Origin of the sequence: Paraburkholderia sp. RL18-085-BIA-A (genome assembly GCF_046027075.1) — a bacterium.
Classification (GTDB): Bacteria; Pseudomonadota; Gammaproteobacteria; order Burkholderiales; family Burkholderiaceae; genus Paraburkholderia.
In genome coordinates this window covers 57,672-103,005 of sequence record NZ_JARESU010000027.1, presented here as the reverse complement: position 1 = coordinate 103,005, position 45,334 = coordinate 57,672, and the positions used below count along the sequence as shown (strand labels likewise).

General features: G+C 60.9%; 38 protein-coding genes and 3 pseudogenes (1 of these 41 running past the window's edge). 31 read left to right on the top strand and 10 right to left on the bottom strand.

The annotated features are described in order from the left end of the window. Positions 1–2 precede the first annotated feature (2 nt). The 5 genes from P0D89_RS20165 (at position 3) to P0D89_RS20145 (ending at position 6,237) form a co-directional block, all read left to right on the top strand. Complete coding sequence (locus P0D89_RS20165; RefSeq protein ID WP_408357576.1) at positions 3–1,730, top strand: AMP-binding protein; 1,728 nt, start codon at positions 3–5, stop codon at positions 1,728–1,730. A gap of 403 nt (positions 1,731–2,133) precedes the next feature. Beyond that, positions 2,134–2,775 carry a carbonate dehydratase gene (gene can, locus P0D89_RS20160; protein WP_408357577.1) on the top strand — a complete coding sequence of 214 codons (642 nt, stop codon included), beginning with the start codon at positions 2,134–2,136 and terminating at the stop codon, positions 2,773–2,775. Positions 2,776–2,856: 81 nt separating this feature from the next. Further along, a complete protein-coding gene (locus P0D89_RS20155; protein ID WP_408357578.1) occupies positions 2,857–3,753 on the top strand; it encodes a hydroxymethylglutaryl-CoA lyase in 897 nt (298 codons plus the stop codon). 214 nt (positions 3,754–3,967) lie between these two features. Beyond that, on the top strand, positions 3,968–4,972 hold the full coding sequence (gene bioB / locus P0D89_RS20150) for a biotin synthase BioB (RefSeq protein WP_408357579.1): 1,005 nt from the start codon (positions 3,968–3,970) through the stop codon (positions 4,970–4,972). After that, positions 4,969–6,237 (top strand): cytochrome P450, encoded by a 1,269-nt coding sequence (locus P0D89_RS20145; RefSeq protein ID WP_408357580.1) that lies wholly within the window; start codon positions 4,969–4,971, stop codon positions 6,235–6,237. Before bioB ends, P0D89_RS20145 begins: the two co-directional genes overlap by 4 nt. 228 nt (positions 6,238–6,465) lie before the next feature. On the opposite strand, the gene P0D89_RS20140 is transcribed toward P0D89_RS20145, so the two are convergent. Then, positions 6,466–7,389: an amidohydrolase family protein gene (locus P0D89_RS20140; RefSeq protein ID WP_408357581.1), complete on the bottom strand. Its 924-nt coding sequence runs from the start codon at positions 7,387–7,389 to the stop codon at positions 6,466–6,468. A 407-nt stretch (positions 7,390–7,796) separates the two neighbouring features. Here P0D89_RS20140 and P0D89_RS20135 point away from each other — a divergent pair, with 407 nt between their 5' ends. After that, a complete protein-coding gene (locus tag P0D89_RS20135) occupies positions 7,797–8,891 on the top strand; it encodes a porin (protein WP_408357582.1) in 1,095 nt (364 codons plus the stop codon). A gap of 153 nt (positions 8,892–9,044) precedes the next feature. Here the strand turns inward: P0D89_RS20135 and P0D89_RS20130 are convergent, their stop codons facing one another. Next, positions 9,045–9,998 (bottom strand): LysR family transcriptional regulator, encoded by a 954-nt coding sequence (locus P0D89_RS20130; RefSeq protein ID WP_408357714.1) that lies wholly within the window; start codon positions 9,996–9,998, stop codon positions 9,045–9,047. A 90-nt stretch (positions 9,999–10,088) separates the two neighbouring features. Here P0D89_RS20130 and P0D89_RS20125 point away from each other — a divergent pair, with 90 nt between their 5' ends. Both P0D89_RS20125 and P0D89_RS20120 read left to right on the top strand, forming a co-directional pair. Then, positions 10,089–10,844: an SDR family oxidoreductase gene (locus P0D89_RS20125; protein ID WP_408357584.1), complete on the top strand. Its 756-nt coding sequence runs from the start codon at positions 10,089–10,091 to the stop codon at positions 10,842–10,844. 48 nt (positions 10,845–10,892) lie between these two features. Next, positions 10,893–11,258: a nuclear transport factor 2 family protein gene (locus tag P0D89_RS20120; RefSeq protein WP_408357586.1), complete on the top strand. Its 366-nt coding sequence runs from the start codon at positions 10,893–10,895 to the stop codon at positions 11,256–11,258. Between the two features lie 52 nt (positions 11,259–11,310). Here the strand turns inward: P0D89_RS20120 and P0D89_RS20115 are convergent. Beyond that, a pseudogene (locus P0D89_RS20115) lies at positions 11,311–12,678 on the bottom strand (MFS transporter); the annotation flags it as partial. 214 nt (positions 12,679–12,892) lie between these two features. On the opposite strand from P0D89_RS20115, the pseudogene P0D89_RS20110 reads away from it, so the two are divergent. Further along, positions 12,893–13,187: pseudogene (locus P0D89_RS20110) on the top strand (LysR family transcriptional regulator); the annotation flags it as partial. Between the two features lie 52 nt (positions 13,188–13,239). Here the strand turns inward: P0D89_RS20110 and P0D89_RS20105 are convergent. After that, positions 13,240–14,004 carry a TetR/AcrR family transcriptional regulator gene (locus P0D89_RS20105; RefSeq protein ID WP_408357588.1) on the bottom strand — a complete coding sequence of 255 codons (765 nt, stop codon included), beginning with the start codon at positions 14,002–14,004 and terminating at the stop codon, positions 13,240–13,242. Between the two features lie 427 nt (positions 14,005–14,431). Between P0D89_RS20105 and P0D89_RS20100 the strand changes: the two genes are divergently transcribed. The 7 genes from P0D89_RS20100 to P0D89_RS20070 all read left to right on the top strand — a co-directional run bounded on the left by P0D89_RS20100 (position 14,432) and on the right by P0D89_RS20070 (position 24,566). After that, a complete protein-coding gene (locus P0D89_RS20100) occupies positions 14,432–15,220 on the top strand; it encodes an enoyl-CoA hydratase/isomerase family protein (protein WP_408357590.1) in 789 nt (262 codons plus the stop codon). Positions 15,221–15,750: 530 nt separating this feature from the next. After that, the gene (locus P0D89_RS20095; protein WP_408357592.1) at positions 15,751–17,151 is read left to right on the top strand and encodes an MFS transporter; all 1,401 of its coding nucleotides are present in this window, start codon (positions 15,751–15,753) and stop codon (positions 17,149–17,151) included. 301 nt (positions 17,152–17,452) lie between these two features. Beyond that, complete coding sequence (locus P0D89_RS20090; protein WP_408357594.1) at positions 17,453–19,192, top strand: CocE/NonD family hydrolase; 1,740 nt, start codon at positions 17,453–17,455, stop codon at positions 19,190–19,192. 110 nt (positions 19,193–19,302) lie between these two features. After that, entirely contained in the window at positions 19,303–20,046 is a 744-nt protein-coding gene (locus tag P0D89_RS20085; protein ID WP_408357596.1) for an enoyl-CoA hydratase/isomerase family protein, read from the top strand. An 84-nt stretch (positions 20,047–20,130) separates the two neighbouring features. Further along, a complete protein-coding gene (locus P0D89_RS20080; protein WP_408377003.1) occupies positions 20,131–21,852 on the top strand; it encodes an AMP-binding protein in 1,722 nt (573 codons plus the stop codon). Between the two features lie 121 nt (positions 21,853–21,973). Continuing rightward, positions 21,974–23,728: an FAD-dependent oxidoreductase gene (locus P0D89_RS20075; RefSeq protein WP_408357600.1), complete on the top strand. Its 1,755-nt coding sequence runs from the start codon at positions 21,974–21,976 to the stop codon at positions 23,726–23,728. Between the two features lie 136 nt (positions 23,729–23,864). Further along, the gene (locus P0D89_RS20070) at positions 23,865–24,566 is read left to right on the top strand and encodes a TetR/AcrR family transcriptional regulator (RefSeq protein ID WP_408357602.1); all 702 of its coding nucleotides are present in this window, start codon (positions 23,865–23,867) and stop codon (positions 24,564–24,566) included. A gap of 12 nt (positions 24,567–24,578) precedes the next feature. Here the strand turns inward: P0D89_RS20070 and P0D89_RS20065 are convergent, their stop codons facing one another. Next, positions 24,579–25,646 (bottom strand): maleylacetate reductase, encoded by a 1,068-nt coding sequence (locus tag P0D89_RS20065; RefSeq protein ID WP_408357604.1) that lies wholly within the window; start codon positions 25,644–25,646, stop codon positions 24,579–24,581. 100 nt (positions 25,647–25,746) lie between these two features. Further along, entirely contained in the window at positions 25,747–26,631 is an 885-nt protein-coding gene (locus tag P0D89_RS20060; RefSeq protein WP_408357606.1) for an intradiol ring-cleavage dioxygenase, read from the bottom strand. A 131-nt stretch (positions 26,632–26,762) separates the two neighbouring features. Between P0D89_RS20060 and P0D89_RS20055 the strand changes: the two genes are divergently transcribed. The 3 genes from P0D89_RS20055 to P0D89_RS20045 all read left to right on the top strand — a co-directional run bounded on the left by P0D89_RS20055 (position 26,763) and on the right by P0D89_RS20045 (position 28,681). Then, entirely contained in the window at positions 26,763–27,728 is a 966-nt protein-coding gene (locus tag P0D89_RS20055; protein WP_408357607.1) for a LysR family transcriptional regulator, read from the top strand. A gap of 217 nt (positions 27,729–27,945) precedes the next feature. After that, the gene (locus P0D89_RS20050; protein WP_408357608.1) at positions 27,946–28,248 is read left to right on the top strand and encodes a Dabb family protein; all 303 of its coding nucleotides are present in this window, start codon (positions 27,946–27,948) and stop codon (positions 28,246–28,248) included. A gap of 76 nt (positions 28,249–28,324) precedes the next feature. After that, positions 28,325–28,681 (top strand): BON domain-containing protein, encoded by a 357-nt coding sequence (locus P0D89_RS20045; RefSeq protein WP_408377001.1) that lies wholly within the window; start codon positions 28,325–28,327, stop codon positions 28,679–28,681. A gap of 34 nt (positions 28,682–28,715) precedes the next feature. Here P0D89_RS20045 and P0D89_RS20040 read toward each other — a convergent pair whose 3' ends face one another. After that, a complete protein-coding gene (locus P0D89_RS20040) occupies positions 28,716–29,645 on the bottom strand; it encodes a LysR substrate-binding domain-containing protein (RefSeq protein WP_408357610.1) in 930 nt (309 codons plus the stop codon). A 175-nt stretch (positions 29,646–29,820) separates the two neighbouring features. Between P0D89_RS20040 and P0D89_RS20035 the strand changes: the two genes are divergently transcribed. The 6 genes from P0D89_RS20035 (at position 29,821) to P0D89_RS20010 (ending at position 35,742) form a co-directional block, all read left to right on the top strand. Continuing rightward, positions 29,821–30,525, top strand: a complete 705-nt coding sequence (locus P0D89_RS20035) for a pirin family protein (RefSeq protein WP_408357715.1) — start codon at positions 29,821–29,823, stop codon at positions 30,523–30,525. A gap of 42 nt (positions 30,526–30,567) precedes the next feature. Beyond that, positions 30,568–30,990, top strand: a complete 423-nt coding sequence (locus P0D89_RS20030) for a DoxX family protein (protein ID WP_408357611.1) — start codon at positions 30,568–30,570, stop codon at positions 30,988–30,990. Positions 30,991–31,095: 105 nt separating this feature from the next. Further along, a complete protein-coding gene (locus tag P0D89_RS20025; RefSeq protein WP_408357612.1) occupies positions 31,096–31,857 on the top strand; it encodes an SDR family NAD(P)-dependent oxidoreductase in 762 nt (253 codons plus the stop codon). A 196-nt stretch (positions 31,858–32,053) separates the two neighbouring features. Further along, positions 32,054–32,839 carry a zinc-binding alcohol dehydrogenase family protein gene (locus P0D89_RS20020; RefSeq protein WP_408357716.1) on the top strand — a complete coding sequence of 262 codons (786 nt, stop codon included), beginning with the start codon at positions 32,054–32,056 and terminating at the stop codon, positions 32,837–32,839. 659 nt (positions 32,840–33,498) lie between these two features. Continuing rightward, positions 33,499–34,800: a DUF3300 domain-containing protein gene (locus P0D89_RS20015; protein WP_408357613.1), complete on the top strand. Its 1,302-nt coding sequence runs from the start codon at positions 33,499–33,501 to the stop codon at positions 34,798–34,800. 12 nt (positions 34,801–34,812) lie between these two features. Beyond that, positions 34,813–35,742 (top strand): DUF2950 domain-containing protein, encoded by a 930-nt coding sequence (locus P0D89_RS20010; RefSeq protein WP_408357614.1) that lies wholly within the window; start codon positions 34,813–34,815, stop codon positions 35,740–35,742. A gap of 563 nt (positions 35,743–36,305) precedes the next feature. Here P0D89_RS20010 and P0D89_RS20005 read toward each other — a convergent pair. Beyond that, entirely contained in the window at positions 36,306–36,485 is a 180-nt protein-coding gene (locus P0D89_RS20005; protein ID WP_408357615.1) for a hypothetical protein, read from the bottom strand. Between P0D89_RS20005 and P0D89_RS20000 the strand changes: the two genes are divergently transcribed. From P0D89_RS20000 to P0D89_RS19985, 4 genes are all read left to right on the top strand, one after another. Next, positions 36,484–38,901: a mechanosensitive ion channel family protein gene (locus P0D89_RS20000; protein ID WP_408357616.1), complete on the top strand. Its 2,418-nt coding sequence runs from the start codon at positions 36,484–36,486 to the stop codon at positions 38,899–38,901. The genes P0D89_RS20005 and P0D89_RS20000 overlap by 2 nt on opposite strands. A 134-nt stretch (positions 38,902–39,035) precedes the next feature. After that, on the top strand, positions 39,036–39,383 hold the full coding sequence (locus P0D89_RS19995; RefSeq protein ID WP_408357617.1) for a hypothetical protein: 348 nt from the start codon (positions 39,036–39,038) through the stop codon (positions 39,381–39,383). A 173-nt stretch (positions 39,384–39,556) separates the two neighbouring features. Further along, a complete protein-coding gene (locus P0D89_RS19990; RefSeq protein WP_408357618.1) occupies positions 39,557–39,853 on the top strand; it encodes a DUF6900 domain-containing protein in 297 nt (98 codons plus the stop codon). Between the two features lie 20 nt (positions 39,854–39,873). Further along, positions 39,874–40,080 (top strand): DUF6900 domain-containing protein, encoded by a 207-nt coding sequence (locus tag P0D89_RS19985; protein WP_408357619.1) that lies wholly within the window; start codon positions 39,874–39,876, stop codon positions 40,078–40,080. Positions 40,081–40,607: 527 nt separating this feature from the next. Here P0D89_RS19985 and P0D89_RS19980 read toward each other — a convergent pair. Together P0D89_RS19980 and P0D89_RS19975 are read right to left on the bottom strand one after the other, a co-directional pair. After that, positions 40,608–43,031 (bottom strand): glucose/quinate/shikimate family membrane-bound PQQ-dependent dehydrogenase, encoded by a 2,424-nt coding sequence (locus P0D89_RS19980; RefSeq protein WP_408357620.1) that lies wholly within the window; start codon positions 43,029–43,031, stop codon positions 40,608–40,610. 135 nt (positions 43,032–43,166) lie between these two features. Next, positions 43,167–43,550: pseudogene (locus P0D89_RS19975) on the bottom strand (putative DNA modification/repair radical SAM protein); the annotation flags it as partial. A gap of 310 nt (positions 43,551–43,860) precedes the next feature. On the opposite strand from P0D89_RS19975, the gene P0D89_RS19970 reads away from it, so the two are divergent. Together P0D89_RS19970 and P0D89_RS19965 are read left to right on the top strand one after the other, a co-directional pair. Further along, on the top strand, positions 43,861–44,463 hold the full coding sequence (locus P0D89_RS19970; RefSeq protein WP_408357621.1) for a 2'-5' RNA ligase family protein: 603 nt from the start codon (positions 43,861–43,863) through the stop codon (positions 44,461–44,463). Positions 44,464–45,161: 698 nt separating this feature from the next. After that, positions 45,162–45,334, top strand: partial view of a DnaJ family domain-containing protein gene (locus P0D89_RS19965; RefSeq protein WP_408357622.1) — the 5' portion only. 229 nt of this gene lie beyond the right edge of the window; 173 of the gene's 402 nt are visible here — the first part of the coding sequence; it begins with the start codon at positions 45,162–45,164; its stop codon lies off the right edge, out of view.

Here is a 45,334-nt window from a genome sequence, read left to right as displayed (position 1 = left end):
CCATGACCGAACCAGCCGGCTCGTCGCCGGGTAGCGCGCCGCGAGACAACCTGTCGCACGTGCGGGGATCGACGCAATCGCCGTTGTCGACCGCCACCATCGCCGCGCTGCTGGCCGACACCGTGTCCCGTTTCGCCGATCGGCCCGCGATCGTGTTCCGCGAACAGAACGTGCGCTGGACCTGGGCCGAGTTCAGCGCGGAAGTCGATCGGCTGGCCGCGGGGCTCGCGTCGCTCGGCCTGCGGCGGGGCGACCGGCTCGGCATCTGGTCGCCGAACCGCGTCGAGTGGCTCGTCACGCAGTTTGCGACCGCCCGCATCGGCGTGATCCTGGTCAATATCAATCCGGCCTATCGCTTGCACGAACTGGAATACGCGCTCAACGCGTCGGGCTGCCGCGCGATCGTCTCTGCCGAACGGCTGCGCACGTCGCAGTATCTGGAGATGCTGCAGGCGCTGGCCCCGGAGCTGGCCTCGAGCGAACCCGGCAAGCTGGTGGCGGGGCGTCTCCCGGCGCTTCAGTGCGTGATCCGGATGGGCGGCGAGCGCACGCCCGGCATGCTCGGCTACGAAGAGGTGGTGTCCCGCGGCGCGTCGATGCTGGATCGGCAATCGCTCGACGACATCACGGCGTCGCTCGGCTGCCACGATCCGATCAACATCCAGTTCACCAGCGGCACGACCGGCCATCCGAAGGGCGCGACGCTGACGCATCACAACGTCGTCAACAACGCGCGCTTCGTCGCGCAGGCGATGTGGCTGGACGAGCGGGACGCGCTGTGCGTTCCGGTGCCGCTCTATCACTGCTTTGGCATGGTGATGTCGGTGCTGGCCTGCGTGTCGACCGGCGCGAAGATGGTGTTCCCCAGCGAGGTGTTCGACCCGTCGGCGACGCTCGCGGCGGTGTCGGACGAGAAGTGCACCGCGCTGCACGGTGTGCCGACGATGTTCATCACCGAGCTCGACGTGCCCCAATTTGCGCAGTACGACCTGTCGACGTTGCGCACCGGCATCATGGCCGGCGCGCCGTGCCCGATCGAGACGATGAAGCGAGTCGTGTCGCAGATGAACATGCGCGAGGTGACGATCGCCTATGGGATGACCGAGACCTCGCCGGTGTCGTTTCAGAGCAGCACCGACGACCCGCTCGACAGGCGGGTGGCGACGGTCGGCCGTGTGCAGCCGCACCTCGAGGTAAAGATCGTCGACATCGACGGCAGCGTGGTGCCGATCGGCGAGACCGGCGAGCTCTGCACCCGGGGCTATTCGGTGATGCTCGGCTACTGGGGCGACGATAAGCGCACGCAGGAAGTCGTGCGCGACGGCTGGATGCATACCGGCGACCTCGCGACGCTCGACGCTGACGGCTACTGCAACATCGTCGGCCGGGTGAAGGACATGCTGATCCGCGGCGGCGAGAACGTGTACCCGCGGGAGATCGAGGAGTTCCTGTTCCGCCATCCGAAGGTGCAGGCAGTGCAGGTGTTCGGCGTGCCCGATTCGAAGTACGGCGAGGAGATCTGCGCCTGGATCATCCTGAGGGCGGGCGAGCAGGCCACCGATGACGAGATCCGCGACTTCTGCCGCGGCCAGATCGCGCATTACAAGATTCCGCGCTACATCCGCTTCGTTGACGAGATGCCGATGACGGTCACCGGCAAGGTCCAGAAGTTCGCGATGCGCGAGCAGATGATAGAGGAGCTCAGGCTCGTGCAGGACCGCACGAACTGATGGCGGCCGCCGGCGCGTTGGGCCCCGTCGGCATCGGATTTTCGGGCGCGCGGCGTGCGTCAGGCGCGTCAATCTTCATCGACAGCAACCATCTTGAATGGGACCAGAGTAAGACGCTAAAGCGTCAACTACGGCAACCAGCTTGAATGGGACCAGAGTAAGACGCTAAAGCGTCAACTACAGCAACCAGCTTGAATGGGACCAGAGTAAGACGCTAAAGCGTCAACTACAGCAACCAGCTTGAATGGGACCAGAGTAAGACGCTAAAGCGTCAACTCTGGTCGACAGGAGATTTTCATGGTTCAGCTATCCGGCCTCGCGTTCGATCCCGGTGCAGGCACGGGCGAAATCCGGCGCATGCCGGTCGGGCGCGAGCGGTACCCGCAATCGGTGTGGGGCGACGATGTGCTCTCTTGACACCTTATTCGCAAACAACCGCGCGTGGGCGAATCAGCGCGTCGCCGACGATGCGGACTTCTTCACCCGGCTCGCGGCGCAGCAGTCGCCGCGTTATCTGTGGATCGGCTGCTCCGACAGCCGCGTACCCGCAAACGAGATTCTCGGGCTGGCACCCGGCGAGGTATTCGTGCACAGGAACATCGCCAACGTCGTCGTGCATTCGGACCTGAACTGCCTGTCGGTGCTGCAGTACGCGGTCGAGACGCTGAAGGTCGAGCACGTGATGGTCGTCGGCCATTACGGCTGCGGCGGCGTGCAGGCGGTCGCCGAGCACCGCTCGACCGGACTGGCCGACAACTGGCTGCGTCACATCGAGGACATCGCGAACAGGCACGAGGCGCGGCTCGACGGCTGCGACGACGCGCAGCGCAGCCGGCGGCTGGTCGAACTGAACGTCATCGAGCAGGTCGCGAACGTGTGCCGCACGACGATCCTGCGGCGCGCGTGGTATCGCGGCCAGCGCGTCGAGGTGCACGGGCTCGTCTACGGCCTGGCCGACGGGCTGCTGCGGCGGGTCGGCGTGAGCGTCAGCGGTGGGCAATCATGGGGCGAGCGCTATCGCGCTTCCCTGCAGAGCCTGAGCTGAAACGTCTGGTTAAGGAACCAGGGAACGGGACATGCAGCTCGCCGACGGGGCCGGGTTGCTGGATTTCGAAGGAGTCGAGTGATGGAACAGGTGCGCATTGTCGAAGTCGGTCCGCGTGACGGGCTGCAGAACGAGAAGCAGAACGTATCGACCGCGATCAAGCTGGACCTGATCGAGCGTCTGGCCGCGGCGGGCCTGCGCGATATCGAGGTCACGTCGTTCGTGTCGCCGAAGTGGGTCCCGCAGATGGCGGACCAGGCCGACGTGATGCGCGGATTGCGCCGCCGGCCCGGTGTGAACTATCCGGTGCTGACGCCGAACCTGAAGGGCTTCGAGGCCGCGGTGGCCGAAGGCGCGACCGAGGTGGCCGTGTTCGCGTCCGCGTCGGAAGGGTTCTCGCAGAAGAACATCAACTGCTCGATCGACGAGTCGATCGACCGCTTCGTGCCCGTGCTCGACGCCGCGAAACGCCAGGGCGTGAAGGTCCGGGGCTACGTGTCGTGCGTGATCGCGTGTCCGTATGACGGCGCGATTGCGCCGCGGCAGGTCGCGCACGTGTCGGCACGCCTTCATGAGCTCGGCTGCTTCGAGGTGTCGCTCGGCGACACGATCGGCGTCGGCACGCCGGGCTCGGTGCTGCCCATGCTCGAAGCGGTCGCGGCGCGGGTGCCCGTCGGCGCGCTGGCCGGGCATTACCACGATACGTACGGGATGGCGGCAGCCAACGTTCACGCGTCGTACGACTTCGGGCTCCGGGTGTTCGACAGCTCAGTCGCCGGGCTGGGCGGCTGTCCGTATGCGAAGGGGGCGACGGGCAATGCCGCGACCGAGGACGTCGTGTACCTGCTGCACGGACTCGGCGCGAGCACCGGCGTCGATCTGGATGCGCTGGTGGATTGCGGCGCGTGGATCTCGGCGCAACTCGGCCGCGACAACGGTTCGCGAGTTGGTCGGGCCGTCCTCGGCAGGCGTTCGTGATCCGGCCGCCTGTCGCTCGAATGGCGCCTGCCCGAGTCCGCGATGGTGATCCAGCCGCTGATCGTCAGCGATAACGCGCGTGCGCTGTCGTTGTCCGCCGCGCTTCGGGCCGCATCATGAGTCGCACGCGTCCTCTCGCGGCGATCGCCGCTTCGCTCGATGCCGTTGCCTTGCGCGTCGTTCCGGGCCGGCTTTCCTCAACTGGAGTTACTGCATGAACACCGTCGCCACCATTCCTTTGTCGGCCCTGACGAAGCCCGCCGCGCAGCCGGATGCGCGATGGCGCGTCGCAGACGTCGAGGCGCTGTTTGCGTTGCCGCTGATGGATCTGCTGCATCGCGCGCAGCAGGTGCACCGCGAGCATTTCGATCCGAACCAGATCCAGTTGTCGACGCTGCTGTCGATCAAGACCGGCGGTTGCGCGGAGGACTGCGGCTACTGTCCGCAGTCCGCGCATTTCGATACCGGCGTGAAAGCGGGCAAGCTGATGCCGGTCGCCGAAGTCGTCGAGGCCGCGCGGATCGCGAAGGACCAGGGGGCGACGCGCTTTTGCATGGGCGCCGCATGGCGCAGCCCGAAGCCGCGAGACATGAAGGCCGTGGCCGAAATGGTCCGGCAGGTGAAGGCGCTCGGACTGGAAACCTGCATGACGCTCGGCATGCTCGATGCGCAGCAGGCCGGCGCGTTGAAAGACGCCGGCCTCGACTACTACCACCACAACCTCGACACGTCGCCCGAATACTATGGCCGCATCGTCGGTACGCGGACCTACCAGGACCGTCTCGACACGCTGGCCCGCGTGCGCGGCGCCGGCATCCACGTGTGTTGCGGCGGGATCGTCGGCATGGGAGAAGGGCGCCTGCAGCGGGCGGGCCTGATCGCGCAGCTCGCGAATCTCGACCCGTACCCGGAGTCCGTACCAATCAACAATCTGGTGCAGGTCGAAGGCACGCCGCTCGCCGGCACCGAGCCGCTCGATCCGCTCGAATTCGTGCGGACCATTGCGGTCGCGCGCATCACGATGCCGCGCGCGATGGTGCGGCTCTCTGCGGGGCGGGAGCAGATGGACGACGCGCTGCAGACCTTGTGCTTTCTCGCGGGCGCGAACTCGATCTTTTATGGCGACAGGCTGCTGACTACGAGCAATCCGCAGGCCGCACGGGATCGCGCGCTGTTTGCCCGATTGGGCCTGCGTGTCCAGCGCGAAGGTGCGATATGAGCGCGCAGCCTTTGCCGATCAGGGAGGCGTCGCCGCCCGGACGTCCGATGCTCGACGATGACTTTCTGGAGCATCCATATCCCGCGTACGAGACGTTGCGCGAGGCCGGACCGATCCACTGGAGCGACGCGTTCTTCGGCGGTGCATGGCTGCTCACCCGGCACGAGGACGTCGAGGCGATGTTGCGCGACCCGCGCTTCTCGGCGCGGCGGACCGGCGGCTGGGTGATGAATAGCGGCGAAGGCGCGCGCAACGAGCTCAAGGGCTTCCAGCAACTGTTCTCGCGCGCGATGCTGTTTCTCGACGCGCCGGATCACCCTCGCATCCGCCGCGTGCTGCATGCGGGTTTCCGGCCCGACGCGCTGCGCGGTTTGCGGCCGCATATTGAGGCACTGGTCGACGAACTGCTGGACGGCGTGGACGCGCGGCGCGGTTTCGACTTCATGCAGCAACTCGCGCGGCCGCTACCGGCACGGGAGATTGCAAAGCTGATGGGTGTAGACGGCGATTCCGACTGCCGTTTCATTGACTGGTCGGACGGCCTCGCTGCATTCATTGGCGCGCCGCGGCCGACGCTGGAGCAGGCGCGGCGCGCGCAGGCCGGCCTGCTCGGGATGAGCCGCTACTTCGAGTCCTGCCTCGCGAGCGGCGGCGCGCGAGACGGTCTGATCGGGTGCCTCGCGCGCGCCGCGAGCGACGGGACGATTGCCGATGGCACCGAACTGATCGCGCAGTGCGCGATGCTGCTGTTCGCCGGGCACGAGACGACGCGTAATCTGCTCGGTAATGGGCTGTACCACCTGCTGGCCGAGCCTGGACTCTGGGACGAACTGCGGCGCGAGCCACACCGGCTGACGGCCGCGGTGCGCGAACTGCTGCGCTTCGACAGTCCGGTCCAGTACACCGGGCGACGCGTCGCGACCGACCTGATGCTGCACGGACAGCCGCTGCGCCGAGGGGAACTGGTCCTCGGGCTCATTGGCGCGGCCAATCGGGATCCGCGTCGCTACGCGGATCCCGACCGGCTCGACATCGGGCGGCGCGCGTTCGCGCCGCTCTCGTTCGGCAGCGGTCCGCATGTCTGCATCGGCGCTGCGCTGACGATGATGGAAGCCGAGATCGTGTTCGGCAAGCTCATGCGGCGCTGGCCCGCGCTGGCCCTTTCGGAGCCTCGGCCTCGATGGAATCGCAATCCGGTCTATCGTGGGCTGGCGACGCTCCAGGTACATGTCCTCGCGTCCGCTCAAAGCTGGCACATTGGTTAGAGTCGAAAGCGGGATTGTCTGGCGCTCACCCTGACTGAGCCCGGGGAGATTTCGCGGGGGGCGCACCGACCCGCAGGCGCGAACGCCAGATGTGCGGCTTCACAGTTGGTCGTTCTATGCCGCTGTCGAGAAAATCATCTGCTAAGGATAGCTATGGATTATCCACGCAGATGATCCCCGTTCGTCGACTAGGCAGAGACAGCACTTTGTCGATTCAAATCCCCGGCTTTACCGACCCAGCAATCTCGCAGCGTTCTCGCCGTACACCTTGCTCATCTCGACACCGGGAATCTCGATGTCGTCGAGTACGGCGCCGAACTGCCGGATCGCGGCAGTCGGTGCGAACGGGAAGTCCGTTCCGAACAGAATGTGGTCAGGCGTTGTAATTTGCGCGAGCGCGCTCAATGGCGCCGCTCCTCCCGAAAGGGCCGTGTCGAAATACAAGGATCTGACCGCCTCGAGCGGGTCACCCACTCGCTCGATTGCCCCAGGCATCATCGAAATGGAGAGAGCAAGACGGGGTACGAGGAAGGGCAACGTCCCTCCGGCGTGGGACAGAATGAACCGCACATTCTTGAACCGGGTTACCGCACCCGAAATAATCAGGCTCGCCGCGGTGCGTGTCGTCTCGAACGGATATTCCAGCACAGACGCCGGAGCGACGCGCGGTATCTCGTGAGGCGGTTGATTCGGATGAACGAAAACGACGGCGCCACGACGATCCAGTTCTTCCAGCAGCGGGGTGAAATGCGGATCCCCCAGATACATGCCGTCGTAGTTCGTGAAGAGAATGAATCCGTCGACCTTCAGCTCGTCGAGGGCATAACTCACCTCGCGCAAGGCTGCGTCGATGTGTGGCAGCGGCAAGCTGGCAAAGGAACCAAACCGCCCGGGATGCCGGGCTCCGAGATCAGCTGCGTAGTCATTGCATTTGCGGAGCAATGCCGCCGCATCCGGAATCGTCGGGCCCGACGAGATGGAAAGAATGCCCTCGTCAATGCCATTTTCATCCATCATCGCGAGGGCCGCCTCTACGGACCAGGTTGGGGCAACCCCATTCGGCATGGCGGCGTTCAGTATGTCGAGACCTACAGCGTCCACATACAGCTTGGGGAGGAAATGTTGGTGGGTGTCTATCTTTTGCATCGACATGACTATCGTCTCCTGATCTGGATTCCGGACTAGCAGGAGGGCAGGTCGCTCCGCCCATCGCTTCGTTCAATTCCACTATACACTAAATTTTACGAATGAAAAGTATAGTAATGGGAACTTGTCGACAACTCGACAGTGCCGTGTACAGGAACGGTCGTGCACGGTCTTTCGCAAACCGCTTCATTTCAACCCTATACGTGTAGGCCTTCTAACCACTCTCAGGGTTGAGCGGCCGGAATTTCCCTCGTTTGTGAGGAGCGTTCCATAGGGGATAGCACTAGTCCAACAAAGCTGTACGACCGGAAAATTACCGGCTAGTCTAATGCTGTACGGTCGGTAAAGTTAAAAGAAAATCTGCTTCATTCATGAACGGCAATGTTCGGATGTATCGTCAGAGGAGGCTGAAAATGAAAAGGGTATCGTGCGGCGTCGCCGTGTTATGTGCAGCGTCCGCGTCCGCGTATGCGCAGAGCAGCGTAACCTTGTATGGGATCATCGATGAAGGCATCACGTACACCAGCAATCAAAAGGGGCACTCAAACTGGCAGCTCCAGAGCGGTGGAGCCTCAATATCGCGGTGGGGATTTCGCGGGGTAGAGGATCTGGGTGGTGGCCTGAAAACCATTTTTGTTCTGGAGAGTGGCTTTGACCCGTCGACAGGTAACCTCGGCAACAACGGCGCGCTTTTTGGTCGATCCGCGTACGTGGGCATCGCAAGTCCATACGGAACGGTGACACTTGGACGTCAATACGATGAGATGGCCAATCTGCTGTCAAAAACCAACGCCGGCCTGAACTGGTCGGTTTATCTGGCCCACCTGAACGACGTTGACAATGCTGCCGGCGTCAACCGTATTAACAATGCGGTCAGGTACGCGAGCCCTGTTATTGCCGGATTCACTGCCGAAGCACTCTATAGCTTTGGCGGCGTGGCGGGGCAGTTCTCCACCAACAGCGTGAAGTCGTTTGGTCTGAGTTACGCCAACGGGCCGCTGTATGCTGCTGCCGCCTATACATACATCAAGGATCCACTCGCCTCTGTGTTCGGCGGCGTCGTCCCGAACGCAATCGCATTCGCAGCGTACGTACCCCATGCGCAAAGCCAGCAGATCTGGGGTACGGGCGCCCAATACAATTTTGGCAGGGCAACGCTCGGACTTCAGTACACCTCCACGCGGTTCGGAAATGCCTTCGACGGAGCAGATGTTCGATTCGATAACTATGAAGCAAATCTGGGCTACCAGATCCGGCCGGACGTTTTTGCTGGCGTCGTGTACATCTACACCCACGGGAAGGTCGACGCTACGGACCAGTCTCCAATCTATCGCGCAGTTGGTCTCTTTTCAGATTACATCTTGTCCAAACGGACGGACATTTACCTGGTTGCCCAGTTGCAGAAGGCCGGCGGTTCTGCAACGCAATCGCAGATTACAAACATCCCGGCCCCATCGAGTGGACGGACACAAACCATCGCGCACATTGGGCTCCGTCATAAGTTCTAATCTAACGAGTGCGTTTGACGGCATAGATAGATCAATATATTTCGCATGCCGAATTATAATCTGGATAGAAAACGGGAACTGCTAGTGGCGTGCGGATCGGTGGCGGTGCTGCTTGCGGTTCTCTCCGTTTTCCGGCCAACCCGCAACGGGAAATCACTTGACGCGATGGCCGGGCGGTTTCCAACCCAGCAGCGTCTCGGCGCTCCATTGCGCTGCCGCAAGTCTGGAGATGAAGAAATCGGCCAATGCGCTAACCTTTGCTGGCCGTGCGCGGGCAGTGGGGGTAACGAAATACAGAGCGCCTTCGGGCAGTCGCCAGTCGGTCAGGATCGGTTCAAGCTGCTTGTCCGGGAAATACTGTGTCGCGACAAACTCAGGAAGCTCTGTGATGGCGAGTCCTGCAAGTAGCATGGGCAGTAGCGCGTCCACGCTTGTTGCCCGCAGTGCCCCGGTTGGTGTGATCACGCATTCCTCGCCACTTTGGTGGGTAAAGCGCCAGACGTCGCGCTTGTTCCTGTTAGCGTAGGTAAGACACTGATGGGCGCCAAGATCATGCGGGTGCCGCGGTCGACCATAGCGGGACAGATAGGCAGGGGATGCCACGACAAACCGGCGCACCGGTGCAATGAGACGTGCGGCGAGTGACGAGTCTTCCATGATGGCAATACGGAGGGCGGCGTCGAAGCCCTCTCCAATCAGATCGGCATGGGCATCCGTGAGAACAAGATCCACGGAAATATCCGGGTAGGTGCGAAAGAACTCGGGCAGCAGCGGGGCGACCCAGCGAGCGCCGAAAGAGAGCGGTGCAGCGAGCTTTACCAGACCGCGCGGCCGGCTCGAGGTCTCACGTGCGAAGTCCTCGGCCTCCTCGGCGTCCGCGTAGATTTTTGCCGCTCGCTCGGCAAGCATATGGCCATAGTCGGTGAGTGCAAGTCGTCGGGAGGTGCGGTTAAAAAGCCTGCCCCCCAGTCGCGCCTCCAGGCGGGTGACCGCCCGGGAAACGGTAGCGACAGAAACGCCCATTGCCGTCGCCGCGGCAGCGAACGAGCCTTCTTCGGCGACCTTCGCGAACATCGCGAATCCTTCAAAGTCCGGCAGTTTTGACATCGACAATTTTGCAACGATGGTTTTCAATCATTTCTATTTCGAAAAATAGCACGCTACCTTAGATTTGTCTCATCGCATAGGAGATAGATCATGGTACGCAAGCTGGAAGGAAAGATTGCCGTCGTCACCGGCGGCACGAGCGGCATCGGTCTCGCCACCGCCAGGCGCTTTGCGTCGGAGGGCGCGCGGGTCTTTGTGACCGGCCGTCGTCAAGCCGAACTCGATGCCGCTGTTGCTGCGATCGGGCCGGCGGCGACTGGCGTGCAGGCGGACTCCGCCAGTCTCAACGACCTGAATCGGCTCTACGAACGCGTGAAGACAGAGGCAGGTCGGATCGATGTGCTCTTCGTCAACGCAGGAGGCGGCTCGATGCCCCCCCTGGGGTCGATCACCGAAGAGCAGTATGAGGACACGTTCGGCCGCAACGTGAAGGGTGTGCTCTTTACGGTGCAGAAAGCCTTGCCCCTCCTCGTCGACGGTGCCTCGGTGGTGCTCACCGCGTCCAATGTCAGTATCAAAGGCACACCGGCGTTCAGCGTCTATAGCGCCTCGAAGGCTGCAGTGCGCAACTTTGCCCGAAGCTGGACGCTTGACCTGAAGTCTCGCGGCATCCGCGTGAACGTCATCAGCCCAGGGCCGATCAGGACTCCAGGGCTGGTCGATCTGGCCGGCCCCGATGCCGCGCAACAACAAAGCATGCTCGATTACATGGCATCGACCATCCCGCTTGGACGCGTCGGTGATCCCGACGAAGTCGCAAGTGCCGCCCTTTTTCTCGCTTCCTCCGATTCGAGCTTCATAGCGGGCACCGAGATCTTCATCGACGGCGGACAAGCCCAGATTTGACGAAAAGTCCGTGGCTCAGTCTGTAGTCAATTAGCAAGGAGAATCCCAATGAACGACCGTACTCATGAACTGCTCTATCGCAACCTTCAGGAGGTCTTTGGCGAGGGTGACGCAGAGCGTCGTCGCGCCGCCATCAAGGAACTGTATACGGAAGACTGTGTGCTGTACGCGCCTCCGGGTACATTCTCCGGGCACGACGCACTCGACAAATTCGCAGGAGAGCTTAGAGCAACGCACCCGCATTTTGCGTATGCGCCGCACGGTGAAGCCCAGGCTCTCCACAATGCTGGTCGACTGGCCTGGGGTTCGGGTCCGCGTGGCGAGGCACCACACTATACCGGCGTGGACGTCATCATCGTTCGCGACGGAAGGATTGAAGCACTCTACGTCTTTCTGGATTCAATGCCGTCATAGCCGCGTCGGCACCTCTCTGGTTTTCCGGTGCGAAAGCATCCCCCAGCCTGCTTTAGATGGAAGCTGCGGACGACGCCTCGCCTTGCGCCTGACCGTGCGTGCGCGTACGCACGAAGGCCCAGGCCAGCGCGGAGGCCATTACCGCCGCCATGGCCCCCAGCAGGAAAGCCAGGTGGTAGCCGTTATTGAGCGCAGTAGCGGCATCGGTACCCGCAGCGGCGAGGCCATCGGTGCGCGCTGCCGCCAGGCTCGCCAGGATAGCCAGGCCCAGCGCGCCGCCCATCATGAACGACGTGTTGACCACACCCGAGGCCAGACCCGACTCATCTGGCGCTACGTCGCTCATCGCGGCCAGCAACACCGGGTTGAAGGTCACCCCCGCGCCCAGGCCCATCAGCACCATGCCCGGTAGCACGTCCAGCACGAAACTGCCCCCGGCCGGCGCACGCGCAAACAGCACCAGCCCGACCGCCGCCACCGGCAAACCCAGCGACAACGGCGCGCGAATCCCGAAGCGCATCACCAGCCTGGCCGACAGCCCCAGCGAGAACACCTCCATGATGATGTTGGCAGGCAGGAACGCCAGCCCCACCAGCATCGCGCCATAGTTCAGTATGCGCTGCATGTAAAGCGCCGAGATGAAGAACCACGCGAACAGCGCAGCCGCCCACAGCATGCCCACCACGTTGGCCGTGGCCACGTTGCGGAGCGCAAACATGTGCAGCGGCATGAGCGGATGCGACACGCGCGATTCGATGACGAGGAACGCGATCATGAGCGCGATGGCAATACCCAGTTGGGCAAGCGTTTGTGCAGACGTCCAGCCGGTTTCGTTGCCGTGCACGATGGCGTACACCGCCAGCATCAGCGATGCAGTAACGGTGATGGCGCCCGCCACATCCAACCTGGCGCGATCTGCCGGCGGCTTGCCCATCGGCAGCGGCGCCACACACCCGGCATACACCGCAACGCCGATCGGCAGGTTGACCAGGAAGATCCAGTGCCAGCTCAATGCGCTGGTCAGCAGCACGCCCAGCAGCACGCCGATGCTGCCGCCGCCCCCGCCCACGAACCCGTAGATGCCCATTGCTTTAGCGCGGTCCGCCGGCGAGGTGAACAGATTCATGATGAGCGACAGCGACACGGCAGACACCACTGCACCGCCCAGCCCCTGAACAGCGCGCGCCGTGATCAGCAGTTCTTGCGAACTCGCCAGTCCGCAGGCCGCCGAGGCCAGCGTAAATAACGTGATACCCAGCAGAAACAACCGCCGATGGCCAAACAGGTCGCCGAGCCGCCCGCTCAGCAGCAGGAAGCCGCCAAAGGTCAGCATGTAGGCGTTGACCATCCACACGAGCGCGGTTTCGGTAAAGCCCAGGTCCGCCCGGATCGACGGCAGTGCGACGTTCACGATGGTCGTCGGATGGCGACTGACAGCCGGACAGCCTCGAGGTCGCCGGCGCACGCCATCAGGGTGAACCGATCGCCGGGACGGCAAACAGCCGCGAATTAACCTGCCCGCCGGCAGCCTGGAAACGGCCGTCTCCTGTGCGACACCTCAAGTATGGGGATCAAAGGAGCTTCACACTAGATGGAAAAATAGGATTTGATTAATCCATTTATGGAGAAATGTCATGCTCGATCTGAATGATCTCGCGATGGTTCGTCCAGGTCGTCCGTTCCGGCAGCTTTTCCGATGCGGCGCGGTGTCTGCGCATGCCGGCTAATACGCTGAGCCGACGCATCGATCAACTCGAAGGGCAACTCGGCACACGTCTGCGGTATCTCTCGACTCGCAAACTTGCGCCGGGCACGGAAGGTCAGGCGCTGCTCGAGCGCTATGCGCCGGCGCTTGATCAGATCCTCGAGATCGGGCGACTCCATGCAGATGAGCAGGCACCGTCGGGCTCGGTTCGCGTCACCGCGATGCGTCCGGCCACAGAAGCCGGGCTCAAGTGCTTTGGCAGAAGAGACCGCGAAATCAGGCGGTGGTCTTTGAACGACCGGACACGCGCGGCTGCTTCACGGTACGGCTCGAACGCGGCTCAACCGGCGCGGACCGGCTCGGGCGCGTCTCCCGATGAAAGATGAGTTCCTCAACCGTTTGCCAGTATGAATCCACCACCTTGGGATCCGACGAGGAAATATTGGCGGTTGCCTTCATCTCCGGACCGAAGCCTGAAAGGGTTGACGTCAGGCTGATCAACAAATAGTGGAAGATGATGGGCTCGCATTGGGGCAACGCGCCTTCTTCCTGTGCAGCACGAATCTGCGGCAGCAGCCAGTTAAGCAGAGGCTTGAGCACCGTATCTGCGAGCCATTGCAGCCTCGGGCTATAGCTCAGGAATTCCTGAAGCATGAAGCGATGGAACTCGGGATAGTCGACCGTGAATTTAAACAGGGTCTTGTACATCCCTTTCACGTGGTCTGCGGCGCTGACAGCGGGCGTCTCCGCCAGATAGGCGTCCCACTCGTGAAGAATATGCTCGAAGACGTATTCGGCTACCGCCTGCCAAAGAACGTCTTTCGAACGGTAGTGGTAGGTGATCAGCGGGTGCTGCAATCCGACCCGGTCCGCGATACTGCGTATGCTCGCAGCCTCAAAGCCCTTCGCGGCGAACTCCGAAAGCGCGGCATTCAGAATGGCGGAACGCGTCTCCTGCGCACGTTGCTGCTCCGCACGCCGAAGCTCTGTCGGACGTCCCTTTCTGGCAGTGTTCTTGCTGGAAACTGTACGTTGCACCATATGGCTTCTCGAATAGGAATCTGGTTGCCGGACCGCACTTTCGCAGGGGCCTGGCGTGACGACGGCGTTCGATGCCGCTTTCGGCTGCCGGTCTTAAGTGCCGCGCCGTGGGAGCAATCGCAAAAACTGTACGAAAGTATAATACATTGGATCCCGTGTTCTGCTTACTCCTCCGGGCGGCCACGCGCGTGTTTCCCAACCTCTGTTTGCGGTAAGTCTTCCGCACAGAAGTCGCGCTTTTAAATTGAACGATAGTAAAATATAATGACATCGTGGGCGCGGGAAGATTCCGAATGACGCACCAGGTCCAAGTGATGTGTTAAGAAAATGCCGAATTGACGTGCCAACTCAGTGCCGCCTTGGTGGGGTATGCACCTGAACGGATCTCAGTTCCCCACCAGAACACTGTGAACGCAGGCATCGCCAAATGCAGAGAAACATCACCTTGACCTCCCGTGAAGATCTCGCGGTCATCACTTTGGGAAACGAAGCGCAGGCAAACGCGATCGACCTGGAGTTCTGCACTGATCTATTGAATGCGCTCGCTGACATCGAGGCGTATGGCAGGTACCGCGCGGTCGTTCTGCGATCCACTGGGCGCATATTTTCGGCCGGTGGGAATCTCATCCAGATTCTCGACGGGCTGCAAAGATCCGACGGCTTTCTCGAAGCCCTGATCAGTCTGCTCAACGACTTGATTCTGAAGTTGCGGCGACTACCGATACCTGTGATTGCGAGTGTACAGGGGGCCGCGGCAGGTGCAGGTTTTTCGCTGGTCATGGCGTGCGACCTCGTTGTCGCCTCACGTGCGGCTCAATTTGTCGTCGGGTACGGCAAGCTGGGCACCTCGACCGACGGGGGACTTTCCTTCCATCTGGCGCGGCGCTTAGGGTCGGCACGCGCCCTCGAAATTCTGCTGGCGAGGGATTCGCTGAATGCGGAAGAAGCGAGCTCGCTGGGGCTGGTGCAGGCCGTTGTCGATCCAGCTTCGCTGGAAGAAGCTACATTCGAATTGGCGCGACGTGTAATGGACGTGCCGCCGGCTGCTATCAGCGAGATTAAAGCACTCGTCGGCAACGCATCGGAGTACGGGCTCGAACAACACCTCGAGGACGAAAAGCAGGCGTTTTTGAGGTGTGCCTCGACGGAAGTCTTCAGTCAGCGAGTCGCCGGATTCGTCGGACGATCGAATTCACAAAGAAAATCGCCGAGCTGAATTCTGCCGGCAGCAAGGGATTGACAACCAGGCCAATTCCCAATGCACGCCGCTTTGTCCAGAAATGACTTTGCCAGGGTCGTACTGTCTGGCGCGCTTTGGTGCGCTGCCCAAGTATCATCACCGCGCAGTTGAAATGCATGTGTGCAACCCCCACCGGTATCGCAACTGCCGGGCTTCTTCACCCATCCCCCTAATCATTCCAGGCACGCCCCAGGCGGCGGCGGTCCGTCCGTAAGACCGCGCCCCATAGGGATAGTCCCAGTCTCACAATACTGTACGATCGGAAAGGTTTTAACTAGAATAAACCTGCACGATCGGAAAATATAAAGTTCGGCGACGCGCACGCAGATGACGTATGTCACAAGTACGTCAGTGGCGCTTTTTGATGACTTGAGGCGACGACGTCACTTTCACTCTGGTCGCCTTCGGGAGAGTGAACCGGACATGTTTGATACGACACTTCGGCCCCGCTTCACTGCAGTAGGAAGCTGAAGTGAACCCTGCCTCGCACGCTTCAAGGACAAGTAATGGAACGCAGAGACTACGTTCATCGCGACATACGCGGATTCTTCAATGATCTTCCGATAGGGAAGAAACAGTGGGTGGTGTTTATCCTTTGCTTTGCGGCGACCACGACCGAGGGATTCGATACGATTGTCATGGCGTTCATCGCACCTGCCGTCAGTCACGAGTGGCACCTCCCTCCCGCAGCCCTCGCGCCATTGGTTGCGATTGGGTTGTTTGGGCTGCTGGTCGGGTCAATAGTGGGCGGAGCGATGGCCGATCGGGTAGGGCGTAAGGCGGTGACCATCGCGGCAATCGCATGGTTTGGTGTTGCGGCGATCGTGTCCAGCGAGGCGCAATCGGTAGTGCAGCTCGTTGTATTTCGTTTTGTCACCGGTCTCGGCATTGGCGCCGCCATGCCTGCAACTTCAGCGTTTGCTGCTGAATATAGCCCCGATCGTTCGCGCGCCGCGATGCTCGCCACAATCATGTGTGGAATTCTGTTCGGCTCCGCGGCCGCTGGCTTTGTCACCTCTTTCGGAATCGGTGTGTTGGGCTGGAGAGGAATGCTGGCTTTGAGTGGCGTCCTGCCGCTCTGCGTCGCGAGTCTATTCGTCTGGCAAGTACCCGAATCGCCGCTCTACCTCGTGGCGAGCAATAAGTCTAACGAAGCTGTCAAGCGAGTGTTGACCAGAATCTTCCCGGGGGTTGATTGTTCCGGTTTGCATTTCGTCATCCGGACGCCGGCGGGTTCGAAGAAAGGAAGCCTGGGGCTCGTAGGAAAGGATTATCGGCACGGCACGGTGCTCACCTGGATTACGGAATTTGCCGGATATCTGGTCTTCTTTCTCGTTGGATACTGGCTGCCGACACATTTGAAGCAGACCGGCCTGTCGATGCATGAAGCTTCCCAGGTGTCGTCGATGTTCCAGTTCGGCGCGCTTGCCGGCGCGGTACTCTTCGTGTTCCTGGTGCGCCGCATAAACGTTGCCTCGGTCATTTGCGGCTCCTTCGCCGTAGGGGCGTTGCTCGTCGTCGTACTAGGCCTGTCCGAAGCGACATCATGGCTCGCGGGAATCATCTTCCTAGCCGGATTGGCTACCGGCGGCCCGCTAACCTGCATTAACACTATTCCCGGCATCTTCTATCCAACGGCGCTTCGTGCATCCGGTGCAGGATGGACAGTTGCAGTTGGGCGGATTGGTTCAATCATTGGCTCATCGCTGATTGGCCTGATAGTCATTTCGGGCTACCCCTTTGTGCTCGTATGCGCGGTGTTGTCGATACCGCTCGTGATAGCCAGCGTCTGCATGGCGGTGATGGCGCGTATTCTCTCGGCGCAGCGCCAGCTGGAAAGCGAACAGCTCGAAGCGATCAGTCCGGCGCCGCCTGACGGCGCGCTACCAGACAGCCCCGTGCATTGATGACGTTGAATCCCAGGCGCACCCATAGTCCGGCGCGCCGGGTTGCCAATACCGCGTCATAAGGAAGACGTAGCAGCAACGACACGAGCATTGCCAATTCCGTGCTCGAGCTCCTGCTCACAGGCGTTGCTCGCCTTGAATACTTTACGTATGTGAAGTATAGTGATTTGCAGAAATCGTATTGCCGTCGGACTTCGCCGAAGGGCAGGCGCGAAGTCCGGCTTCCAAATATCTGTGCCGCCTTCGAATTCGTCAGCGGCCGCCTGTTGAAGTCGAACGTACCTATGTATCTGGAGCAGACATGATTGAAGAACGCGACATCTACGTAACGATGCGGGATGGCACTCGTCTCGCTGTCGACGTCTATCGACCCGAGGGGAGCGGGAAGTATCCGGTGCTCTACGCTTCCGCTTTGCATAACAAGGATCTTCAGGGTCCGGACATTGCCGACGTGTTGCCTCCGCAACCTGCGCACGCTCCGCTGTGGTTTGGGCCGGTGGAAGCGGGGGACACCCGGCGCTTTGTGGCGAACGGCTATGTGCACGTGATCGCGCAGCCGCGGGGTTCGGCCAAGTCCGAAGGCCACTATGGCGAAGAAAACACCGACCACTACGACATGATCGAGTGGATCACGCAACAGCCCTGGTCGGACGGGAAAGTAGGAATGGTCGGCATCTCGGGGTTCGCAGGCGAGCAATGGCGCGCGGCCGCACAAGGGCATCCGGCGCTCAAGGCGATCTTTCCCTACGACGCATGCAGCGCCTACGGTGGCATGTTCGGGTTTCGCGATTTCAATCCTGGCGGCGTCTTGCATACGTTCCCGTATCTGCTCGACGTTTTCAGCACGGTGCATGAGTCGCGTAATGTGCCCGGACCGCTGCCGGATGAGCAGGAAACGCTCTGGCGCGAGGCCATGCGCAATCCCGACTACAAGATGTACATCAACCTCTACAACATTCTGACGCAGAAGGGTCAGCGTACGTGGGTGATGTACCACATCATGACGAACCCCTGGGAGCCAGACGGGACCGTCGAGCGGAGCGAAGAGCTCTTCAGGAAGATCAAGGTGCCGTTCTATACGGGCTCCGGCGCCTATGCATACACCTACAAACTGCATTGGCTGGGCGCCCAGCACTATTTCGCAAACGTCAAGCAACCGCGCAAGCTGGTCTTTACCGGTCCGGCACATCTGGAACGCCCGTTCCACCAGTACCACGACGAAGTCATCCGCTGGTACGACTACTGGCTCAAGGGTGTCGACACCGGCATCATGGACGAGCCCCCGGTCCGTTACTGGGTCATGGGCGCCAACGAATGGCGCACGGGAACCGACTGGCCTTTGCCCGAGACGCAATGGGCCAGGTATTACCTGGGTGGCTGGGAGCGACTTTCCACGGAAGAGCCGCGACCCGCGGCGGAAGTGGGCGATGCGTTGCGCGAGCCGGATGTCTTCACCCAGATGCCGCTCAAGAAAACAAGCAAGGTCGAGCGCCTGCGCTATATGACGGATCCGCTTCCGCACGATGTCCTCGTGGCCGGTCCAATCTCGCTCACGCTCTATGCAGAGATCGACCAGCCGGACACGAACTGGATCGTCGTGCTCAAGGACGTGGGTCCGGACGTGTCGGTCGTTACCGCGCGCGTCGGCGAACGCAACGTTCCCGATACTTTGCCCGAACGCGAGCTGACTCGCGGTTGGTTGAAGGCGTCGTACAGGGCATTGGATGCGGATCGCTCCACGCCTGGGGAACCGTTCTACAAGCTGACGAAGGATTCAATCAAGCCTGTTACTCCGGGCGAGATCGTCAAGTACGAGATCCAGGTGCTGGCGACAGCCAACCAGTTCAAGGCTGGCCATCGCATCTGTGTCGAGATTTGCAGTCTTGACGTGCCGACCGGAACCGGCGCGATGACCGACGTCGAATACATTCCGTATCACGTTTGCAGCAGCAATACGGTGACTCACAAGATTTATCGCGACGCTGACCGGCCATCACATTTGCTGCTCCCCATCATTCCTCTAAATGATTCGTCATCCTGAATTAAAGGGCTTTTAAGGGCGTCGTGCGCGCCCGGTGAATTTGACCGACAACATGAGGTTAGCCAATGAAAAGCATTCGTTTTGAGCGTCGCGGGAAGGAAGGGCATATCGTGCTGGCGAATCCGCCCTACAACCGGCTTGACGCGCGTTTTGCCCAATGCCTCCGGGATGCGGTTCACGAGGCGAGCGAAAGCGATATCCGGGTTCTCGTCGTTCGTGCAGAAGGGCCGCATTTCAGCCTCGGCGGCGAGGTTCGTGAATGGCCGGGCAAGGACCTGAACTGGTTCCGCACATTCGTCGCGGAGGTCAATACGTCGTATCGCGCCATCGAGGCCTTGCGTGTTCCGACCGTTGCGGTCGTGCAGGGACTGGCATTCGGTGGCGGACTGGAGCTTGCTCTCGCCTGCGACTTCATCGTGGCCGCGTCGAACGCCGTGTTCCGATGCGTCGAGGTCACCACCGCCATGCTGCCCATCGCGGGTGCACTGCAGCGGCTGGCCGAGCGCGTGGGGCGTAGCCGTGCTTCGCGTTTTGCCATGCTGGGCGAACCGATTCCAGGAAGCCTTGCCGGGGAGCTTGGGATTGCCACGTACGTGGCAGAACCGGATCAGCTCGAAAGCGTCGCCCAGAGACTGGTGACGCGGCTCGCGGACGGCCCGACGCTGTCGTTTGCGGGGACGCGCACCCTGCTCAAGACGTGGTCGAGTGGCGGTGTGGCAGGTGCAGACGTGGCAATGCTCGATATCACCATGGGCTTGTACGTCACTGAAGACGCCACCCGTGGCTTCGTCAACACGGCCGAAGCGTTCGACCGCGACGAGGAGCCTGGCGATCTGGTGTTTTACGGCAAATAGCGCGGCGGCGGTGACAGCAGACGTATGACCCTGGTTCAGCGCACACCTGAACCGGGATTCACAGCAGCATTGGAGAATGGATTTATGCAAACCTTACCCGGTCCCCTTGCGCTTATCGCACCTGCCGAAGGCATTGCCTATGTGCGCGGTGCCGCGAATGTTCCGTTGACCGAAGCCACCATCGGCGAGTTTCTGAGGGATACGGCGCTACGTTTTCCGGACCGGCCAGCCGTGGTGTTGCGTGACCAGGGCGTGCGCTGGACATGGAAAGAATTTGACGAGCGGGTCGATCGGCTTGCCGCGGGTCTGTTGTCCCTGGGCATAGCAAAGGGTGACCGCGTCGGGATCTGGTCGCCCAATCGATTCGAATGGCTGCTCACGCAGTTCGCCACGGCACGTATCGGGGCAGTGCTGGTTAACATCAACCCCGCCTACCGGGTTTCCGAACTCGAGTACGCCTTGCGCGTGGTGGGATGCAAAGCGCTCGTGACGGCCGAGCAATTCAGAAAATCGAACTACACCTCGATGCTGCTCGACATCGCGCCGGAACTTGCGACGCAGCGTGCCGGCGAGCTGCAATGTGCACGCCTGCCAGAGCTTCGCACCGTGATATCTGTCGGGAACCCCGGCGTACAAGGGATACTGCCGTTTTCTGCCGTGATGCTGGAGGGCGAGGCGATGCTTCGCGCCGAAGGACCAACGACCGTGGTGCTGTCTGCTCGCGACCCAATCAATATCCAGTTCACGAGCGGCACGACGGGAAACCCGAAGGGCGCCACGCTGATGCATCGAAACATCGTCAATAACGGGCGCTTCGTTGCGATGGCGATGAATCTTTCCGAAGTTGATTCGCTCTGCATCCCCGTTCCGCTCTACCACTGCTTTGGGATGGTGCTCGGCGTGCTGGCGTGCGTATCGGTCGGCGCACAGATGGTCTTCCCGGGCGAAGGGTTCGATGCGGGCGCGACCCTCGCGGCGATCGCTGAAGAACGCTGTACGGCACTTCACGGGGTGCCGACGATGTTCATCGCGGAACTCGAGCATCCGGAATTCTCGACGTTCGACCTGAGCAGTTTGCGCACGGGCATCATGGCGGGTTCACCGTGTCCGGTAGAGACCATGAACCAGGTGGTCGCGAAGATGCACATGCGGGAGGTCACCATTGCGTATGGCATGACGGAGACCAGCCCGATATCGTTTCAGAGCGCAACGACAGACCCGCTCGATAAACGCACGACCACCGTCGGGCGAATTCAACCTCACCTCGAGGTGAAGATCGTCGATACCTTTGGCAATACGGTTCCCGTTGATGCAACTGGAGAACTCTGCACAAAAGGATATTCCGTGATGCTGGGGTACTGGGACGACGACGAAAAGACCCGTGAAAGCATCGTTGATGGATGGATGCGGACGGGAGACCTTGCAACCATCGACGCCGACGGCTATTGCAATATCGTTGGCCGGCTCAAGGACATGGTGATTCGCGGCGGCGAGAACATTTACCCTCGCGAGATCGAAGAATACCTCTTCAGGCACCCTAAAATTCAGAATGTGCAGGTGTTCGGCGTGCCAGACGAGAAGAACGGCGAGGAGCTATGTGCGTGGATCGTGCTTCGGCAAGGAGAGTATATGACCGAGGAGGACATCCGGGAGTTTTGCCAGGGACAAATCGCGCACTACAAGATACCCAGGTATGTTCGCTTCGTCGACGATATGCCTTTGACCGTTACAGGGAAGGTTCAGAAATTCGTGATGCGAGAGGAGATGATTCGATCGATGAGCTTGAACGAGAAAAAGACAGCGTGAGAGGGATGTGAAAGCCGGATTGGTCAACAGAACCCATCGCACTGGCCTTCAATGTAATTAGTCATCCAAATCAAAGTGTGAATCTCATTGGGTGGCAGAGGTTGATATCAGGAGAATCGATATGGCGGAATTTACGACAGATGTGCTCATCGTGGGAACGGGGCCTGCAGGCTCCGCCTGTGCCGCGCTGCTCTCGACATACGGTGTCGAGAACATGGTCGTCAACATGTACCGTTGGTTGGCCAACACGCCGCGGGCGCATATTACGAACCAGAGAACGATGGAGGTCCTGCGCGATCTCGGAACGGAAGTGGAGCAGGAAGCTTACCTGCACGCGACCAGTGATGATCTCATGGGCGGAACCGTGTTCTGCGAAAGTCTGACGGGCGAGGAGATTGGCCGGGCGCCGAGTTGGGGCTTGCATCCCGCGTCGCGAGGGGAGCGCCGATTGGCGAGTCCCACGAGGATGAACGATTTGCCACAGACGTTCATGGAGCCGCTCCTGTTCAAGACGGCTTGCTCACGCGGGACGGAGGCGCGCATGAGCACGGAATATGTGAGCCATACGCAGACGGATGACGGCGTGATCACGGTATGCCGCGACCGATTGAGCGGAGAGGAGTTCACGGTCAGGTCAAAGTATCTGGTCGGCGCCGACGGCGGGAATTCCAGGGTGGCAAGTAATGCGGGGCTGCCTTTCGAAGGGAAGATGGGTGTGCGCGGCTCGATGAACATCTGGTTCCGCGCCGATCTTTCGGAGCTTGTCGCGCATCGCCCCGCAGTGCTTTACCCGATCATGCAGCCGGGTGCGGAAGTCGGCGGCATCGGAATGGGGCTGATCCGGATGGTGCGGCCGTGGAACGAATGGTTGATCGTCTGGGGCTATGACATCAACGAACCGGCTCCGGTAATCGATGAGGCCAAGGCCACCGAAATCGCGCGCCAGCTGGTAGGCAAGCCGGATCTCGAGATCAAATTGCTAGGGGCGAACACGTGGACGGTCAACAACATGTACGCCACGCGCATGCAGGACGAACGAGTTTTTTGCATGGGAGACGCCACTCATCGCCATCCGCCGTCGGGCGGGCTGGGATCCAACACTTCCATTCAGGACGCGTTCAATCTCGCCTGGAAGCTCGCGGCCGTGATCAAGGGGAAGGCGGGCGAAGCACTCCTCGATACCTATACGTCGGAGCGCGCCCCAATCGCGAAGCAGATCGTCACTCGCGCCAATCAGTCGATTGCCGAATTCGCCCCCCTTTATCACGCGCTCGGTATTGACGAGACGACGGAAGGGTCGGTCATGCAGGCTAATATGCATGCCCGCAGCCAGTCGACTGCGGCTGCGGAAAGGCAGCGAGAGGAAATTCGCGAAGCGTTGGCGTTCAAGAAGTATGAACTGGACGCCCACGGGGTCGAGATGAATCAACGCTATCGCTCCAGCGCGATTGTGACGGACGGTCAGGCTGAGCCGGCCTTCGAACGCGATCCCGAACTGTATTACCAGCCGACGACGTGGCCAGGTGCTCGCTTGCCGCACGCCTGGGTGTTCGACAAACGCGGACGGCAGCACTCGACGCTTGATCTCGCGGGGCACGGACGGTTCACTGTTTTCACCGGACTCGGAGGCGAGGCGTGGGTCGAGGCGGCTCAGCAAGTCGGCGAGGAACTTGGCGTCGACATCGATGTGCACGTCATTGGCCCGCGACAGTCGTATGCGGATCATGCCGGCGAGTGGGCGAGCGTGAAGGGGATCAGCGACTTCGGTTGTCTGCTGATCCGCCCGGACCACCACGTGGCCTGGCGTAGCTTTGAACGGGTGGCTGATCCGGCTGCCGAACTTCGCCGCGTCCTGCAGACCGTACTCGCAAAATAGGCACTGTCGGCCGCGTCTTACCCCAAGGCGTTCGTGGCGTGTAAGGGGTAAGACGCGCAATACCAGGAGAGAGCGGTGAAGGAGTGGATGCCGCGTACACCAGATGGGACCGATGGTTTCCTCCAGCAGGTGCGTCATGATGAAACAAAACTCTACCGCTAAAAATTCCGTCAGGACGCGCCAGCAGGTGGAGCTGAAGCGTGCTGGGCAGCAGAGGGCCCAGGAGACCCGTTCGGCAATTCTGGACGCCGCGTTGCTTGAATTCGCGTCCAGGCGTTTCGATGCTGCAAGCATTCGCAGAATTGCAGACCGGATGGGTGTGCAGCATCCGCTCATCACATACCATTTCCGATCCAAGGAGATTCTGTGGCAGGCGGTTGCCGAATACGTATTCGAGCGTGTCCGCAGTGAACGCGATGCCAATCTGTTGGGCTCGGATTCGGCAAGTGCAGTCGAACGGGTCAAACTGGCCTATCGGGCGCTATTCCGCTTCAGTGTGGAGTACCCTGAGTTTCATCGCTTCATGCTTCAGGAAGAGCCAGGCTACAGTTCAAGGCTGCAATGGATCGCGGATACAATTCTCAAACCACTGATTGCGTGGCTCCTGCCGCAAATTCGCGCCGCTCAAGACGAGCATGCTTTGCCGAAGGTCGAGCCTATTATTTTTCACTATATGTTAGTCAGTCTGACGTCGACGCTATCGGGCTTTGGCCCTGAAATCTCGGCGACGAGCAATCTCTCTGCGTCCGACCCGGCGTTGGTCGATGCATGCTGGCGCACAATCGAGCAGATCGTCTTTAAGACATCACAGGCGTCCAGGGCGCCGGCGCGCATGTGAATACTTTGGGGTTCACGGCTTTGGCGCACTCCCTTCGAATGCGCGCTGAAGCAAGGCACGAATCGCATTACGTTCCAGCGGCCGGGGATTCCAGTACGCATTGCTGCACGCTAGGTCGGCGGCGCGGTCCAGCTGGTCTTCGCGCATGCCGATGTTTTTCAACGCGATGGGCGCGCCGTTTGCACGCGCGAGCTCGAATAGACCCTGTGCCGCACTCTCATGTCCCACTGCTCTCGCAACGCGTTTCATGGCGTCGGGCGCAGCCTCGGCGTTGTAGGCCAGTGCATGCGGGAGCACGATCGTATGAGTCGGGGCATGCGGCAGATCGAAGCTGCCGCCAAGCGTATGGCAGAGCTTGTGATGCAGGGCCATGCCGACGCTTCCGAGAACGGCGCCGCATAGCCAGGAACCGTACAAGGCGTCGGCGCGTGCAGACGGGTCGTCCGGATTGGCGACGATCTCGGGCAGGCTGCGCGCGAGCGCTGTGATGCCTTCTTCCGCCATCAGGCTCGTCAGCGGATTGGCGTCACGCGAATATAAGCCTTCTGCCGCGTGCGCAATAGCGTTGATCCCGCTTGTTACCGACATGCCAACGGGCAGGGTGAGTGTCAGGTCTGGGTCGTAGATCACGGTATTGGGCATGACGCGAATATCGGTTCCAGTCCGCTTCAGGCCTGCGTCCGTCAGCCCGTATATCGGTGTCATTTCGCTGCCGGCATAAGTGGTGGGCACGGCGAGAATGGGCAGGCCCGACTCGAGCGCGATCGCTTTGGCAAGCCCGATTGCTGACCCGCCACCGGCAGCGATGATGCAATCGGCGCCCAGCGAGACCGCGACCGTTCGTGCTTCGACAGCCAGTTCGAGTGGCACGTGCATGGCGGCGCGATCGAAAAGACCCGCTAAGTGGCTTCCCAGTTGCTGCGCCACCGATGCGCCGAGTGCATGCTGTTCCGGACTGCAGAGAACCAACGCGCGCTGTGCGCCGAGCGCCAGCAGTTCGCGCTCCAGATGCACGCATGATCCATTACCAAATACGACACGCGTTGCGCGACCGTTATAGACAAAGTCGGAGAGGGGCACGCTGGACCTCGTGGAAGGAGGGGATTTGCTGTTGACGGGCTCGCCGAGGGCCCTTGGTCAAGACCAGGCTCTCAGGCGCGGGGCAGTTTGAAACGCCGGATCACGATGCGTGGCCGACAGGATTAAGAACGAACTCATAGTCGAGCGTGTAAAACGGCGTGTCCATCAACGTACCGTCCGGTGCCATGCCTGACGCGTGCTCAATCCAGTCAGCCACCAGGGTTGAGCGCACGCCGAACACGGCGTCCGAGTCGAGGTACTTGTCCCCGTTACGGAAGATATGCGTGATCAGAGGCTCATACCCGACCGCGTTGATCCAGAAATGCAGGTGTGCGGGCCGCCAGGGATGCCGGCCGAGCGCTTCGAGCATCCGCCCAACCGGGCCGTCATGAGGAATTGGATACGCCTCGGCGAGAATCGAGCGAAAGTGAAAGCGTCCATCAGCAAGCGTGCGCAGGCGACCGCGGCCTTGATGCTTCACTTCGGCTTGCTGCTGGGCAGCATACTGTACGTCGTAGTAGCCATCTTCGTCCGATTGCCAGACTTCGAGCGTCGCATCCGGCACCGGTTCCCCATGAAGGCCGCGAACGTGGCCACTGACAAAGCACGGCAGGCCTGCTGCGCCATTGGAAATGTCTTCGCCGTTCTCATATTCGGGTGCGCCTTCGACAAAGAACGGCCCGAGCACTGTGGTCTCGGTGCATGTGGGAGGCTTACTGTTGTTTTGCGTCGTGGTCAGCATCGACAGGCCGAGGGTGTCCGATAAAAGGATGAACTCCTGGCGTTTGTCATCAGTGATGTGGCCGACTTCGGTAAGGAAATTGATTGCGTACGTCCACTCGCTCTCGGTCAGCTTGACTTCACGTGCGAAGGAATGCAAATGTTGGACGAGACTGATCATGACCGTATGCAGCCTGTCATTCTCGCAGCCAGACATTGCCGCAAGCACTGCTTGCGTGATGGTGTCCTCGCTGATATTGCGCATTACTGTCTCCGGGATTTTGCTTGCTGAGCGCACCGTCGAAAGGTGCTTATGTCAGGACTCTAGCGAGGTTCCAGAAGAAGAAATATGCGCTATAGTGAAAACAAATTTCCATTGAGCGGAAAGATCATCGCATGGACCGCTATACGCAAATGGAGTTCTTTGCGCTGACAGCCGAACTCGGCAGTCTGTCCAAAGCTGCAGAACGCCTGGGCATGTCGAATGCAGCGGCGAGCCGGATGCTGAGCGCGCTCGAGGATCGTTTAGGAACACGTCTGGTCGAGCGTACTACGCGTCGATTGTGGCTCACGGACGCAGGACGCGAGTATCAACAGCGTTGCGCGTCGATCCTCGCGGAGATCGCGGAAGCCGATACCGCTGTCAGTGATATGGCGCGGCGACCGAGGGGAGTACTGCGTGTAACGAGCTCGGTGTCGTTTGCTGTCTTGCATATTGCCCCGTGGCTGCCGGAATTCAGGCAACGCTATCCTGAACTGTCGGTGCAGATTACGGCGGCGAACCGTTATCCGAATTTCATCGAAGCGGGCATCGATTGCGCGATTCGCACGCGCGAACACGAGGGAGACTCGGGCATAACCGTCCGGCGGTTGGCGCACACGCGCCGCGTGCTGGCCGCGTCCCCGGCGTATCTCGCCAGGCATGGCGTGCCGGAGACGCCCGACGACATTGCAAACCACAGCGTGCTCGTTTATAGCTACGCGGCGAATCCCTTTCTGCTCGAATTCAAGCGAGGCCGGGAGCGGCGCGGCATTGCAATCAATGCGGTGCTGGAGTCGAACGAAGGACAAGTAATCTGCGCAGCGGCGCGGGCCGGGCTGGGAATTCTGGTTCAGCCGCTCTACATCGTGCACGACGATATTGTCGCGGGACGACTGGTTCCCTTGCTGGCCGACTGGGAATTGCCGCCGCTCACAATCAATCTCGCCTATCAGAGTCGGCGAAACCAGCCTGCGAAGATTCGGGTATTTGCCGATGCGTTGACCGAGCACGTCAGGAATCTGGACCTGGAGAATCGCTGGAACGCGGTGCCCAAAAGTGCACTCGCTGCACGAACCGCGCAGAGAACCCAGGTTCGCTGATGCCGGATAGCTCAACAGCGTGCTGTGCGGGTTTCTGAGCCAATTCTTCCACAAAGTGGAAATCAATTTTTCCGTAGGTGCATTTTTCTTGCGCAAAAACAGACCTATCGTTAATTCAAGATTTGGCGATCGGAAAATATAAAGAGGCGGAATGGCCCACAAGGAAATGCAGTGTCGACTACGACTTCGTTTTGAATCCACTTCGTGAGACAGAGCAATGATCAGGCACATTGTGATGTGGCGTGTTGCAGGCACGACCGCGAGCGAGCGCCGCGAGACGGCCAGACGCGTCAAACGGGAGTTCGAGAGCCTTCGAGACTTGATTCCGGGTTTGCTGGAGATCGATGTGGGGCTTGATATCAGTGAAGTCGACTATGCGTGCGACGTTGTTCTCGTGGCCGATTTTGAATCACGCGCTGCCCTCGACGGCTATGCGAACCACCCGCAACACCTTCGGGTTCGTGAGGCGCTTGCTGGCATGCGAGAGGCGCGTCACCAGGTTGATTACGACGCAAGCTAGCCGCGCTGCGGTGACTACTGTGCAAGCACGTTAAAACACCAGGGTGGAACCAATGAGGACGACATATAAAGCGGCATTGTGGGCGATAGCGGGTTGTCTTTCAACGCTTGTTCTTGCCCAGGGATCGACATCGGCCCGGGCTGCGCAAAGCGGCGCCACAGTAACCGGTCAAGCGTCTCAACCCGGCGGCTCGAAGAAAGCGGACCGCGCCGCGAACCGCTCATTTGCGAAGAAAGTGCACCAGGCGCTGAACAAGACGAAGGGCCTGGCGGGGACAGATATCGCGGTATTTGCGAACGCACAAACGGGGGAGGTGATCCTGAGCGGCTTTATTGATACCCCGGATCAGGAACACATCGCAACGGACGCTGCCAGCAAGGTGCAGGGTGTCACGTCGGTTAGCAGCAAAATCGTGCAGCGGCCCCAGCTCTAGTTCAAAAAATGACACGACGCCCCGCACTGGCTCATCAACGGGCGCTGTACCACTTTTCATTGAACGCTTCGAATCCCGCAACGAGTGCGTCGAGCAGGTGTCGGACAGCCGGAACCATGCCTCGGCGCGTGGCGAAGATCGCGTGCACGAGGCCTGGCGTCGTCGCCAGATCGGGCAGCAGGTGCAGTAGCCGGCCAGCCTGAATGTCGTCCCCGACAAGTTCCCGAGGCAGCAAGGCCACGCCGACGCCTTGCATTGCTGCGATCCTCAGGCTGGCCAGATCGTCTGTCGCCAATCGAGGCTGATGTGTCCACGACGTCGCCTGACCCTTGGGGTCGACCAGGTTCCACGCAAACCGTCCGCTGCTATTCGCCATCGAGAGGGTTGGCCATTCTTTCAGCGATTCAAGGGAACTGGGCGCCGGATGGCGCGTCGCCAATTCCGGACTGGCAACCAGAATGTGGATCGACAAGCCCAGTTGCCGGACTGCGAGATCGGTGTTTTCGAGCGGCGGACGCCTGACCCGGATCGCAAAATCGAGACCTTCCTCGACGACATCCACACGGCGGTTGGTTGCATCGAGCAGCACCTGGACTTGCGGGTTGTCGTCTATGTATCGGGAAATGACCGCGGAGACACCGGAACTCAGTAATGCCACCGGGCAACTGACGCGTACCGTGCCCTGAGGCATTGTTCGCGTCTGGTCGACGATATCTTTGGCAGCCTTCGATTCCGCCACCACGGCGAGGCAATGCTCATGGAACTGCCGCCCGGTTTCCGTCAGCGACAGGCTCCGGCTCGTGCGATTGAGCAGGCGGACCTGAAGCTCCTCTTCCAATGCACGAACACGCCGGCTGAGCTTTGACGTTTGCGTGCCGAGTGTTCGGGCGGCAGCCGTGAAGCTTCCGTGCTCGACCACCTCCGCGAAGATCCTCAGGTCGTTGAGGTCAGTGATCTGGTTCATTGGTGAGTTTCAATGGAGTTTCATCTTTCTACCACGAGCAATGATGCGTTGCAATTCAGGAGATATGCGCATGATCGTTGTGCATATAGCATTCCGTCACGGCCTGAATCACGGTATCGGTGGCCGCCGATCTTGCGACTGTTCCATGTTTGGGCAGCAGGAAAAAGGAAACGAAATGTTTGCACACCGGCGTTGGGAATCACTGGGAAGAGCCGATCTCGGCTGGCTGCGCGCGAAGCACCATTTCGCTGTCAGCGCTGACGACAATCCCGAACACGACGCTCTGGGTCCCTTGATCGTCTGGAACGACGATGAGATTGCGGTCGGCGGTGGTTTCCCGATGCATGGGCACCGCGACATGGAGATCATCACCTATGTGCGCCAGGGTGTTCTCGGGCATCGGGATACTTTGGGATCCGAAGGAACGATCCGCGCGGGTGATGTTCAGGTGATGAGCGCGGGCACCGGTATCCGCCACACCGAGTTCAACAAGGGCGACGTACCACTCAATCTCTATCAGATCTGGTTGGTGCCTCGCGTGGCCGGCGGCGAACCCCGGTGGGACATGAAGCAGTTTCCCAAGGGCGATCGCTCCGGGCGCTTCGTGGTGCTTGCGAGCGGTTTCGCCAGAGATGAAGGCGCGCTTCCCATTCGCGCGAATGCGCGCCTGCTTGGCGCAACGCTAAAGGCCGGCGAGCGCGTCTGGCAGGCGTTGAGTCCGTCGCATTGTGCCTATCTGGTGGTGGCATCGGGACGAATCGAAGTCAACGGCGAACCCATGGGTCGGCTGGACGGTGCCGCGATCACGAAAGTGCCGGTGGTTGAAATAACCGCGCTCGAAGATTCCGAACTGGTGATGGTGGACACCGGCCAGGTGTAATTTTCATAGTCCACCTACGTAAGTCAATTTCAGGAGGTCATCATGGATCGTTACAAGTTTCTTCCACTGTTGGGTCGTATCTTGATCGGAGCGCCGTTCGTCATGAGCGGGCTGGGCAAACTCGGCGCATACGCCGCGACGGTCGGCTATATCGCGGCTATGGGTTTGCCTGTGCCGCCGCTCGCGTACATTGCCGCCGTGGCCGTCGAACTGGGCGGCGGCTTGCTGTTGCTGTCGGGATACCGTGCCCGCTACGTATCGCTAGCGATGGCGGTGTTCTGTCTCGTCACGGCGGCTTTCTTCCACCACAATTTCGCCGACCAGAACCAGATGATTCACTTCCTGAAGAACGTGATGATGGCTGGCGGCCTTCTGCAGATCACCTACTTCGGTGCCGGTTCGTTCAGCCTCGACGCGCGTGCGGGGCGGGCGGCCTCGCGTGCTGCGTCTCTGAGCGCGAGCTAGGAAGACGGATCCGTCGAGGCGAACGCTTGCCTGTGCGGGTGGGTGATCGTCTCGTCTGGCTCGTTCCTCTGTCGCACCATCGTTACCCTCAAACGGAGATCCACCGTGTCGAACAGGCTCGCGGGAAAGGTGTGCATCATCACTGGAACAGGCGGGAGCATGGGGCGCGAGGCCGCGCTGACGTTTGCGCAAGAAGGTGCGCTCGTGGTCGGCTGCGGTTTGTATGCCGACGATGCGCAAGCCACTGTCGATGCAGTTCGCGCCGCCGGCGGCACGATGGTGTCCCTGCATCCGTGCGATCTGACGAGACCCGCCGACTGTGGGACACTCGTCGACCTCGCCGTGCGGACATTTGGCCGTATCGACGTCCTTTTCAATAACGCCGCGATGGCGTACTTCAACTGGATCGAGGACATCTCGGACGACGAATGGGACCGCAATCGTCGCGAAGAGGTCGATCTGGTGTTCTACCTCACGCGGGCCGCATGGCCGCATCTGAAAGCAAGCCGCGGCGTGATTGTGAACACGGCTTCCCTGACCGCACTCATGAGCTTCAAGAACCTTGGCTCGCTTGCCCATACCACCGCCAAGGCGGGGATTACCGGCATGACGCGACAGTTGGCGATGGAAGGGCGGGACCATGGGATTCGCGCCAATTCGATTTCGCCCGGGGTGATCGAAACCAACCAGACGCGAGAGCAGTTGAACAATCCGGAGTGGGCCGGCTACATGCTTGGCAAGACGCTGCTCGGTCGACTGGGACGGCCCGAGGAAGTGGCGAACGTCGCTCTTTTTCTGGCCTCCGACGATAGTTCGTACGTGACCGGCGTGGACATCGTCGTCGACGGCGGAATGAAGGTCTGGTAACCGCCCGGTCGAGGGCTCGATCGCCGGGCAATTCCTCTTGCTGATCCCGGGTACATCATCGCTCGAACATTTGTGAGGAAACCTGGCGGCGGCAGACCTCGTCCTTGCGGCGGATGCGCTTCACCGATTGAACGGAATGATTTGAGCGTATTAAGGTTCACAAATTAGTTCGCGGGAAGTGCTATCGGAGAACGTTATGAAAGCCGTTGGATATCGAGTAAAGGGCGGTCTCGTGGTCTTGACCGACATCGAACTCCCCACGCCTGAACCTGGCCCGCGCGATCTTCTGGTTGCGGTGAAGGCGGTGTCGGTGAATCCTGTCGATGTGAAGCGCCGTCGTTGGGAGAATCCCGCTGACAGCGAGGGTTGCAGGGTATTGGGCTACGACGCGGCGGGCAATGTTGAAGCAGTCGGAAGCGAGGTCACCCTTTTCAAGCCCGGTGACGAGGTCTTCTATGCGGGCGCGATGGACCGGCCCGGGACCAACTCGGAGTTTCACCTCGTCGATGAACGGATCGTTGGGCCCAAGCCCAGCATATTATCGTTTGCCGAAGCGGCAGCCTTGCCGCTTACGTCTATCACTGCGTGGGAGATGCTCTTCGACCGCATGAAGCTGCGTTACGGTTCCCGAACGCCGTGCGGTACGCTGCTCGTGCTGAATGGCGCCGGTGGAGTCGGATCCATGACGATTCAACTGGCGACGCGCTTGACCGGGCTTACCGTGGTCGCCACGGCATCCCGTCCCGAAACGGTCGAGTGGGTTCGCAAGCTTGGTGCCCCGCACGTTGCCGATCACAGCAAGCCACTGGACGAAGCAATCAGGGCTATCGGCTTCAATGGCGTCGATTATGTCGCGGCCATCACGTCGACGCGGGGAAGCGTACCCGACATCGCCCGTGCGATGACAGGCCAGATTCTGATCTTTTATGTGTTCGTCACGCATCGACCGGTCGATATGGTGGATTGCTGCTGGCCCGACTGAGCGGCTGTCGGGAGCGCCGTCCGACGCAAACCCGCGCCGCGCGTTGGGCAGCGGCGGAGCGGCGCACACGAGGAGTACCGGCCTGCGCCGCGTGGGCGCGGGTGAATGATTGCGGAGAAAAGCGTGGCTTTCGCGATAGGTAAGAGCCGATCGCCCGCGCGACGCAATCTATGTGTGGGGATCGCCTACGCTTGCCGCTGGCCCTCTCGGAGTTGCCGCCACAGCGCTTATGCACCGCGCAGGATGGTCGTTTTGTAAGCATTAGCTACTACGATTGGAAACCTGAAGCGTCGGTCAAGCATATCGAGAAGAAAGATGACACCGTGGCGTTTGACCAGTTCCAAAGGCCCGGCAAAACATCAGGGCTACCGTTGAAGCGTCGACATGAGACATGACTTCGTCAGGCTCGAGCAGGCTGCGTTCTGGCTCCACGTCGTTGTTGCTGTCGTGTTGCTGGGGTACCTTATCCACGGCAAACACCCTGCGGATGACGGGTGGATCACGCTAGGGCAGCAAATGTCCACGATTGAATTTTCTTCGGACTCGCTGCTTCCGGAGTCGACGCCATCAGGGAAGTCAGCGGCGCGGCCGCCAACCAGTAATGTGGCCGTCACAAACGCATCGTTTTCCGCGTCAACAACCTGCCGCAGGGAGGCGCCATGACTCACTGGAACGAACGATGGGCAAAAGCCGTTTTTTTGTGGCTGATTCTGCTGGTGACAATTCCGGCTTATGCAGATCGCGGGCCCGAGAGCCCCGCGCCGTTCAAGCCGGAGGAGATCGAGGCGCTGGTCGCGCCGATCGCGCTCTACCCGGACTCCGTGTTGTCTCAGGTATTGATGGCGTCGACCTATCCGCTGGAGATCGTGTACGCGGCGCGCTGGGTGAAAGCGAATCCGAACGTGAAGGGCGATGCCGCCGTGAAGGCGGTCGAGAACCAGCCGTGGGACACCAGTGTGAAATCGATGGTGGCGTTTCCGCAAATACTTGAGCCAATGTATGACAAGCTCGACTGGACACAGAAGCTTGGCGACGCTTTTCTTGCGCAGCAAAAAGACGTCTTTGCCGCTGTGCAGCGACTGCGGGCACGCGCGCAGGAATCGGGCAACCTGAAATCGAACGAGCAGCAGAAGGTCGTGGTCGAGCCCGCGCCGGCGGCTGGGGGGACAACCATCGTGCGCATCGAGCCCGCGAACCCGGAAGTGATCTATGTGCCAGCCTACAACCCCACCGTTGTGTACGGTGCGTGGAGCTACCCGGCCTATCCGCCGACCTATTGGCCTCCATACCCGGCTTACTACCCTGGTTACTACCCCGGTGCGGCGCTCGCCACGGGGGTCGCGTGGGGCATTGGTCTCGCTGCCGCCGGTGCGATCTTCAGCGACTGCAACTGGGGCGGCAATGACGTCAACATCAACGTTGACAAAGCCCGGAACGTCGATCGCAACTTTGACCGCGGCAAAGTCGAGGGACAGGGGGGGCGCTGGCAGCATGATGCAGGCCACCGCCAGGGCGTCGCCTATCGGGACAATGCGACGCGCGATAAATTTGCCGGCCAGACGCCGGGTGCCGATAAGCGTTCCCAGTATCGGGGGCGTGGTACCGACACGGGTACGGGGTTCGGCGCAACCGACCGGGCGGGTACAGGCAACCGCGCCACCACAGCCGAGCGGGGCAGCGCCGCGAACCGCGCGACGACGGCAGACCGCTCCGCCGGTGCGAACCGGGGGAGTGCATCGAATCGCGGTGGGGCCAGTGGCCTGAACCGTGTCAACAGCGGCAGCCGCGGTAGTTACAGTGGCGGCGGGCGTGACAGCTCGTTCTCGGGCATAGAAGGGGGCGGTGCCGCCACGCAGCGCAGCTACGATCGCGGAAGATCGAGCATGCAGGGCTCAGGCTTTAGCCGGTCTTCCGGCGGGGGCATGCGCGGCGGTGGGGGTGGACGCGGCGGCAGGCGTTAAGGAGAGGGAACCATGGACATCCAGGCACGCGTTTTCAGAAAGTGGGTGACGCCCACACTCGCGAACCTCGCCGTCGCAGCCGTCCTGTCGGTCGCGATGACGACGTCCGTTTATGCACAAAAGAGCTTCAGCTCTCCGGAGGCGGCGATGGACGCCTTCGGCGACGCCGTCGTGAAAGACCGCCAGGACACATTGCGCACGATTTTCGGCAATGACTTTCGTGAACTGATTCCACCTGTCGGCGCGGAGGTGCGGGATACGTTTGTCGCGGCGTGGGCCAAGTCCCACACGATCGAGCCGACGGACGCCGGGCATGCCCACATCGTCGTGGGCGACAACGGCTGGACGTTCCCGATTCCACTCGTCAAGACCGACCAGGGATGGCACTTTGACACGCGCGCGGGCGCCGAAGTGATGCGCTTGCGGCGCATCGGCCGCGATGAACTGGCTGTCATTCAGACAATGCTCGTGATCTACGATGCGCAACGCGAATATGCGCAGACCAATCACGACGGCGAGGGTGTGCTTGCCTATGCCTCGAGGATGGTAAGTTCGCCGGACAAACACGACGGTCTGTACTGGCCGAGCGGACCGGATGACAACTCGAGTCCGCTCGGCGAGGCGTTCGTGAATGCGAGCTCGCGCAATGCGCAGAATGCCGGCTACTACGGGTACCACTACAAGCTGCTCGAGTCACAAGGGCCACACGCGCCAGGCGGTGCCTATGATTACGTCGTGCGAGGCAAACTCTTCGGCGGGTTTGCCGTCATCGCCTGGCCGGTCAAATACGGAGACACCGGGATCAAGTCTTTCATGGTGAGCCATGCCGGCCAGGTCTACGAGCGGGACCTCGGACCCGAGAGTGCAGCCAAAGCTGAGCCCACGAAGTCGTTCGACCCGGGTCCGGGCTGGTCCAAGGTCTCCGATCGCGACAGCCAGTAACACGCTCATGCCGTGCCGCGAGCGTCACCCACCCAAAAAAAGTCCGCTCGCCGCGAAGATGCGCCATTAAAGGCAATCCCGATAATGCAGAGGACTCCTGGCGAGGCAGATGCGGCGTCGGTGGATGATCGGAGGCACAGCACGAACCGTGGCGACGGAAGATGCCGGCCCTTTGTTTGCCGGTCGCTGTCGCGGCCGTAATGATCACATCATGCCGCCGCCCGACAATGGGCGGGATCGGATGCTCCTGCGCATCACGAAGCTCCGTTTCGTTCTGCTCCCAGATGCATCTCCCATCAAGAAGGCAAGAGGGCTGGATTCGGACACGGCGTCCCCTCCATCCTGAAGAAGGTGACCGGTTCATCAGCACGGGCCGGATCGACATGCACAGACTGATAGAAGCGGCTTTGTCCGTTACCGGGATTACCAGGAAAAGGGCCGCTGCAGGTTAGCCCCGGGCGCCGCCCATGGCGCCACGCAACGGGTCTGGGAGAGGTCGTACAGTGTTGCGGATGCGCACCGAAACATCGTCACGGGTGAGCCGGGCTTGCGTTGAGCGTACATTACAAAAAGCGAAGCGCCTTCGATTCTCTCGCGCAAAGGCTTTCGTAAGGGATCGCCATGACCGCATTCTTGCCGTGTGAATCCAGCCATGCCATGGGCATCGTCAGACTGCCGACACGCGCTGCTTTACATACAGGCGTGTGGCGCGCCATTGGGTGCGTCAGCTTATGGCTGGCCATGGCCAGCTTCCTCGTTCTGTTTTCGGCGGGCATCAATCCGGCGTCAGCCGCGCCTCTGCCCGCAGGGCTGCAAAACCTCGTCAACAAAGCAACCGGTGTTTCAGCGCCGCCGGCCTCGGCGGTGCAGGCTGCATCGGCACCGTCGTCGGCCAGTCAGGCCGAACTGACGCGTTCGTTGGACGGCCTGATCGGCACGCTCGAAAGCGATGCACAACGCAAAGCCCTTGTCGCCCATCTGAAGGGGCTTCGTGACGGTACACGGAGTGTCGCGCCCGCGGCGCCGGCATCGTCTGGACAGGGCGGCAGCGATCTGCTCGGCGCGATTGCGTCGGGCATTGCGTCTGTCGAGACGGATCTGAGCGAGGGGCGCACGCCCTTGCATTACTGGGCGGCCCGTTCGAGCGCGGCCGCCAACGAACTGTGGAGCATTCTCGCAGGTGGGAGCGGGGAGTCGTTCGGTCAGGTCCTGCTTGGCATGACCGCGACGCTTGCCGGCTGGGGGGCATGCGCTGGCTTGCTGATCTATCTGCGGCGGCGCATCAGTGCGCGTTTTGGCTGGGAGGTCGCGCTGGAACCGAGTCCAACTTCGTTCGAACTGTTGAGCTTTGCATTTTGGCGCACGGCGCCATGGATCGTCGCATTTGTGGCGGTGGCGCTGGTCATGCGGGGAATGCCTGACGCGCTCGGCAGCACGCTGGGGCTTGTGATCGTCTATGCCATAGTTGCGGGTTCGATCTTCTCGGCGATCTGCCTGATCGTGTTCTCGGCGTTCAACACTGCACACCGGCGTGTCGCAGTTCATCAGTTGCTCGCGCGAAGCCGCTGGCCGCTTTTCGCGATCGGTGCATGTGGCGCGCTCGGTGACGCGACGGCCAATCCGGGCGTCACTGGCCTGCTCGGTGTGAATCTCGCCGGGCTCGTGTCGGCATCCGCAAACGTGGCGGCGGCGGTCCTGATCGGTTATTTCGCACTCGCTTACCGGCGCCCCGTCACGCATCTGATACGCAATCGCCCGTATGGGCGAAGGCGTGATCACAAACTCGCCACAGAAGCGCTCGATATCCTCGCATCGTTGTGGCACATCCCGATCCTTTTAATCGCGATCGCGTCGGTCGTTGCGATCATTGACGCGCGCGGTTCGGAAGAGAACGTATTACAGCCGTCGCTTCTCAGTGCGCTGTTACTGGTGTTCACGCTGTTCGTGTCGGCGCTGCTGATGCACGTGACGCGTCGGAGGGACACGCGCGCACACCGCCGCGCGCCGCACCTGATGCGACTCTTGCGTTTCGCGAGCACGCTGCTCGTCCTTCTGATGTGGCTCGCGTTCATTCAATTCGAACTGGACCTGTGGAGCGGTCCGATCGCGCGGATGATCAAGCACAGTGCGATGACACCCAGTTTCAAGCACGCGCTGGTTACAGTCATCGCGACAGTCTTCGGCGCCTGGTTCATATGGATACTTTGCGATACCGCAATTCTCAACGCGCTTGGCCCGAGCAGTTCGCGGAACAAGGCGCTCGACCCCGGCGTGCGCGCACGCACGATGTTGCCGCTCGTGCGCAACGCAGTTTTCACGACGGTTGTCACCCTCGCTGCGATCGTCGCCGCCGGCACTCTGGGCGTCAATCTGACGCCTCTCCTTGCGGGTGCGGGCGTGATCGGTCTTGCAGTCGGCTTCGGTGCGAAAGCGCTCGTCACCGATCTGATCACGGGGCTCTTCATCATCGTCGAGGAGACGATCTCTGTCGGTGACTGGATTGAGATTGAGGGCAGTCATGCCGGCATCGTCATGGACCTGACGATCCGCACCGTCCGCTTACGCGACGGACAAGGCGCGGTTCACACCATTCCCTTCTCGCAGATCAAGATTGTGAAGAACCTGTCGCGCGACTTCGCCAACGCGCTATTTGAGGTACGGGTGCCGTTCTCCCTTGACCTCGATGAAGTCACGCGCATGATTGTGGAAGTGGGCGCCGATTTGCAGGGAGACATTCGCATGCGCAACGAAATACTTGCGCCGGTCGAAGTGTGGGGGCTCGACCGCTTTGAGGCTAACTGGATGGTTGTGAAAGGGCAGATCAAGACGCGGCCGCTGCAGCAGTGGAGCGTGGCACGCGCTTTTAACGCGCGGCTCAAACGCAAGATGGACGAGGCGGGTATTGAGATTCCGGTGCCGCATATGCGGCTTCACGCCCCGCCGAACGGAACCAACGCCTGGTCGCAACCTGACGATGACGCCCAGGACGAGAGCCGACAAGCGAACGACGCGAACAGCGAGCCCCGCCGCAGGCCGGCGCCCACCGTGCCATTGGAACTTCGCGTGCTCAAGGAGCCACCAGCGACGGAGCCACCGGTGGGCCAGACAGTTTCGACATCGTCGACCCGGTCCCCCGGCAGCGATAGCGACCGTCGCTAGGATGCGCGTTCCATTTTCGGCGATCTGTTGTGCCGGGAGCGGCGCTTCGGGGGAATTGAGATACGGACCAGGCCAGCACGATCGTATTCCGGCCGGTGTGCTTCGCGCCATCCATTGCTGTGTCAGCACGCTCAATGAACGATGCCAATGGTTCTCTTATGGCGTTGGTGGCGACGCTCGTAGACAGCTTTACTCTGTGCAGCTACATCCTCTCAGCAGCGGTGCGTATCCGCTCTGCATGCATTCCGTCTTCCGGTTTCGCGCGGGGGAGAAGCACGACGAATTCGTCACCGCCTCAACGCACGCCAGATCCCAGCGCGGATGCCGCGTCGGATCGCGTCGGCAACCCGTCGAAGGACGAGATTGACGGTGTGGTGCCCGAATGTGCGTTCCCACTCTTGAACCTGTCGCAATCGATGATCAGGAGTGTGTTGAGCCATTCGTTCTGCGCCCTGTTGAGAGCTAACACGTCCGCGTTCTGACGGCACCGCATTTTGCAATCCAGCATGGTTGCTGTGTCATCCAATGTGGTTGAGTAATCCACCGTATTAAGCGAGTGCTGACTCCAGGTGTGACGGACGGTCGCGCGTGCCTACGCCTTAAATCAATAAAATTACAAACGGTAATGTATAAGGCTAGAGGCCCGGAGGCAAAGATGATTGAAACACCGCGGAAGAAGGGCGACTGGGATCCGCTCGCCGCCATCGCCAACGAGGAACTTGGAATCCGCTCCTTCGCGGAGTCGGGAAAAGTCACAACCGACATCCGGCTGGTCCGGATTTCCAGTGTCGCGAAGGCTCTTGAGCGGGCTTACGATTTTGGCGTGTTGATGGGTCACGCCGTCAATCGGGCTGAACACCCGAACACGAAGGGGTCCAAGCTGACTTGTCGCTCGGATCAGGATTGGGTGCGTGCTGTGGCGAATGACATTCTCAGCACGTATTTGCGTTAGTCTCAAAAGCAGGAGTCGTCATGGTGGAGAAAATGAGGAAAGAGGCTTACTGGGCAGCGTTGGTCGCGATAGCCGACGAACACCTCGAAATCAATTCATTCGAGCAGACCGGACAAAAGGCGGTGGATGTCAGGTTGATGCGGGTCGCGGATATTGCGAACGCGCTTGAACAGGCCTACAAAATGGGGCTTGGAGTGGGTTATAACGTCAACGAGCATCAGGTGTGAAACGCTGCCCCCGCGCGCGACGCCGCGGGGGCGCAGGGGTGGTGCGAGCCTGCCGCTGTTCTAAAGAAGTTACATAAGCAACTAAAAAAGAATTCAAGTCAACTAATACACTCACTGACATGCGGCGGAGTCTTTGAACTGAAGGAGTTGTATAGGGCTCCGGCAATGATCAAGATGAACGAGATGTCGCTCGTCTTCGGAAAGCGCGGGACAATGAGGCTCCATTCGGCGCTCTCAACGCCGAACGCAGTCGAAAGGCGGCTCCGTCCAGCGAATGTCGTCGACAGCTCGGCTGAAGTTGTCAGGACAGAATTGCTCCCGAGACATGATTGGCCTCGATCCAGGAAGACGAAAGCCGTCGGTAATACGCCGCGACCGGTGAACCCCGATCATGGCATCAGAATATGGGGACCTTCGTCTGGCAGACCTGCGAAGTCAACGAAGCGAAGGGCGCGCTTGCAACGGGTTGCCATGCAAAAGCGGAGCAATGGTGGGCAACACTTCCACGCCCGGTCCCACGCGGCGCCCTAGTGCGGTAACGCGTATGCGATGACATAGTCACCCAGCTTCGTGCCGAAAGAGCCGTGACCACCGGCAGCTATTACCACGAACTGCCGCCCATTGATCGAATAGCTCATCGGCGTGGCCTGACCACCGGCAGGCAGGCGCGCCTGCCAGAGTTGCTCGCCGTTGTTCACATCGAACGCACGGATAAAGTTGTCAGCCGTCGCGCCAATGAACGCTACTCCGCCCGCTGTGACGATTGGGCCGCCCAGCATCGGCATGCCCATCCTGAACGGGAACGGAACCGGCGAACTGTCGCGCACCGTTCCTATGCGCTTTTTCCAGACTATCTGATTGGTCCTCAGGTCGATCGCTGATATGTAGCCCCACGCAGGTTGCTTGCAGGGCAGCCCGAATGGCGAAAGGAACGCGTTGAGCGTCACGCCAAATGGCACGCCGTACTGCGGCTGGATGCCCGCTTCGGTTCCCGTTCCCTTAGCGCCTTCGGACGGTTGCAACGGGTTGCCGGGGCCGCGCGGGATGAGCCGCGAAACGAACGGCAGCGCGATCGGGTTGGCGATGGCGATCTGGCGATCCGTGTCGACAGCGATGCCTCCCCATTCGAACATGCCAAGGTTCCCCGGAAACACCAGCGTGCCCTGCAGCGACGGCGGCGTGAAAGTGCCTTCATAGCGCAATTTGTGAAACATGATCCGGCACACCAGCTGATCGTACATAGTCGCGCCCCACATGTCGGCATCGGTCAGGTTCTTCGATGGACGGAACGTCAGCCCGGAGAATGGCTGGGTGGGCGAAACATGATCACCGGGGGCCGCACCCTGTGGGACGGGACGCTCGGGCGCCGGTACGACGGGCACACCCGTACGTCTGTCGAGCACGAAGAGATTGCCGGTCTTGGTGGGCGCATAGACGACAGGCACGGTGTTGCCCTGCTTGTCATTAATATCCGCCAGCGTGGGTTGGGAGGGCAGATCCATGTCCCAAAGGTCGTGATGGACCGTCTGGTAGAACCAGGCGAGTTTGCCCGTCGACGCGTGCAGCGCAAGCAAGCCGCTCGCAAACCGCTCCTGCTCGGGCGTTCTGTAGCCACCCCAGATGTCCGGCGTCGTCACACCCATGGGCAGATAAACGATATCGAGCTTGGCGTCGTAGGCTGCGGGCGCCCACGAGTTGGGCGACGTGTAGGTATAGTGGCCGCCGGCCGGAGGATTCTGGTTCGGGTCGTTCGCACCAGGATCGAAAACCCACATCAGCTCGCCCGTGCGCACGTCGAAGCCGCGGATCACGCCGGACGGCTCGCGCGTCGAGAAGTTATCCTCGACCGCGCCTGCCACGATGATTACCTTGCTAGTGATGATCGGCGGCGACGTCGGCTCATACATGCCCGGTGTGGTCACTGGCTGACCATGCTGCAAATCGAGGTCGCCATCGTGGCCAAACGTTGCGCAACGCGCGCCAGTCTCTGCATCAAGCGCATACAGGTGACCGTCGTTGACGGGCAGATAGATGCGCCGCGTGCATACGGCCGCAGTCGTGGACGTGGTGGATGCCGCTTGCTGGTCGGGTGCGGCGGGCAGGCCGGACGCAACACCAGCAGCCGTCGAACCGGTGACAGAAAGGTCAACGTAGGATACGCCGCGGCAAGTTACATGCTGAAACGACGGATCGGGCTTGAGCTTGGGATCGAATTTCCAGTTCAGGCGACCGGTCTGCGCGTCGAGAGCGTAGAGGATCTGGTGGGGCGAGCACAGATAAAGCAGGTTGCCGATTTTGATCGGCGTGACTTCGTCAGTTATCTCGACAGGGTCATTCGGCCCTTTCAGATCGCCAGTCCGGAACGTCCACGCGACCTGCAGATCTTTGACGTTGTCGGGTGTGATCTGTGTCAATGGTGAATAGCGCGTCCCCGATTGCGTGCGTGCGTAGGCCGGCCATTCGGCTGCGTCGGCGGGGTTTTCACGGGGTGCGCGCGACTCGGAACTGAAAGTCCCGTTGACGGTTTGCGGGTCGTTGAACCGGGCGTAGACCAGCACGCCCGCCCATATGACAAGCGCACCGCCGAGGAACGCAACGCCGACCCTACGGGAGCCTTCGAGGCGCCAGCTCACGAGAAGTATCAGCCAGATACCAAAAATGACGAGCACGCCGGAGCGCGGCGCGAGCGCCCAGAAGTCCGGTCCTGACTCCCACAGCGCCCATGCGGCCGTGCCAACGAGGACGAGGGCGTACAGAATCAGCGCCGCCGCGCGCCTTCGGTACAAGAGCCAGGCTACGCCAAGCAGCAACGCACCGGTTATCAAGTAGTACGCGGAACCGCTGGCCGCAAGCAACCAGCCTCCGCCGATCAGTAGATACAGCGCAGTCAGCGCAATGAATACGAGCGTTACGGCGCCGACGACTCCTGGCCACCTGACGTTTTTGGACATGGTGATCTCGCGCGTTAATAGGACGTCTTGCGCGCCCATGCCAGCACAACTTGGGCCCCACTCAGGCACGCTTGTTCAAAAGGGGCAGAAAAACGGTCAGGAAGGGCACTCGGCTGACGTAATCCCGTCCGATCCTTTCTGAGTGTAGCTCGACGACTGAATGATGCCGGAGCCCAACAACAGACTGTCGATGTAATTGCGCCGATAGAAGTCCAGCGTGAGGTCGATGAGCTCGTCAGGCGCGAAGCATGCATGCGGCACATTGCTCGAACGACGGTTGACGCAATACTGGCAGTCGTACGAGCAGAAATGGGTGAGCAGTATTTTCAGCAATGACATGCACGGCCCGTCCGGCGTGAAACTGTCGCAAATGCCCGCTCCGGTGCTGGCGCCAACCCCGTCGGTACCGCGCGAGCAGAGTTTGGGCGCGCCACTGCTCGTGCAGGACGCATCGTACTTTGCCGCCTCGGCCCATACTTCGAGCTTTTGAGCAGTTTCACGTTGCTGTAAATACTGTATGAATGTACAGTGCTGTGCTGGGCCGGGCGCGAGTGCAAGTAGTTTCGGGGGCGGCGGAAGATGGGGGGAGTCCCGGTGGCGAGTCACGTGAGTCCGCTGAGACGGTTGCGGTGGAATCGGCGGAAAAAGAGGAAGTGCGACCGGAACTGCGGCTCGATTCCTGTGAATCCTTGGTGATTCGCTTGAGAAGCAGGGCGATGCGTCGGTGTCCGTTCGTCATCGAGTCAGATGATGCGATCGGGCGCGCGCGTTAGCCCGCAACATGAACGGAGTTTCATCTATATGCCGGCTTGACCCGGTTAGGAACGAAATGCCTGAACAACTCTGGTTGCCCGGGCTCGAGGCGCCGCCGACGCCGACAGACGGTCTGTTTTTCGCCGTATTTCCCGATAACAATACGGCGGCCGCTATCTCGAAGCTCGCGCAACAACTCTGCGCCGAGACGCGCGTGCGCAGCAAACCGCTCTCGGCTGGGCGTCTGCACGTCACCTTGCTGCATCTCGGGAATTTTGCAGGCGGCCTGCCTGCAGATAAAGTCGACGCCGCGATGCGGGCGGCTGCGTCGATCAGTATGGCGCCCTTTACGGTCGAATTTGACGCGGTCTGCAGCTTTGCGTCGAAGCCGCGGCCAGGGCCGCTGGTGTTGACAGGGGGCGAGGGCGTCGCTGGGCTTCATGCGCTTCATGGCGCGCTGGGACATGCGTTGCAGCACGCGGGTTTTGGGGAGCGCGCGGCTTCGAACACTGTGCCCTATACGCCGCATGTCACGTTGGCGTACGGCATGCCTTGGGCCGCTGCGCGTCCGGTTGAATCGGCTTGCTGGAACGTGCGCGAATTTGCGCTGATACACAGTTTGCTTGGGCGTACGCGGCATGTTGCGCTGGCGCGGTGGCCGCTGGTCGGCGAAGCATGATTCGTGGCGATCGACGTTGGTGTTAGGTGCTCACCGTTCAGCGTGCGGGGTTCGGTGTTTGGTGATGGTGCTCGGGGGTTGGTGTTCGCTGCGTACTCAATGCCCCACGTCCACGCCGCACCGCGCCCATGTTCCTGTTCGCGCCGGTGGCTGCGGTCATGCCCATGTTCGCTTCCGGGCACTGGAACTCAGAATCGTATTCCGGCTCCGCAACCGCCGGCAAATCCGCCGCCGCTTCCGCCTGCTCCGCCGCAGAACACGCCGCAGCCGGAGAGCGCCGCCGACACGGCCAGCACTGCCAGTGTCGCGCGCAGGCGTAGGCGAGATGCGTGAAATGCGTACATCCGGGGTTGCGCAGGTCGCGGTGCAGGCTGCGCGGCCGAGCGCGAACGAGGACTGGCGGTGGACATCGCAAGCGGTTGGCTAGTGTGTTCTTCGATCGTGGTGGATTGCATAACGTCAGTGGCCTCGAGTAGCGAGAAGCAGGGGAGCTCAAGCGGCGTCATTCGCGGAAAACGGTCTCTTATCGGCCCGATCCTCGCGTGGCGCACCGCCCAGCCGGTTTTTCACTGTAATCCACCGCTATACGCCCCTCAAATACGCAGTATCTGAAAATTGGTGCGTTTTGTCGGCCGGACAGCCGGAACGGTCGTGCGCTCCCTGATAGAATGCGTGGGCCGCAACGTAGTGGATAGCAGATGAAATTGCTTGATGCGCTTGTCGAACAGCGTATTGCCGCCGCAGCCGCGCGTGGCGAATTCGACGACTTGCCGGGCGCGGGCGCGCCGCTGCCTCTGGACGACGATGCACTGGTCCCGGAAGAAGTGCGCGTCGCCAACCGGATTTTGAAGAATGCGGGCTTCGTGCCGCC

Excerpts from the sequence above, each read along its gene's own strand:
- P0D89_RS20165 (WP_408357576.1), top strand. The coding sequence starts at position 3 with ATGACCGAACCAGCCGGCTCGTCGCCGGGTAGCGCGCCGCGAGACAAC.
- can (WP_408357577.1), top strand. The coding sequence starts at position 2,134 with ATGTGCTCTCTTGACACCTTATTCGCAAACAACCGCGCGTGGGCGAAT.
- P0D89_RS20155 (WP_408357578.1), top strand. The coding sequence starts at position 2,857 with ATGGAACAGGTGCGCATTGTCGAAGTCGGTCCGCGTGACGGGCTGCAG.
- bioB (WP_408357579.1), top strand. The coding sequence starts at position 3,968 with ATGAACACCGTCGCCACCATTCCTTTGTCGGCCCTGACGAAGCCCGCC.
- P0D89_RS20145 (WP_408357580.1), top strand. The coding sequence starts at position 4,969 with ATGAGCGCGCAGCCTTTGCCGATCAGGGAGGCGTCGCCGCCCGGACGT.
- P0D89_RS20140 (WP_408357581.1), bottom strand. The coding sequence starts at position 7,389 with ATGTCGATGCAAAAGATAGACACCCACCAACATTTCCTCCCCAAGCTG.
- P0D89_RS20135 (WP_408357582.1), top strand. The coding sequence starts at position 7,797 with ATGAAAAGGGTATCGTGCGGCGTCGCCGTGTTATGTGCAGCGTCCGCG.
- P0D89_RS20130 (WP_408357714.1), bottom strand. The coding sequence starts at position 9,998 with ATGTCAAAACTGCCGGACTTTGAAGGATTCGCGATGTTCGCGAAGGTC.
- P0D89_RS20125 (WP_408357584.1), top strand. The coding sequence starts at position 10,089 with ATGGTACGCAAGCTGGAAGGAAAGATTGCCGTCGTCACCGGCGGCACG.
- P0D89_RS20120 (WP_408357586.1), top strand. The coding sequence starts at position 10,893 with ATGAACGACCGTACTCATGAACTGCTCTATCGCAACCTTCAGGAGGTC.
- P0D89_RS20105 (WP_408357588.1), bottom strand. The coding sequence starts at position 14,004 with ATGGTGCAACGTACAGTTTCCAGCAAGAACACTGCCAGAAAGGGACGT.
- P0D89_RS20100 (WP_408357590.1), top strand. The coding sequence starts at position 14,432 with ATGCAGAGAAACATCACCTTGACCTCCCGTGAAGATCTCGCGGTCATC.
- P0D89_RS20095 (WP_408357592.1), top strand. The coding sequence starts at position 15,751 with ATGGAACGCAGAGACTACGTTCATCGCGACATACGCGGATTCTTCAAT.
- P0D89_RS20090 (WP_408357594.1), top strand. The coding sequence starts at position 17,453 with ATGATTGAAGAACGCGACATCTACGTAACGATGCGGGATGGCACTCGT.
- P0D89_RS20080 (WP_408377003.1), top strand. The coding sequence starts at position 20,131 with ATGCAAACCTTACCCGGTCCCCTTGCGCTTATCGCACCTGCCGAAGGC.
- P0D89_RS20075 (WP_408357600.1), top strand. The coding sequence starts at position 21,974 with ATGGCGGAATTTACGACAGATGTGCTCATCGTGGGAACGGGGCCTGCA.
- P0D89_RS20070 (WP_408357602.1), top strand. The coding sequence starts at position 23,865 with ATGATGAAACAAAACTCTACCGCTAAAAATTCCGTCAGGACGCGCCAG.
- P0D89_RS20060 (WP_408357606.1), bottom strand. The coding sequence starts at position 26,631 with ATGCGCAATATCAGCGAGGACACCATCACGCAAGCAGTGCTTGCGGCA.
- P0D89_RS20055 (WP_408357607.1), top strand. The coding sequence starts at position 26,763 with ATGGACCGCTATACGCAAATGGAGTTCTTTGCGCTGACAGCCGAACTC.
- P0D89_RS20050 (WP_408357608.1), top strand. The coding sequence starts at position 27,946 with ATGATCAGGCACATTGTGATGTGGCGTGTTGCAGGCACGACCGCGAGC.
- P0D89_RS20040 (WP_408357610.1), bottom strand. The coding sequence starts at position 29,645 with ATGAACCAGATCACTGACCTCAACGACCTGAGGATCTTCGCGGAGGTG.
- P0D89_RS20035 (WP_408357715.1), top strand. The coding sequence starts at position 29,821 with ATGTTTGCACACCGGCGTTGGGAATCACTGGGAAGAGCCGATCTCGGC.
- P0D89_RS20030 (WP_408357611.1), top strand. The coding sequence starts at position 30,568 with ATGGATCGTTACAAGTTTCTTCCACTGTTGGGTCGTATCTTGATCGGA.
- P0D89_RS20020 (WP_408357716.1), top strand. The coding sequence starts at position 32,054 with ATGAAAGCCGTTGGATATCGAGTAAAGGGCGGTCTCGTGGTCTTGACC.
- P0D89_RS20015 (WP_408357613.1), top strand. The coding sequence starts at position 33,499 with ATGACTCACTGGAACGAACGATGGGCAAAAGCCGTTTTTTTGTGGCTG.
- P0D89_RS20010 (WP_408357614.1), top strand. The coding sequence starts at position 34,813 with ATGGACATCCAGGCACGCGTTTTCAGAAAGTGGGTGACGCCCACACTC.
- P0D89_RS20000 (WP_408357616.1), top strand. The coding sequence starts at position 36,484 with ATGGCCAGCTTCCTCGTTCTGTTTTCGGCGGGCATCAATCCGGCGTCA.
- P0D89_RS20005 (WP_408357615.1), bottom strand. The coding sequence starts at position 36,485 with ATGGCCAGCCATAAGCTGACGCACCCAATGGCGCGCCACACGCCTGTA.
- P0D89_RS19995 (WP_408357617.1), top strand. The coding sequence starts at position 39,036 with ATGAACGATGCCAATGGTTCTCTTATGGCGTTGGTGGCGACGCTCGTA.
- P0D89_RS19990 (WP_408357618.1), top strand. The coding sequence starts at position 39,557 with ATGATTGAAACACCGCGGAAGAAGGGCGACTGGGATCCGCTCGCCGCC.
- P0D89_RS19985 (WP_408357619.1), top strand. The coding sequence starts at position 39,874 with ATGGTGGAGAAAATGAGGAAAGAGGCTTACTGGGCAGCGTTGGTCGCG.
- P0D89_RS19980 (WP_408357620.1), bottom strand. The coding sequence starts at position 43,031 with ATGTCCAAAAACGTCAGGTGGCCAGGAGTCGTCGGCGCCGTAACGCTC.
- P0D89_RS19970 (WP_408357621.1), top strand. The coding sequence starts at position 43,861 with ATGCCTGAACAACTCTGGTTGCCCGGGCTCGAGGCGCCGCCGACGCCG.